General features: G+C 61.3%; 58 protein-coding genes and 4 tRNA genes. 56 read left to right on the top strand and 6 right to left on the bottom strand.

Translation table 11 applies throughout. The features are described 5' to 3' along the window. The first annotated feature begins 188 nt into the window (after positions 1 to 188). The 11 genes from QCE69_RS13780 (at position 189) to rplL (ending at position 5380) form a co-directional block, all read left to right on the top strand. Positions 189 to 274 (top strand) — tRNA-Tyr (locus tag QCE69_RS13780). Between the two features lie 30 nt (positions 275 to 304). Next, positions 305 to 378 (top strand) — tRNA-Gly (locus QCE69_RS13775). A 15-nt stretch (positions 379 to 393) separates the two neighbouring features. Next, positions 394 to 468: transfer RNA gene (locus QCE69_RS13770), tRNA-Thr, on the top strand. 62 nt (positions 469 to 530) lie between these two features. Continuing rightward, complete coding sequence (gene tuf, locus QCE69_RS13765) at positions 531 to 1721, top strand: elongation factor Tu (protein ID WP_309918853.1); 1191 nt, start codon at positions 531 to 533, stop codon at positions 1719 to 1721. A gap of 67 nt (positions 1722 to 1788) precedes the next feature. Then, positions 1789 to 1864, top strand: a tRNA-Trp gene (locus QCE69_RS13760). Between the two features lie 36 nt (positions 1865 to 1900). Then, the gene (secE, locus tag QCE69_RS13755; RefSeq protein WP_309918867.1) at positions 1901 to 2281 is read left to right on the top strand and encodes a preprotein translocase subunit SecE; all 381 of its coding nucleotides are present in this window, start codon (positions 1901 to 1903) and stop codon (positions 2279 to 2281) included. Position 2282: 1 nt separating this feature from the next. Next, complete coding sequence (gene nusG, locus QCE69_RS13750) at positions 2283 to 2840, top strand: transcription termination/antitermination protein NusG (RefSeq protein ID WP_050454953.1); 558 nt, start codon at positions 2283 to 2285, stop codon at positions 2838 to 2840. 146 nt (positions 2841 to 2986) lie between these two features. Continuing rightward, the gene (gene rplK / locus QCE69_RS13745) at positions 2987 to 3418 is read left to right on the top strand and encodes a 50S ribosomal protein L11 (protein WP_061163555.1); all 432 of its coding nucleotides are present in this window, start codon (positions 2987 to 2989) and stop codon (positions 3416 to 3418) included. Continuing rightward, complete coding sequence (rplA, locus tag QCE69_RS13740) at positions 3419 to 4117, top strand: 50S ribosomal protein L1 (RefSeq protein ID WP_309918864.1); 699 nt, start codon at positions 3419 to 3421, stop codon at positions 4115 to 4117. Between the two features lie 304 nt (positions 4118 to 4421). After that, positions 4422 to 4919 (top strand): 50S ribosomal protein L10, encoded by a 498-nt coding sequence (gene rplJ / locus QCE69_RS13735; protein WP_309833617.1) that lies wholly within the window; start codon positions 4422 to 4424, stop codon positions 4917 to 4919. A gap of 83 nt (positions 4920 to 5002) precedes the next feature. Continuing rightward, the gene (rplL, locus tag QCE69_RS13730) at positions 5003 to 5380 is read left to right on the top strand and encodes a 50S ribosomal protein L7/L12 (RefSeq protein ID WP_094781735.1); all 378 of its coding nucleotides are present in this window, start codon (positions 5003 to 5005) and stop codon (positions 5378 to 5380) included. A 33-nt stretch (positions 5381 to 5413) separates the two neighbouring features. On the opposite strand, the gene QCE69_RS13725 is transcribed toward rplL, so the two are convergent. Further along, positions 5414 to 5626, bottom strand: a complete 213-nt coding sequence (locus QCE69_RS13725; RefSeq protein ID WP_309931163.1) for a hypothetical protein — start codon at positions 5624 to 5626, stop codon at positions 5414 to 5416. A gap of 122 nt (positions 5627 to 5748) precedes the next feature. Between QCE69_RS13725 and rpoB the strand changes: the two genes are divergently transcribed. From rpoB to dsbD, 38 genes are all read left to right on the top strand, one after another. Continuing rightward, positions 5749 to 9855, top strand: a complete 4107-nt coding sequence (gene rpoB / locus QCE69_RS13720; protein ID WP_309931162.1) for a DNA-directed RNA polymerase subunit beta — start codon at positions 5749 to 5751, stop codon at positions 9853 to 9855. A gap of 21 nt (positions 9856 to 9876) precedes the next feature. Beyond that, complete coding sequence (gene rpoC, locus QCE69_RS13715; RefSeq protein WP_309918859.1) at positions 9877 to 14118, top strand: DNA-directed RNA polymerase subunit beta'; 4242 nt, start codon at positions 9877 to 9879, stop codon at positions 14116 to 14118. Between the two features lie 172 nt (positions 14119 to 14290). Continuing rightward, positions 14291 to 16138, top strand: a complete 1848-nt coding sequence (gene recQ / locus QCE69_RS13710; RefSeq protein ID WP_309931161.1) for a DNA helicase RecQ — start codon at positions 14291 to 14293, stop codon at positions 16136 to 16138. Positions 16139 to 16355: 217 nt separating this feature from the next. Then, a complete protein-coding gene (rpsL, locus tag QCE69_RS13705; RefSeq protein ID WP_006053290.1) occupies positions 16356 to 16736 on the top strand; it encodes a 30S ribosomal protein S12 in 381 nt (126 codons plus the stop codon). 183 nt (positions 16737 to 16919) lie between these two features. After that, complete coding sequence (gene rpsG, locus QCE69_RS13700; protein WP_006053291.1) at positions 16920 to 17390, top strand: 30S ribosomal protein S7; 471 nt, start codon at positions 16920 to 16922, stop codon at positions 17388 to 17390. Positions 17391 to 17510: 120 nt separating this feature from the next. Beyond that, positions 17511 to 19613 carry an elongation factor G gene (gene fusA, locus QCE69_RS13695; RefSeq protein ID WP_309810393.1) on the top strand — a complete coding sequence of 701 codons (2103 nt, stop codon included), beginning with the start codon at positions 17511 to 17513 and terminating at the stop codon, positions 19611 to 19613. Positions 19614 to 19680: 67 nt separating this feature from the next. Further along, complete coding sequence (tuf, locus tag QCE69_RS13690; protein WP_309918853.1) at positions 19681 to 20871, top strand: elongation factor Tu; 1191 nt, start codon at positions 19681 to 19683, stop codon at positions 20869 to 20871. Positions 20872 to 21024: 153 nt separating this feature from the next. Next, a complete protein-coding gene (gene rpsJ, locus QCE69_RS13685; protein ID WP_006998489.1) occupies positions 21025 to 21336 on the top strand; it encodes a 30S ribosomal protein S10 in 312 nt (103 codons plus the stop codon). A 211-nt stretch (positions 21337 to 21547) separates the two neighbouring features. After that, positions 21548 to 22207, top strand: coding sequence for a 50S ribosomal protein L3 (gene rplC, locus QCE69_RS13680; protein ID WP_309810389.1), 660 nt, complete (start codon positions 21548 to 21550; stop codon positions 22205 to 22207). Continuing rightward, positions 22207 to 22827, top strand: coding sequence for a 50S ribosomal protein L4 (gene rplD / locus QCE69_RS13675; RefSeq protein WP_309810386.1), 621 nt, complete (start codon positions 22207 to 22209; stop codon positions 22825 to 22827). Before rplC ends, rplD begins: the two co-directional genes overlap by 1 nt. Next, the gene (gene rplW / locus QCE69_RS13670; protein ID WP_035967599.1) at positions 22824 to 23138 is read left to right on the top strand and encodes a 50S ribosomal protein L23; all 315 of its coding nucleotides are present in this window, start codon (positions 22824 to 22826) and stop codon (positions 23136 to 23138) included. The genes rplD and rplW overlap by 4 nt, the downstream gene beginning before the upstream one ends. Before the next feature lie 2 nt (positions 23139 to 23140). Next, entirely contained in the window at positions 23141 to 23968 is an 828-nt protein-coding gene (gene rplB / locus QCE69_RS13665) for a 50S ribosomal protein L2 (protein ID WP_309810383.1), read from the top strand. 10 nt (positions 23969 to 23978) lie between these two features. Next, positions 23979 to 24254, top strand: coding sequence for a 30S ribosomal protein S19 (rpsS, locus tag QCE69_RS13660; RefSeq protein WP_035967602.1), 276 nt, complete (start codon positions 23979 to 23981; stop codon positions 24252 to 24254). Positions 24255 to 24266: 12 nt separating this feature from the next. After that, the gene (gene rplV, locus QCE69_RS13655; protein ID WP_007730533.1) at positions 24267 to 24596 is read left to right on the top strand and encodes a 50S ribosomal protein L22; all 330 of its coding nucleotides are present in this window, start codon (positions 24267 to 24269) and stop codon (positions 24594 to 24596) included. Between the two features lie 11 nt (positions 24597 to 24607). After that, a complete protein-coding gene (gene rpsC, locus QCE69_RS13650; protein ID WP_087049856.1) occupies positions 24608 to 25402 on the top strand; it encodes a 30S ribosomal protein S3 in 795 nt (264 codons plus the stop codon). Between the two features lie 2 nt (positions 25403 to 25404). Further along, positions 25405 to 25821: a 50S ribosomal protein L16 gene (gene rplP, locus QCE69_RS13645; RefSeq protein ID WP_309810379.1), complete on the top strand. Its 417-nt coding sequence runs from the start codon at positions 25405 to 25407 to the stop codon at positions 25819 to 25821. Positions 25822 to 25831: 10 nt separating this feature from the next. Next, the gene (gene rpmC / locus QCE69_RS13640) at positions 25832 to 26026 is read left to right on the top strand and encodes a 50S ribosomal protein L29 (RefSeq protein ID WP_309811713.1); all 195 of its coding nucleotides are present in this window, start codon (positions 25832 to 25834) and stop codon (positions 26024 to 26026) included. Then, positions 26023 to 26295, top strand: a complete 273-nt coding sequence (rpsQ, locus tag QCE69_RS13635; protein WP_309810376.1) for a 30S ribosomal protein S17 — start codon at positions 26023 to 26025, stop codon at positions 26293 to 26295. The genes rpmC and rpsQ overlap by 4 nt, the downstream gene beginning before the upstream one ends. Positions 26296 to 26591: 296 nt before the next feature. Further along, positions 26592 to 26960, top strand: coding sequence for a 50S ribosomal protein L14 (rplN, locus tag QCE69_RS13630; RefSeq protein WP_006998478.1), 369 nt, complete (start codon positions 26592 to 26594; stop codon positions 26958 to 26960). A 9-nt stretch (positions 26961 to 26969) separates the two neighbouring features. Further along, positions 26970 to 27278 carry a 50S ribosomal protein L24 gene (gene rplX / locus QCE69_RS13625; RefSeq protein WP_309810373.1) on the top strand — a complete coding sequence of 103 codons (309 nt, stop codon included), beginning with the start codon at positions 26970 to 26972 and terminating at the stop codon, positions 27276 to 27278. A 14-nt stretch (positions 27279 to 27292) separates the two neighbouring features. Beyond that, the gene (gene rplE / locus QCE69_RS13620) at positions 27293 to 27832 is read left to right on the top strand and encodes a 50S ribosomal protein L5 (protein WP_309931159.1); all 540 of its coding nucleotides are present in this window, start codon (positions 27293 to 27295) and stop codon (positions 27830 to 27832) included. 7 nt (positions 27833 to 27839) lie between these two features. Beyond that, positions 27840 to 28145, top strand: coding sequence for a 30S ribosomal protein S14 (gene rpsN, locus QCE69_RS13615; protein ID WP_008343864.1), 306 nt, complete (start codon positions 27840 to 27842; stop codon positions 28143 to 28145). A 14-nt stretch (positions 28146 to 28159) separates the two neighbouring features. Then, positions 28160 to 28555 carry a 30S ribosomal protein S8 gene (gene rpsH / locus QCE69_RS13610; RefSeq protein WP_035506756.1) on the top strand — a complete coding sequence of 132 codons (396 nt, stop codon included), beginning with the start codon at positions 28160 to 28162 and terminating at the stop codon, positions 28553 to 28555. A gap of 18 nt (positions 28556 to 28573) precedes the next feature. Continuing rightward, positions 28574 to 29107 carry a 50S ribosomal protein L6 gene (gene rplF, locus QCE69_RS13605; RefSeq protein WP_309810367.1) on the top strand — a complete coding sequence of 178 codons (534 nt, stop codon included), beginning with the start codon at positions 28574 to 28576 and terminating at the stop codon, positions 29105 to 29107. Between the two features lie 12 nt (positions 29108 to 29119). Then, a complete protein-coding gene (rplR, locus tag QCE69_RS13600; RefSeq protein ID WP_008343872.1) occupies positions 29120 to 29485 on the top strand; it encodes a 50S ribosomal protein L18 in 366 nt (121 codons plus the stop codon). Between the two features lie 14 nt (positions 29486 to 29499). Then, a complete protein-coding gene (gene rpsE, locus QCE69_RS13595) occupies positions 29500 to 30018 on the top strand; it encodes a 30S ribosomal protein S5 (protein WP_061170928.1) in 519 nt (172 codons plus the stop codon). A gap of 10 nt (positions 30019 to 30028) precedes the next feature. Then, positions 30029 to 30211: a 50S ribosomal protein L30 gene (gene rpmD, locus QCE69_RS13590; RefSeq protein ID WP_050454145.1), complete on the top strand. Its 183-nt coding sequence runs from the start codon at positions 30029 to 30031 to the stop codon at positions 30209 to 30211. A gap of 29 nt (positions 30212 to 30240) precedes the next feature. Further along, positions 30241 to 30675, top strand: a complete 435-nt coding sequence (gene rplO / locus QCE69_RS13585) for a 50S ribosomal protein L15 (protein ID WP_087049863.1) — start codon at positions 30241 to 30243, stop codon at positions 30673 to 30675. Between the two features lie 41 nt (positions 30676 to 30716). After that, positions 30717 to 32063 carry a preprotein translocase subunit SecY gene (secY, locus tag QCE69_RS13580; protein ID WP_309810356.1) on the top strand — a complete coding sequence of 449 codons (1347 nt, stop codon included), beginning with the start codon at positions 30717 to 30719 and terminating at the stop codon, positions 32061 to 32063. Positions 32064 to 32071: 8 nt separating this feature from the next. After that, the gene (gene infA, locus QCE69_RS13575) at positions 32072 to 32290 is read left to right on the top strand and encodes a translation initiation factor IF-1 (RefSeq protein WP_004521905.1); all 219 of its coding nucleotides are present in this window, start codon (positions 32072 to 32074) and stop codon (positions 32288 to 32290) included. A gap of 20 nt (positions 32291 to 32310) precedes the next feature. Further along, positions 32311 to 32427, top strand: a complete 117-nt coding sequence (gene rpmJ, locus QCE69_RS13570; RefSeq protein ID WP_004199844.1) for a 50S ribosomal protein L36 — start codon at positions 32311 to 32313, stop codon at positions 32425 to 32427. Between the two features lie 41 nt (positions 32428 to 32468). Then, positions 32469 to 32834 carry a 30S ribosomal protein S13 gene (rpsM, locus tag QCE69_RS13565; protein WP_008344037.1) on the top strand — a complete coding sequence of 122 codons (366 nt, stop codon included), beginning with the start codon at positions 32469 to 32471 and terminating at the stop codon, positions 32832 to 32834. Positions 32835 to 32862: 28 nt separating this feature from the next. Beyond that, complete coding sequence (rpsK, locus tag QCE69_RS13560; protein WP_006052224.1) at positions 32863 to 33267, top strand: 30S ribosomal protein S11; 405 nt, start codon at positions 32863 to 32865, stop codon at positions 33265 to 33267. Between the two features lie 159 nt (positions 33268 to 33426). Then, a complete protein-coding gene (rpsD, locus tag QCE69_RS13555; protein ID WP_309810351.1) occupies positions 33427 to 34050 on the top strand; it encodes a 30S ribosomal protein S4 in 624 nt (207 codons plus the stop codon). A gap of 134 nt (positions 34051 to 34184) precedes the next feature. After that, positions 34185 to 35162 (top strand): DNA-directed RNA polymerase subunit alpha, encoded by a 978-nt coding sequence (locus QCE69_RS13550; protein WP_309903245.1) that lies wholly within the window; start codon positions 34185 to 34187, stop codon positions 35160 to 35162. Between the two features lie 146 nt (positions 35163 to 35308). Beyond that, positions 35309 to 35704, top strand: a complete 396-nt coding sequence (gene rplQ, locus QCE69_RS13545) for a 50S ribosomal protein L17 (RefSeq protein WP_309903243.1) — start codon at positions 35309 to 35311, stop codon at positions 35702 to 35704. Positions 35705 to 35891: 187 nt separating this feature from the next. Next, on the top strand, positions 35892 to 36224 hold the full coding sequence (gene cutA, locus QCE69_RS13540) for a divalent-cation tolerance protein CutA (RefSeq protein WP_309931647.1): 333 nt from the start codon (positions 35892 to 35894) through the stop codon (positions 36222 to 36224). Next, complete coding sequence (gene dsbD / locus QCE69_RS13535; protein ID WP_309931157.1) at positions 36217 to 38046, top strand: protein-disulfide reductase DsbD; 1830 nt, start codon at positions 36217 to 36219, stop codon at positions 38044 to 38046. The genes cutA and dsbD overlap by 8 nt, the downstream gene beginning before the upstream one ends. 55 nt (positions 38047 to 38101) lie before the next feature. Here dsbD and hemB read toward each other — a convergent pair whose 3' ends face one another. Both hemB and yihA read right to left on the bottom strand, forming a co-directional pair. Continuing rightward, on the bottom strand, positions 38102 to 39100 hold the full coding sequence (hemB, locus tag QCE69_RS13530; RefSeq protein WP_309918840.1) for a porphobilinogen synthase: 999 nt from the start codon (positions 39098 to 39100) through the stop codon (positions 38102 to 38104). 253 nt (positions 39101 to 39353) lie between these two features. Beyond that, positions 39354 to 40016, bottom strand: a complete 663-nt coding sequence (gene yihA, locus QCE69_RS13525) for a ribosome biogenesis GTP-binding protein YihA/YsxC (protein ID WP_309931155.1) — start codon at positions 40014 to 40016, stop codon at positions 39354 to 39356. 312 nt (positions 40017 to 40328) lie between these two features. On the opposite strand from yihA, the gene QCE69_RS13520 reads away from it, so the two are divergent. The 5 genes from QCE69_RS13520 (at position 40329) to msrQ (ending at position 46440) form a co-directional block, all read left to right on the top strand. Then, positions 40329 to 41003 carry a c-type cytochrome gene (locus QCE69_RS13520; protein ID WP_309918832.1) on the top strand — a complete coding sequence of 225 codons (675 nt, stop codon included), beginning with the start codon at positions 40329 to 40331 and terminating at the stop codon, positions 41001 to 41003. Positions 41004 to 41203: 200 nt separating this feature from the next. Beyond that, on the top strand, positions 41204 to 43435 hold the full coding sequence (locus QCE69_RS13515) for a cytochrome c biogenesis protein ResB (RefSeq protein ID WP_309918829.1): 2232 nt from the start codon (positions 41204 to 41206) through the stop codon (positions 43433 to 43435). Between the two features lie 4 nt (positions 43436 to 43439). Further along, positions 43440 to 44642 (top strand): c-type cytochrome biogenesis protein CcsB, encoded by a 1203-nt coding sequence (gene ccsB / locus QCE69_RS13510; RefSeq protein ID WP_309918826.1) that lies wholly within the window; start codon positions 43440 to 43442, stop codon positions 44640 to 44642. A gap of 151 nt (positions 44643 to 44793) precedes the next feature. Beyond that, entirely contained in the window at positions 44794 to 45792 is a 999-nt protein-coding gene (gene msrP / locus QCE69_RS13505; RefSeq protein ID WP_309810327.1) for a protein-methionine-sulfoxide reductase catalytic subunit MsrP, read from the top strand. Between the two features lie 3 nt (positions 45793 to 45795). Continuing rightward, positions 45796 to 46440 (top strand): protein-methionine-sulfoxide reductase heme-binding subunit MsrQ, encoded by a 645-nt coding sequence (gene msrQ, locus QCE69_RS13500; RefSeq protein WP_309931153.1) that lies wholly within the window; start codon positions 45796 to 45798, stop codon positions 46438 to 46440. Between the two features lie 48 nt (positions 46441 to 46488). Here the strand turns inward: msrQ and lysA are convergent, their stop codons facing one another. Together lysA and lptM are read right to left on the bottom strand one after the other, a co-directional pair. After that, the gene (gene lysA, locus QCE69_RS13495) at positions 46489 to 47751 is read right to left on the bottom strand and encodes a diaminopimelate decarboxylase (protein WP_309931150.1); all 1263 of its coding nucleotides are present in this window, start codon (positions 47749 to 47751) and stop codon (positions 46489 to 46491) included. Between the two features lie 54 nt (positions 47752 to 47805). Next, a complete protein-coding gene (gene lptM / locus QCE69_RS13490; RefSeq protein ID WP_309810319.1) occupies positions 47806 to 48117 on the bottom strand; it encodes an LPS translocon maturation chaperone LptM in 312 nt (103 codons plus the stop codon). Positions 48118 to 48152: 35 nt separating this feature from the next. Between lptM and cyaY the strand changes: the two genes are divergently transcribed. Beyond that, entirely contained in the window at positions 48153 to 48470 is a 318-nt protein-coding gene (cyaY, locus tag QCE69_RS13485) for an iron donor protein CyaY (protein WP_309931149.1), read from the top strand. Between the two features lie 61 nt (positions 48471 to 48531). On the opposite strand, the gene QCE69_RS13480 is transcribed toward cyaY, so the two are convergent. Continuing rightward, complete coding sequence (locus tag QCE69_RS13480; RefSeq protein ID WP_309918815.1) at positions 48532 to 50940, bottom strand: penicillin-binding protein 1A; 2409 nt, start codon at positions 50938 to 50940, stop codon at positions 48532 to 48534. 251 nt (positions 50941 to 51191) lie between these two features. On the opposite strand from QCE69_RS13480, the gene pilM reads away from it, so the two are divergent. Next, the coding region (pilM, locus tag QCE69_RS13475; protein WP_309931148.1) for a pilus assembly protein PilM at positions 51192 to 51809 on the top strand (618 nt) is incomplete at its 3' end.

The following is a 51809-nucleotide window of genomic DNA, read 5'->3' as shown; positions in this document are numbered from 1 at the left end:
GATGATAGTGCGGATCACCCGTGTGAAAGTAGGTAATCGTCAGGCTCCTCATGCTCAAAACAAAAACCCCACCCCACAAAGGTGGGGTTTTTGCGTTTCGTCATACCTATAAGTAAGAGCGTCGTGCTCGGGTCGTAAGAAACGCTTGACAAGGGCGTGTTGTTACCCCATAATCGATAGTTCTCTGCGGAGGGGTGCCCGAGTGGCTAAAGGGGGCAGACTGTAAATCTGTTGGCTTACGCCTACGTTGGTTCGAATCCAACCTCCTCCACCAGAATTCAAGCGGTAAGAGAATCCAACCCTCGCGGGTGTAGCTCAATGGTAGAGCAGAAGCCTTCCAAGCTTATGACGAGGGTTCGATTCCCTTCACCCGCTCCAGTGTCGGTTAGCAGTGCCCATGTGGCTCAGTGGTAGAGCACTCCCTTGGTAAGGGAGAGGTCGGCAGTTCGATCCTGCCCATGGGCACCAGCAGTATTTGTCCAGTAAGTTGCGCGCGGCGCAAGGTGCGAAAATCCTGTTAGGAGTCGAAAATGGCCAAAGGTAAATTCGAGCGGACCAAGCCGCACGTGAACGTCGGTACGATCGGTCACGTTGACCACGGCAAGACCACGCTGACGGCAGCGATCACCACGGTGCTGACCAAGAAGTTCGGCGGCGAAGCGAAGGCATACGACCAGATCGACGCGGCACCGGAAGAAAAGGCGCGCGGCATCACGATCAACACCGCGCACGTCGAGTACGAAACGGCTAACCGCCACTACGCACACGTCGACTGCCCGGGCCACGCCGACTACGTGAAGAACATGATCACGGGCGCCGCGCAGATGGACGGCGCAATTCTGGTGTGCTCGGCCGCTGACGGCCCGATGCCGCAAACGCGCGAGCACATCCTGCTGGCCCGTCAGGTCGGCGTGCCGTACATCATCGTGTTCCTGAACAAGTGCGACATGGTCGACGACGCCGAGCTGCTCGAGCTGGTCGAAATGGAAGTGCGCGAGCTTCTCTCGAAGTACGACTTCCCGGGCGACGACACGCCGATCGTGAAGGGTTCGGCCAAGCTGGCGCTGGAAGGCGACACGGGCGAGCTGGGCGAAGTGGCGATCATGAGCTTGGCCGACGCGCTGGACACGTACATCCCGACGCCGGAACGCGCAGTTGACGGTTCGTTCCTGATGCCGGTGGAAGACGTGTTCTCGATCTCGGGTCGCGGCACGGTGGTGACGGGCCGTATCGAGCGTGGCGTGGTGAAGGTTGGCGAGGAAATCGAAATCGTCGGTATCAAGACGACGGTGAAGACGACCTGCACGGGCGTGGAAATGTTCCGCAAGCTGCTCGACCAGGGTCAGGCAGGCGACAACGTCGGTATCCTGCTGCGCGGCACGAAGCGTGAAGACGTGGAGCGTGGCCAGGTTCTGGCCAAGCCGGGTTCGATCACGCCGCACACGCACTTCACGGCTGAAGTGTACGTGCTGAGCAAGGACGAAGGCGGCCGCCACACGCCGTTCTTCAACAACTACCGTCCGCAGTTCTACTTCCGTACGACCGACGTGACGGGCTCGATCGAGCTGCCGAAGGACAAGGAAATGGTGATGCCGGGCGACAACGTGTCGATCACGGTCAAGCTGATCGCCCCGATCGCCATGGAAGAAGGTCTGCGTTTCGCTATCCGTGAAGGCGGTCGTACCGTCGGCGCCGGTGTCGTGGCGAAGATTATCGAGTAAGAGCCAGAAATCTTCTCGGTAGTTTGTGGTTTCGGAGTCGTCGGCTTTCGGCGACTCCAAATGGTTTAGGGGTATAGCTCAACTGGCAGAGCGTCGGTCTCCAAAACCGAAGGTTGGGGGTTCGATTCCCTCTGCCCCTGCCAAATTCTTGCGCCTCGTGGCGCTGTGTTTAAGGTGTTATGGCGAATCCTTCCGTCGAAACTGTAAATACTTCCGGCGACAAGTTGATGTTGGTGGCTGGCGTATTGTTGGTCTTGGCCGGGTTCGTGGGTTTCTTCTGGCTTTCTGGCCAAGAATGGTACTTCCGCGGAGCGGCCCTTGTTGTCGGCGTCATCGCGGGTGTCGCGGTCGGTCTTTTCTCTGCGCCGGGGAAGGGGTTCATCGCCTTTGCCAAGGACTCGTACAAGGAAGTCCGCAAGGTCGTGTGGCCTACTCGCAAAGAGGCTACGCAAACAACCTTGGTGGTCTTCGCGTTTGTACTGATCATGGCCATATTCCTTTGGCTTAGCGACAAGTCAATCGAATGGGTGATTTTCTCGGCGATTCTGGGATGGAAATGATATGAGCGATACTCCGACATCCCCGAGCGGAAAGCGTTGGTACGTGGTGCACGCCTACTCCGGCATGGAGAAGAGCGTGCAACGTGCGCTTCAGGAGCGCATCGATCGGGCAGGTATGCAGGACCAGTTTGGCCAGATTCTGGTGCCGACTGAGGAAGTGGTAGAAGTCAAGGGTGGCCACAAGTCGGTCACCGAGCGTCGTTTCTTCCCGGGCTACGTCCTGGTCGAGATGGAAATGACGGACGAAACGTGGCATCTCGTCAAGAATACGGCGAAGGTCACAGGGTTCGTCGGCGGAGCGCGGAATCGGCCCAGCCCGATCTCGCCGCGTGAAGTCGAAAAGATCATGTCGCAGATGCAGGAAGGTGTCGAGAAGCCGCGGCCGAAGACGCTCTTCGAAGTAGGCGAAATGGTTCGGGTGAAGGAAGGTCCTTTCACCGACTTCAACGGCAACGTCGAGGAAGTCAACTACGAAAAGTCCAAGGTGCGTGTCTCAGTGACCATTTTTGGACGATCGACGCCAGTCGAACTCGAGTTCGGCCAGGTCGAGAAGACTTGAATCTGATTCTCGCGCGTGACCTCACGGTCATCGCGCGATTCGCGCTTACAGCCCGCGTCATGGCTGTTGAGGAGCGTCAGTAGGCATCAAGCCGAACGCGCGCTATCACTCACCGAACGCTCGCGCGTTCAGCAGAGGTTTTCAACATGGCAAAGAAAATCATCGGCTTTATCAAGCTGCAGATTCCTGCAGGTAAAGCCAACCCGTCGCCGCCGGTCGGTCCGGCACTGGGCCAGCGTGGCCTGAACATCATGGAGTTCTGCAAGGCGTTCAACGCGCAGACTCAAGGTATGGAGCCGGGTCTGCCGGTGCCGGTCGTCATCACGGCATTCGCGGACAAGAGCTTCACCTTCATCATGAAGACGCCGCCGGCTACTGTTCTGATCAAGAAGGCAGCGGCAGTGCAGAAGGGCTCGGCGAAGCCGCACACCGACAAGGTCGGCAACATCACCCGCGCTCAAGCGGAAGAAATCGCAAAGACGAAGATGCCGGATCTTACGGCAGCTGATCTGGACGCAGCCGTGCGCACGATCGCCGGCAGCGCGCGTTCGATGGGCATCACTGTGGAGGGCGTGTAAATGGCTAAGCTTTCTAAGCGCCTTCAGGCATTCGCAAGCAAGGTTGATCGTCAGAAGCTGTACGCGATCGACGACGCACTGGCTCTCGTGAAGGAATGCGCGAGCGCCAAGTTCGACGAGTCGATCGACGTCGCCGTGCAACTCGGCATCGACGCGAAGAAGTCGGATCAAGTGGTTCGCGGTTCGGTGGTTCTGCCGGCCGGTACGGGCAAGTCGGTCCGCGTTGCGGTGTTCGCGCAGGGCGAAAAGGCCGAGCAGGCTCGCGCTGCTGGCGCTGACATCGTCGGCATGGAAGACCTGGCCGAGCAAGTCAAGGCCGGTAACCTGAATTTCGACATCGTGATCGCTTCGCCGGACACGATGCGTGTCGTCGGTACGCTGGGTCAGATCCTCGGCCCGCGCGGCCTGATGCCGAACCCGAAGGTCGGTACGGTCACGCCGGACGTGGCGCAAGCCGTCAAGAACGCAAAGGCTGGTCAAGTCCAGTTCCGCGTCGACAAGGCCGGTATCATCCATGGCACGATCGGTCGCGCGTCGTTCGAATCCGCGTCGCTGCGTCAGAACCTGGCTGCGCTGATCGAAGCGCTGCAAAAGGCGAAGCCGGCAACGAGCAAGGGTGTCTACTTGCGCAAGATCGCTGTGTCGAGCACGATGGGTGTCGGCGTTCGCGTGGATCAAGGCACGCTGGCGCAACAGTAAGAATGTCGAGCGCGATCGGACGATCGCGCTGATAAAGGGCTTTGGGCGGTCGCAGGATTGCAGTTCCGAATCGTGTGACCGGTTGTCAAAGACCGTTGGCGGTGATGCAGCAGGCAGGCATCGCCTTAATTCGAGCCAACGCAGATGGCGAACCCGAAACAGTTTTGCAGTGGTTGAAGTCGGTTGTCGATCGTCTAACAGGATGGTCACCGATCGATCGAGATACTCCTAACAGTCGGACGCCGTTTTGAACGTGGTGCACCAGGGTTTGTGGCCCGAATGCATCGAATCTGGAGGTTTAACCGTGCCACTGAACAAAGAAGATAAGCAGGCAGTCGTCGCTGAAGTCGCCGCGGAAGTCGCGAAGGCTCAGACGATGGTGCTCGCTGAGTATCGTGGGATCACGGTTGGCGATCTGACCAAGCTGCGCGCGAAAGCGCGTGAGCAACAGGTGTATCTCCGCGTGTTGAAGAACACGTTGGCGCGTCGCGCCGTCGAAGGTACCCCGTTCGCTCCGCTGGCTGAGCAGATGACCGGTCCTCTGATCTACGGCATCTCGGAAGATGCCATTGCCGCTGCCAAGGTCGTCAATGACTTCGGCAAGAGCAATGACAAGTTGATCATCAAGGCTGGTTCCTACGAAGGCAAGGTGATGGACAAGGCAGGCGTGCAAGCGCTGGCCAGCATCCCGAGCCGCGAAGAACTGCTCTCCAAGCTGCTGTTCGTCATGCAGGCACCTGTTTCCGGCTTTGCGCGCGCTCTCGCCGCGCTGGCTGAAAAGAAGCAGAGCGAAGCTGCGTAACGATCACGCTTGGGCGCTAGTCGCTTAAGTTAGGCAAAGCTAGATCGCTAGCTCGATCCGAATTCAATCTAGGAGTATTTCACATGGCAATCGCAAAAGAAGACATCCTCGAAGCCGTTGGCTCGATGTCCGTTCTGGAACTGAACGAGCTGGTCAAGGCGTTCGAAGAGAAGTTTGGCGTGTCGGCAGCTGCTGTTGCAGTCGCTGGCCCCGCAGGTGCTGGCGGCGGCGCTGCTGCTGCTGAAGAGCAAACCGAGTTCACCGTGAACCTGGTCGAAGTGGGCGCGAACAAGGTTTCCGTCATCAAGGCTGTTCGCGAACTGACGGGTCTCGGCCTGAAGGAAGCGAAGGACCTGGTCGACGGCGCACCGAAGCCTGTCAAGGAAGCAGTTCCGAAGGCAGCCGCTGAAGAAGCGAAGAAGAAGCTGGAAGAAGCTGGCGCGAAGGCTGAAATCAAGTAAGTTTCAGCGCGCTATGCGAAGGCTGGCGGTTTTTCACCGCCGGCCTTTTTGTGCTTTGTGGGGACGCAGTTTTCGTGCTTGCCAACAGGTATGAAAGTCCTCATAGAGGCCAAAGATGACGGTCGGATCGGCAGAGTTTTCCGGCAGTTTTCTTTGTCTTCTGAAGCGACTGCAGAAGGCAAGTTTGGTCGGGTAGCGGGAAACACAGGCATCCGCTGCCGTCAGCCAGCGGTTGGTAGCGGCCAACCACCAAGCTTCTAGATTCGCGCGTCCTCCCCGGACAGCTGCGCGGGTCTCAGTCGGTGAACACCGGGCGGTGACGCCGAGGTATCCCGCCTCGGCAACGCCCGCCGTGATTCGGAGATCGTATGCAATATTCCTTCACCGAGAAGAAGCGTATTCGCAAGAGTTTCGCGAAGCGCCCCATCGTTCACCAAGTTCCCTTCTTGCTGGCAACCCAGCTTGAATCATTCCAGACGTTTCTGCAAGCGGATACGTCCTCGTCGCAGCGCAAGGCAGAAGGCTTGCAGGCTGCGTTCAGCTCTGTTTTCCCGATCGTTTCGCACAACGGTTTCGCGCGGCTCGAATTCGTCAGCTACATGCTGTCGCCGCCCGCATTCAACATCAAGGAATGCCAGCAGCGCGGCCTGACGTACTGCTCGGCCCTGCGCGCGAAAGTGCGCCTGGTTCTGCTCGACAAGGAATCCCCGAGCAAGCCGGTCGTCAAGGAAGTGAAGGAGCAGGAAGTCTACATGGGCGAAATTCCGCTCATGACGCCGACCGGCTCGTTCGTCATCAACGGTACCGAGCGCGTGATCGTGTCGCAGCTCCACCGTTCGCCTGGCGTGTTCTTCGAGCACGACAAGGGCAAGACGCACAGCTCCGGCAAGCTGCTGTTCTCGGCACGCATCATCCCTTACCGTGGTTCGTGGCTCGACTTCGAATTCGATCCGAAGGACGTGCTGTACTTCCGCGTCGACCGTCGCCGCAAGATGCCGGTCACGATCCTGCTGAAGGCCATCGGCCTGTCGCCGGAACAGATCCTCGCGAACTTCTTCGTGTTCGACAACTTCCAGTTGATGAGCGAAGGCGCGCAAATGGAATTTGTTCCCGAGCGCCTGCGCGGTGAAGTCGCGCGCTTCGACATCCAGGATCGCGAAGGCAGCGTCATCGTCACGAAAGACAAGCGGATCAACGCGAAGCACATTCGCGACCTCGAAAACGCCAAGACGAAGTTCATCTCGGTGCCCGAGGACTATCTGCTCGGCCGCGTGCTGGCGAAGAACGTGATCGATCCGGAAACGGGCGAAGTGATCGCGAACGCCAACGAGGAAATCACCGAGACGGTGCTCGAGAAGCTGCGCGAAGCGAAGGTCAAGGACATCCAGACGCTCTACACGAACGACCTGGACCAAGGCCCGTACATCTCGTCGACGCTGCGTATCGACGAAACCGCCGACCGCATGGCCGCGCGCATCGCGATCTACCGCATGATGCGTCCGGGCGAGCCGCCGACCGAAGAAGCGGTCGAGGCGCTGTTCAACCGTCTGTTCTACAGCGAAGACGCGTACGACCTGTCGAAGGTCGGCCGCATGAAGTTCAACCGCCGCGTGGGCCGCGATGAAATCATCGGCCCGATGACGCTGCAGGACGACGACATCCTCGCGACCATCAAGATTCTCGTCGAGCTGCGCAACGGCAAGGGCGAAGTGGACGATATCGACCACTTGGGCAATCGTCGTGTGCGTTGCGTCGGCGAACTCGCGGAGAACCAGTTCCGCGCGGGTCTCGTGCGTGTCGAGCGCGCCGTGAAGGAACGTCTCGGCCAGGCAGAAAGCGAAAACCTGATGCCGCACGACCTGATCAACTCGAAGCCCATTTCGTCGGCGATTCGCGAGTTCTTCGGTTCGTCGCAGCTGTCGCAGTTCATGGACCAGACCAACCCGCTCTCGGAAATCACGCACAAGCGCCGTGTTTCCGCACTGGGCCCGGGCGGTCTGACGCGTGAGCGCGCAGGCTTCGAAGTCCGCGACGTGCACCCCACGCACTATGGCCGCGTGTGCCCGATCGAAACGCCGGAAGGTCCGAACATCGGCCTGATCAACTCGCTCGCGCTGTACGCGCACCTGAACGAATACGGCTTCCTCGAAACGCCGTATCGCAAGGTCACGGACAGCAAGGTGACGGATCAGATCGACTATCTGTCGGCGATCGAAGAAGGTCGTTACGTGATCGCCCAGGCGAACGCCGCGGTGGCCGAAGACGGCACGCTGACCGACGAACTCGTGTCGTCGCGTGAAGCCGGCGAAACGCTGATGGTCACGCCGGACCGCATCCAGTACATGGACGTGGCGCCGTCGCAGATCGTGTCGGTGGCGGCATCGCTGATTCCGTTCCTCGAGCACGATGACGCGAACCGCGCATTGATGGGTTCGAACATGCAGCGTCAGGCCGTGCCTTGCCTGCGTCCGGAAAAGCCGGTCGTCGGTACGGGCATCGAGCGCACGGTGGCGGTCGACTCGGGTACGACGGTCCAGGCACTGCGTGGCGGTGTGGTGGATTACGTCGACGCGGGCCGTATCGTGATCCGCGTGAACGACGATGAAGCCGTCGCCGGCGACGTCGGCGTGGACATCTACAACCTGATCAAGTACACGCGTTCGAACCAGAACACGAACATCAACCAGCGTCCGATCGCGAAGGTCGGCGACAAGGTGGCGCGCGGCGACGTGCTGGCCGACGGCGCCTCGACCGATCTGGGCGAGCTCGCGCTCGGCCAGAACATGCTGGTCGCGTTCATGCCGTGGAACGGCTACAACTTCGAAGACTCGATCCTGATCTCGGAAAAGGTCGTCGCGGATGACCGTTACACGTCGATCCACATCGAAGAACTGAACGTCGTTGCACGCGACACGAAGCTCGGACCGGAAGAAATCACGCGCGACATCTCGAACCTGGCCGAAGTGCAGCTTGGCCGTCTCGACGAGTCGGGCATCGTGTACATCGGCGCGGAAGTCGAAGCAGGCGACGTGCTGGTCGGCAAGGTCACGCCGAAGGGCGAGACCCAGCTGACGCCGGAAGAAAAGCTGCTGCGCGCGATCTTCGGCGAGAAGGCCTCGGACGTGAAGGACACGTCGCTGCGCGTGCCGTCGGGCATGAGCGGCACGGTGATCGACGTGCAGGTGTTCACGCGCGAAGGCATCACGCGTGACAAGCGCGCGCAACAGATCATCGACGATGAACTGAAGCGCTATCGCCTCGATTTGAACGACCAGCTGCGCATCGTGGAAGGCGACGCGTTCTCGCGTCTCGCCCGCATGCTGAACGGCAAGGTCGCGAACGGCGGACCGAAGAAGCTCGCGAAGGGCACGAAGATCGACCTCGCGTATCTCGAAGATCTCGACCACTATCACTGGTTCGACATCCGCCTCGCGGACGAAGACGCAGCGGCACAGCTGGAAGCGATCAAGGACTCGATCGAGCAGAAGCGTCACCAGTTCGACCTCGCGTTCGAAGAGAAGCGCAAGAAGCTCACGCAAGGCGACGAACTGCCGCCGGGCGTGCTGAAGATGGTCAAGGTCTATCTCGCCGTGAAGCGTCGCCTGCAGCCGGGCGACAAGATGGCGGGCCGTCACGGCAACAAGGGTGTCGTGTCGAAGATCGTGCCGATCGAAGACATGCCGTACATGGCCGATGGCCGTCCGGCAGACGTGGTGCTGAATCCGCTCGGCGTGCCGTCGCGGATGAACGTGGGTCAGATTCTCGAAGTGCATCTGGGCTGGGCCGCGAAGGGTCTGGGCTGGCGTATCGGCGAGATGATGCAGCGTCAGGCGAAGATCGAAGAGATGCGTCAGTTCCTGACGAAGATCTACAACGAGTCGGGCCGCAAGGAAGAGCTGGAAAGCTTCTCCGACGACGAGATCCTCGAACTGGCGAAGAACCTGCGCGAAGGCGTGCCGTTCGCGACGCCGGTGTTCGACGGCGCCACGGAAGACGAAATGTCGCGCGCGCTGGATCTGGCTTACCCGGACGACATCGCCACGAACCTCGGCATGACGCCCTCGAAGAACCAGGTCACGCTGTACGACGGCCGCACGGGCGAAGCATTCGAGCGCACGGTCACGGTCGGTTACATGCACTACCTGAAGCTGCACCACTTGGTCGACGACAAGATGCACGCGCGTTCGACCGGTCCGTACTCGCTCGTCACGCAGCAGCCGCTGGGTGGTAAGGCGCAGTTCGGTGGCCAGCGCTTCGGTGAAATGGAAGTGTGGGCACTCGAGGCGTATGGCGCGTCGTACGTGCTGCAGGAAATGCTGACGGTCAAGTCGGACGACGTGACGGGCCGGACGAAGGTTTATGAGAACCTCGTCAAGGGCGATCACGTGATCGACGCGGGCATGCCGGAATCCTTCAACGTGTTGGTGAAGGAAATCCGCTCGCTCGGCATCGACATCGATCTCGACCGCAACTAATCGGACTACGGAGAGAAAGCAATGAAAGCTCTGCTCGATCTATTCAAGCAAGTCCAACAAGAAGAAGTTTTTGATGCGATCAAGATCGGCCTCGCGTCGCCCGACAAGATCCGCTCGTGGTCGTTCGGCGAAGTCAAGAAGCCGGAGACCATCAACTACCGCACCTTCAAGCCGGAACGGGATGGCCTGTTCTGCGCGAAGATCTTTGGTCCGATCAAGGACTACGAGTGCCTGTGCGGCAAGTACAAGCGCCTCAAGCATCGCGGCGTGATCTGCGAAAAGTGCGGCGTCGAAGTGACGCTGGCGAAGGTGCGTCGCGAACGGATGGGCCACATCGAACTGGCCTCGCCGGTCGCGCACATCTGGTTCCTGAAATCGCTGCCGTCGCGTCTGGGCATGGTGCTCGACATGACGCTGCGCGACATCGAACGCGTGCTGTACTTCGAAGCGTATGTGGTGATCGATCCGGGCATGACGCCGCTGAAAGCGCGGCAGATCATGACGGAAGAGGATTACTACAACAAGGTCGAGGAATACGGCGACGAATTCCGTGCCGAAATGGGCGCGGAAGGCGTGCGTGAGCTTCTGCGCGCGATCAACATCGACGAACAGGTCGAGATGCTGCGCACGGAACTGAAGAACACCGGTTCCGAAGCGAAGATCAAGAAGTACGCGAAGCGCCTCAAGGTGCTCGAGGCTTTCCAGCGTTCGGGCATCAAGCCGGACTGGATGGTCCTCGAAGTGTTGCCGGTGCTGCCGCCGGAACTGCGTCCGCTCGTGCCGCTGGACGGCGGCCGTTTCGCGACGTCGGACCTGAACGACCTGTATCGCCGCGTGATCAACCGTAACAACCGGTTGAAGCGTCTGCTCGAGCTGAAGGCGCCTGAAATCATCGTCCGCAACGAAAAGCGGATGCTGCAGGAAGCCGTCGACTCGCTGCTCGACAACGGCCGTCGCGGCAAGGCGATGACCGGCGCGAACAAGCGTCCGCTGAAGTCGCTCGCCGACATGATCAAGGGTAAGGGCGGTCGTTTCCGTCAGAACCTGTTGGGCAAGCGCGTCGACTACTCGGGCCGTTCGGTGATCGTGGTCGGCCCGACGCTCAAGCTGCATCAGTGCGGTCTGCCGAAGCTGATGGCGCTCGAACTGTTCAAGCCGTTCATCTTCAACAAGCTGGAAGTGATGGGCGTCGCGACGACCATCAAGGCTGCGAAGAAGGAAGTCGAGAACCAGACGCCGGTGGTGTGGGACATCCTCGAAGAGGTGATCCGCGAGCATCCGGTCATGCTGAACCGCGCGCCGACGCTGCACCGTCTGGGCATCCAGGCGTTCGAGCCGGTGCTGATCGAAGGCAAGGCCATCCAGCTGCATCCGCTCGTCTGCGCGGCGTTCAACGCCGACTTCGACGGTGACCAGATGGCCGTGCACGTGCCGCTGTCGCTGGAAGCGCAGATGGAAGCGCGCACGCTGATGCTGGCGTCGAACAACGTCCTGTTCCCGGCCAACGGCGATCCGTCGATCGTGCCGTCGCAGGATATCGTGCTCGGCCTGTACTACGCGTCGCGTGAAGCGATCAACGGCAAGGGCGAAGGGCTGACGTTCACGGACGTGTCGGAAGCCATCCGCGCGTACGAGAACAAGGAAGTCGAACTGGCTTCGCGCGTCAACGTGCGTATCACCGAAATGGTGGCAAACGAAGACACGAGCGAAGGCGCACCGAAGTTCGTGCCGAAGATCTCGCTGTACGCGACCACGGTCGGCCGTTCGATCCTGTCGGAAATCCTGCCGCCGGGCCTGCCGTTCACGGTGCTGAACAAGCCGCTGAAGAAGAAGCAGATTTCGCAGCTGATCAACACGGCATTCCGCAAGTGCGGTCTGCGCGAAACGGTGATCTTCGCCGACCAGCTGATGCAGATGGGCTTCCGGCTGGCCACGCGCGCCGGTATCTCGATCTGCGTGGACGACATGCTCGTGCCGCCGCAGAAAGAGACCATCGTCGGCGACGCCGCGAAGAAGGTGAAGGAATACGACCGTCAGTACATGTCGGGTCTCGTCACCGCGCAGGAACGCTACAACAACGTGGTCGACATCTGGTCGAACACGTCGGAAGCGGTCGGCAAGGCGATGATGGAGCAGCTCTCGACGGAACCGGTGGTCGATCGCGACGGCAAGGACACGCGTCAGGAATCGTTCAACTCGATCTACATGATGGCCGACTCGGGCGCGCGCGGTTCGGCGACGCAGATTCGTCAGCTGGCCGGTATGCGCGGCCTGATGGCGAAGCCGGACGGCTCCATTATCGAGACGCCGATTACCGCGAACTTCCGCGAAGGCCTGAACGTGTTGCAGTACTTCATCTCGACCCACGGTGCACGTAAGGGTCTGGCTGATACGGCACTGAAGACGGCGAATTCGGGTTACCTGACGCGTCGTCTGGTCGACGTGACGCAGGATCTGGTCGTGGTCGAAGACGATTGCGGCACCTCGAACGGCGTGGCCATGAAGGCGCTGGTCGAAGGCGGTGAAGTGGTTGAAGCGCTGCGTGACCGGATTCTCGGCCGCGTCGCGGTGGCGGACGTCGTCAATCCGGAAACGCAAGAGACGCTGTACGCATCGGGCGATCTGCTCGACGAAGACGCAGTGGAAGAAATCGAGCGCCTGGGTATCGACGAAGTGCGCGTGCGCACGCCGCTGACCTGCGAAACGCGTTATGGCCTGTGCGCCGCGTGCTACGGCCGCGACCTCGGCCGCGGTTCGCGCGTGAACGTCGGCGAGGCTGTCGGCGTGATCGCGGCACAGTCGATCGGCGAGCCGGGCACGCAGCTGACCATGCGTACGTTCCACATCGGTGGCGCGGCATCGCGTGCGGCGGTTGCTTCAACGGTGGAAGCGAAGTCGAACGGTACGGTGCGCTTCACGGCCACCATGCGTTACGTCACCAACGCGAAGGGCGAGCAGGTCGTCATTTCGCGTTCGGGCGAGGCGATCATCGCGGACGACCTCGGTCGCGAGCGTGAGCGTCACAAGATCCCGTACGGCGCAACGTTGCTGCAACTCGACGGCGCAACCATCAAGGCCGGTGCGCAACTGGCTCAATGGGACCCGCTGACGCGTCCGATCATCACCGAGTGGGGCGGTACGGTGAAGTTCGAGAACGTCGAGGAAGGCGTGACCGTGGCGAAGCAGATCGACGACGTGACCGGTCTTTCGACCCTGGTCGTGATCGACGTGAAGCGTCGCGGTTCGCAGGCTTCGAAGAGCGTGCGTCCGCAGGTGAAGCTGCTCGACGCGAACGGCGAGGAAGTGAAGATCCCGAACACCGAGCATTCGGTGCAGATCGGCTTCCAGGTCGGCGCCCTGATCACCGTGAAGGATGGTCAGCAAGTGCAGGTTGGTGAAGTGCTGGCGCGTATCCCGGTTGAAGCGCAGAAGACGCGTGACATTACCGGTGGTCTGCCGCGCGTGGCCGAACTGTTCGAAGCGCGCTCGCCGAAGGACGCCGGCATTCTGGCGGAAGTCACGGGCACGACGTCGTTCGGCAAGGACACGAAGGGCAAGCAGCGTCTCGTCATCACGGACCTCGAGGGCAATCAGCACGAGTTCCTGATCGCGAAGGAAAAGCAGGTGCTGGTGCACGATGGTCAGGTCGTCAACAAGGGCGAAATGATCGTCGACGGTCCTGCCGATCCGCACGACATCCTGCGTCTGCAGGGTATCGAGGCGCTGTCGCGCTACATCGTGGACGAAGTGCAGGACGTGTACCGTCTGCAGGGCGTGAAGATCAACGACAAGCACATTGAAGTGATCGTGCGTCAGATGCTGCGTCGTGTGCAGATCGTCGACAACGGCGATACGCGCTTCATCCCGGGCGAGCAGGTCGAGCGTTCGGACATGCTGGACGAAAACGACAGCATGATCGCCGACGACAAGCGCCCGGCCACGTACGACAACGTGCTGCTCGGTATCACGAAGGCTTCTCTGTCGACCGATTCGTTCATCTCGGCGGCGTCGTTCCAGGAAACGACCCGCGTGCTGACCGAAGCGGCGATCATGGGCAAGCGTGATGACCTGCGCGGCCTGAAGGAAAACGTGATCGTCGGCCGTCTGATTCCGGCGGGTACGGGTCTCGCGTTCCACAAGGCGCGCCGTGCGAAGGAGTCGTCGGATCGCGAGCGTTTCGACCAGATCGCAGCCGAAGAGTCGTTCGACTTCGGCACGCCGGAAACCCCGGCGGCGGAACAGCAGCCGCATACCAACGAGTAAGCTTCTGGCTCGTTTGCTTCATGAAACCGCCCGGTTTGTGCCGGGCGGTTTTTTTTCGTCCTGCGATTCCTGCTGCCCTCGTCCATTCGGCCAGCGATGCCCGAACGGCGTCGATGCGCGGTCCTGCATTGGTAGAATTCGTTATCTCTGTCTCGCCGTGCGCGCTTTCCCCATGTCCCGGTCGCTCGAAATACTCAACGAAATCTTCGGCTATCCCGCTTTTCGCGGCCAACAGGCGGAGATCGTCGAGCATGTCGCGAACGGCGGCGACTCACTCGTGCTGATGCCCACGGGCGGCGGCAAATCATTGTGCTATCAGATTCCGTCGCTGGTGCGCCGCGAGGCGGGCTTCGGCGCGGGCATCGTCGTGTCGCCGCTGATCGCGCTGATGCAGGATCAGGTGGCCGCGCTGACCGAACTCGGTGTGCGCGCCGCGTATCTCAATTCCACCTTGTCGGGCGCCGAAGCCGCGGCCACCGAACGCGCACTGCGCAACGGCGAGATCGACCTCTTGTACGTGGCGCCGGAACGGCTGATGACGTCGCGCTTTCTCGACCTGCTCGATAGCGCGCCGGTCGGCCTGTTCGCCATTGATGAAGCGCACTGCGTGTCGCAGTGGGGGCATGATTTCCGGCCCGAGTACATCCAGCTGTCCGTGCTGCACGAGCGCTTCCCGAACGTGCCGCGCATCGCGCTCACGGCAACGGCGGACGCCATCACGCGCGACGAGATCGTGCATCGTCTGGCTCTGGATGAAGCGCGCATCTTTGTTTCGAGCTTCGACCGGCCGAATATCCGCTACCGGATCGTCGAGAAGGACAATGCCCGCTCGCAACTGCTGGATTTCATCCGCGCCGAGCACACGAACAAGGACGGCACCACGGATGCTGGTGTCGTGTATTGCCTGTCGCGCCGCAAGGTGGAAGAAACCGCGGAATGGCTGAAGGGGCAGGGCCTTCATGCGTTGCCGTATCACGCGGGCATGGAGTTCGAGAAGCGTCAGCGTCATCAGGAGATGTTCCAGCGCGAAGAAGGCGTCGTCATGTGCGCGACGATCGCCTTCGGCATGGGTATCGACAAACCGGACGTGCGCTTCGTGGCGCATCTGGATCTGCCGAAGAGCGTCGAAGGCTACTATCAGGAGACCGGACGCGCCGGTCGCGACGGCATGCCCGCGAATGCGTGGATGGCGTACGGTCTCGGCGACGTCGTGCAGCAGCGCAAGATGATCGACGAATCAGAGGCTGACGACGCTCACAAACGCGTGCAGACCGGCAAGCTCGACGCGTTGCTCGGCCTCTGTGAGGTCGCGTCCTGCCGGCGCGTGCGGTTGCTGGCGTATTTCGGCGAGCACAGCACGCCGTGCGGCAATTGCGATACCTGTCTCGAACCGCCCGCGTCCTTCGACGCCACGCGCGAGGCGCAGATGGCGCTGTCGTGTGTCTATCGCGCGCAGAAGGCGAGCGGTTTTCACTTCGGCGCGGGGCATCTGATCGACATTCTGCGGGGCGTGCGCAGCGAGAAGGTGCTGCAGCGCGGGCACGAGAAGCTGTCTACTTTCGGTGTCGGCGAGGCGCTTGCCGATGCCGAATGGCGTGCGGTGTTCCGGCAACTGGTGGCGTTCGGCTATCTGGCCGTCGACCACGACGGTTTCGGCGCGCTCGTCCTGACCGATGCCAGCAAGCCGGTGCTCAAGGGTGAGGAGAGCGTCACGCTGCGCAAGTACGTGAAGCCTGCACGCAGCCGTCAAGGCTCCGCGCGGACCGGCGAACGCGCCGATCCCACGGCCGGCATGTCGCCGCGCGAGAAGACGCGCTGGGAGCGCCTGCGGGCCTGGCGGGCCGAGACGGCCAAGAGCGACGGCGTGCCGGCCTATGTCATTTTTCATGACGCCACGCTGGCGGAAATCGCTCGCAGCGACCCCGATACGATCGACGATCTTCGGCATATTCCCGGCATCGGCGTTCGCAAGCTGGAGCGCTTCGGCGACGAACTGCTCGATGTGGTCGGCTCTGCCTGAGTTCCCTTCTCTGAAAGCCCCCTGATTTCGGTGCAACGTATTGACCCGATTGGGATTTTCGGAATATCATGCTTGGTTCTCGTTTTTGGAATTTCTCGACTGCGCTTGCTGAACGTGCGTTGGGAGTGAAAACCATCGGCGGGAGCACAAAATGCGCAATTTGTTCGCTTTGCCCGACCCGAATTGCGCTGATTCTGTTCATTTTTAGGATTAAACAATGCCAACCATCAATCAACTGGTTCGCAAAGGCCGCACGTCGGAAACGACGAAGAGCAAGTCGCCGGCCCTGCAGGACTGCCCGCAACGTCGTGGCGTGTGCACCCGCGTGTACACCACCACGCCGAAGAAGCCGAACTCGGCACTTCGTAAAGTTGCCAAGGTTCGTCTGACGAACGGTTTCGAAGTTATCTCGTACATCGGCGGTGAAGGCCACAACCTGCAAGAGCACTCGGTCGTGCTGATTCGCGGCGGCCGTGTGAAGGACTTGCCGGGTGTGCGTTACCACATGGTTCGCGGCTCGCTGGATACCCAGGGCGTCAAGGATCGTAAGCAAGCTCGCTCGAAGTACGGCGCGAAGCGTGCCAAGGCCGGCAAGTAAGCTGCTGGTCTGCTGCAGGACAATCAGGTCGCCGCAAGGCGGTTAAGGCGGTGGTGCCGGAAATGCCGGTGCTGTCGAGTAAGTGGTCACCCGGCCAAGCTGGTTTAGTCGAAGAGATGGATCGGGTTTGTTGGTGGCCGCGGAGCGGGGAACTGCTCCAACTGAAAAAGTAAAGGAAGAATCATGCCGCGTCGTCGCGAAGTCCCCAAGCGGGAAGTGTTGCCGGATCCGAAGTTCGGCAACGTAGATGTAGCCAAGTTCATGAACGTGCTGATGCTCTCCGGCAAGAAGTCGGTTGCCGAGCGTATCGTGTACGGCGCTTTTGAACAGATCCAGACCAAGGGTGGCAAGGACCCGCTGGAAGTGTTCACGGTTGCGCTCAACAACGTGAAGCCGGTGGTCGAAGTGAAGAGCCGTCGCGTTGGTGGTGCCAACTATCAGGTTCCGGTCGAAGTGCGTCCCTCGCGTCGTATGGCATTGGCGATGCGTTGGTTGCGTGAAGCCGCGAAGAAGCGCAGCGAAAAGTCGATGGCCCTGCGTCTTGCAGGCGAACTCTCGGAAGCGGCCGAAGGCCGTGGCGGCGCAATGAAGAAGCGCGACGAAGTTCACCGCATGGCAGAGGCCAACAAGGCATTCTCGCACTTCCGTTTCTAAGCTCCCGCTCCAGGGCATAACGGAAAATCAGGGCGGGTGCGCTATTCCAGGCGCCTCGCCCGTTTGTCTTAGGACGCGGTCGGCAATTGGCCGTCGCGTCGACCCGAAAAAGGATCCAAAGTGGCTCGCAAGACACCTATCGAGCGCTACCGCAATATCGGTATTAGCGCTCACATCGACGCCGGCAAAACGACGACGACCGAGCGCATCCTGTTCTACACGGGCGTGAACCACAAGATTGGTGAAGTTCACGACGGCGCTGCAACGATGGACTGGATGGAGCAGGAGCAGGAACGCGGCATCACGATCACGTCCGCTGCCACCACCGCCTTCTGGAAGGGCATGGGCGGCAACTATCCCGAGCACCGCATCAACATCATCGACACCCCGGGTCACGTCGACTTCACGATCGAAGTGGAACGCTCGATGCGCGTCCTCGACGGCGCGTGCATGGTCTACTGCGCAGTGGGCGGCGTGCAGCCGCAGTCGGAAACCGTGTGGCGCCAGGCGAACAAGTACAAGGTTCCCCGTCTCGCGTTCGTCAACAAGATGGACCGTACCGGCGCGAACTTCTTCAAGGTCTATGACCAGCTGAAGACCCGCCTGAAGGCGAACCCGGTTCCCGTCGTCGTGCCGATCGGCGCGGAAGACACGTTCACGGGCGTGGTCGACCTGATCAAGATGAAGGCGATCATTTGGGATGAAGCATCCCAGGGTACGAAGTTCGACTACGTCGACATCCCGGCCGAACTCGTCGACACGTGCAACGAGTGGCGCGAGAAGATGATTGAGTCGGCTGCCGAAGCCACCGAAGAGCTGATGGAAAAGTATCTCGGCGGCGAAGAGCTGAGCGAGGCGGAAATCGTCAAGGCAATCCGCGACCGGACCATCGCGTGCGAAATCCAGCCGATGCTGTGCGGCACCGCGTTCAAGAACAAGGGCGTGCAGCGCATGCTGGACGCCGTGATCGACTTCCTGCCGTCGCCGGTGGACATTCCCCCGGTCACGGGCGAACTCGAAAGCGGCGAGAAGGCAGAGCGCCGTGCAGCCGACGACGAGAAGTTCTCGGCACTCGCGTTCAAGATCATGACGGACCCGTTCGTCGGTCAGCTGATCTTCTTCCGCGTGTATTCGGGCATCGTGAACTCGGGTGACACCGTGCTGAACGCGACCAAGGACAAGAAGGAACGCCTTGGCCGTATTCTGCAGATGCACGCGAACCAGCGCGAAGAAATCAAGGAAGTGCGCGCGGGCGACATCGCGGCGGCCGTCGGCCTGAAGGAAGCGACCACGGGCGACACGCTGTGCGATCCGCAGCACCCCATCGTGCTCGAACGCATGATTTTCCCGGAGCCGGTGATCTCCCAGGCCGTCGAGCCGAAGACGAAGCCCGACCAGGAAAAAATGGGTCTGGCGCTGAACCGCCTGGCACAGGAAGATCCATCGTTCCGCGTTCAGACGGACGAGGAATCGGGCCAGACCATCATTTCGGGCATGGGCGAGCTCCACCTCGAAATTCTGGTCGACCGCATGCGTCGTGAATTCGGCGTGGAAGCGACCGTCGGCAAGCCGCAGGTGGCTTACCGCGAAACGATCCGCAGCAAGGCCGAAGACGTCGACGGCAAGTTCGTCAAGCAGTCGGGTGGTCGCGGCCAGTACGGTCACGCGGTCATCACGCTCGAGCCGAACGAGCAGGGCAAGGGCTACGAGTTCCTGGACGAGATCAAGGGCGGCGTGATTCCGCGCGAATACATCCCGGCCGTGGACAAGGGTATCCAGGAAACGCTGAAGTCGGGCGTGCTGGCTGGCTTCCCGGTCGTGGACGTGAAGGTGCACCTGACGTTCGGTTCGTACCACGACGTGGACTCGAACGAAAACGCGTTCCGCATGGCCGGCTCGATGGCCTTCAAGGAAGCGATGCGCAAGGCAAGCCCGGTCATCCTCGAACCGATGATGGCCGTCGAAGTCGAAACGCCGGAAGACTACATGGGCAACGTGATGGGCGACCTGTCGGGCCGTCGCGGTATCGTCCAGGGTATGGAAGACATGATTGGCGGCGGCAAGATCGTTCGCGCCGAAGTGCCGCTGTCGGAAATGTTCGGCTACTCCACTTCGCTGCGTTCGCTGACGCAAGGCCGTGCAACGTACACGATGGAGTTCAAGCACTATGCTGAAGCTCCGCGTAACGTCGCCGAAGCGATCATCAACGCCAAGGGTAAGTAATACCCGCAAGTCATTCGGCGCAAGCCACAAGCTTTAACCGACAAACAATCTCTGAAAGAAGGTAATCATGGCAAAAGGTAAATTCGAGCGGACCAAGCCGCACGTGAACGTCGGTACGATCGGTCACGTTGACCACGGCAAGACCACGCTGACGGCAGCGATCACCACGGTGCTGACCAAGAAGTTCGGCGGCGAAGCGAAGGCATACGACCAGATCGACGCGGCACCGGAAGAAAAGGCGCGCGGCATCACGATCAACACCGCGCACGTCGAGTACGAAACGGCTAACCGCCACTACGCACACGTCGACTGCCCGGGCCACGCCGACTACGTGAAGAACATGATCACGGGCGCCGCGCAGATGGACGGCGCAATTCTGGTGTGCTCGGCCGCTGACGGCCCGATGCCGCAAACGCGCGAGCACATCCTGCTGGCCCGTCAGGTCGGCGTGCCGTACATCATCGTGTTCCTGAACAAGTGCGACATGGTCGACGACGCCGAGCTGCTCGAGCTGGTCGAAATGGAAGTGCGCGAGCTTCTCTCGAAGTACGACTTCCCGGGCGACGACACGCCGATCGTGAAGGGTTCGGCCAAGCTGGCGCTGGAAGGCGACACGGGCGAGCTGGGCGAAGTGGCGATCATGAGCTTGGCCGACGCGCTGGACACGTACATCCCGACGCCGGAACGCGCAGTTGACGGTTCGTTCCTGATGCCGGTGGAAGACGTGTTCTCGATCTCGGGTCGCGGCACGGTGGTGACGGGCCGTATCGAGCGTGGCGTGGTGAAGGTTGGCGAGGAAATCGAAATCGTCGGTATCAAGACGACGGTGAAGACGACCTGCACGGGCGTGGAAATGTTCCGCAAGCTGCTCGACCAGGGTCAGGCAGGCGACAACGTCGGTATCCTGCTGCGCGGCACGAAGCGTGAAGACGTGGAGCGTGGCCAGGTTCTGGCCAAGCCGGGTTCGATCACGCCGCACACGCACTTCACGGCTGAAGTGTACGTGCTGAGCAAGGACGAAGGCGGCCGCCACACGCCGTTCTTCAACAACTACCGTCCGCAGTTCTACTTCCGTACGACCGACGTGACGGGCTCGATCGAGCTGCCGAAGGACAAGGAAATGGTGATGCCGGGCGACAACGTGTCGATCACGGTCAAGCTGATCGCCCCGATCGCCATGGAAGAAGGTCTGCGTTTCGCTATCCGTGAAGGCGGTCGTACTGTCGGCGCCGGTGTCGTGGCGAAGATTATCGAGTAATATGTCGGGCTTGCTTGCGAGCTTGCCTGATTTGAACTCGTAGTAAAGCAGTAACAGACCGGGACCGGATGCGCGTCCTCCACGTGTGTCCGGTTCTACGCTCTTTTGCCAATCGGCGGTGCAAGACCGCCTCGCTCTTTCCAAGGAATTGTCATGCAGAACCAAAAAATCCGCATCCGTCTGAAGGCTTTCGACTATCGTCTGATCGATCAATCGGCAGCCGAAATCGTCGATACGGCGAAGCGGACTGGCGCAATCGTCCGTGGCCCGGTGCCGCTGCCGACGCGCATTCAGCGTTTTGACATCCTGCGTTCGCCGCACGTCAACAAGACGTCGCGCGACCAGCTCGAAATCCGTACGCACCAGCGCCTGATGGACATCGTCGATCCGACGGACAAGACCGTCGACGCGCTGATGAAGCTCGACCTGCCGGCCGGCGTCGACGTCGAAATCAAGCTGCAGTAAGTCTCAAAAAACTCCGATCGCGGCAAGCAGCCGCCGTGACGGAGCTAAGTCTTTGAATTGCTTGCGGGAATCGAAAAGCCTTGTTATACTCCAAGGCTTTTCGCGCCTATCCGCACGAAAAATGCGTTTGTAAAGCCGCTCCAGTCTTCCGTGACGCAGGCGGCACTTGTAAATCAGCCCCGACCAATCGCAGTTGGGAATGGAGAAAACGATGAGCCTTGGACTCGTAGGTCGCAAGGTTGGTATGACCCGTATCTTCACGCCTGAGGGGGACTCGATCCCCGTCACCGTGCTGGACGTGTCGGACAACCGCGTGACGCAGATCAAGACCGTTGAAACGGATGGTTATACCGCCGTTCAGGTTGCATTCGGTACTCGCCGCGCATCGCGCGTGACGAAGCCGTTGGCGGGTCACCTCGCCAAAGCCGGCGTTCAAGCCGGTGAAATCCTCAAGGAATTCCCCGTCGATGCAGCCAAGGCAGGTGAACTGTCGAACGGCGCTGTCATCGCAGCGGATATCTTCGAAGTCGGCCAGAAGGTTGATGTGCAAGGCACGTCGATCGGTAAGGGCTACGCCGGCACGATCAAGCGCTACAACTTCGCATCGGGTCGTGCATCGCACGGTAACTCGCGTTCGCACAACGTTCCGGGTTCGATCGGTATGGCGCAGGATCCGGGTCGTGTGTTCCCGGGCAAGCGCATGACGGGTCACCTCGGTGACGAGACCGTCACGGTCCAGAATCTCGAAATCGCCCGCATCGACGCCGAGCGCAGCCTGCTGCTCGTCCGCGGCGCTGTTCCGGGTGCGAAGGGCGGCAAGGTCTTCGTGACCCCGGCCGTCAAGACGCGTGCTGTGAAAGGAGCGAAATAATGGAACTTAAGCTCCTGAATGCCAATGGTCAGGAAGGCGCTGGCGTGAACGCATCGGACGTCGTGTTCGGTCGCGATTACAACGAAGCCCTGATTCACCAGGTCGTCATCGCCTATCAGGCGAATGCACGCAGCGGCAACCGCGCGCAGAAGGATCGCGAGCAGGTCAAGCACACCACCAAGAAGCCGTGGCGTCAGAAGGGTACGGGCCGCGCTCGTGCCGGTATGTCGTCGAGCCCGTTGTGGCGCGGCGGTGGCCGTATCTTCCCGAATTCGCCGGAAGAGAATTTCTCGCACAAGGTCAACAAGAAGATGCATCGCGCAGGTCTGCGCTCGATCTTCTCGCAGTTGGCTCGCGAAGGCCGTATCTCGGTGGTTGAAGAGCTGACGCTCGAAGCCCCGAAGACCAAGCTGCTGGCCGAAAAATTCAAGGCCATGGGTCTCGATTCCGTGTTGGTCATCACCGATACGGTCGACGAGAACCTGTACCTCGCGTCGCGCAACCTGGCCCATGTGGCCGTTGTCGAGCCGCGTTACGCCGACCCGCTCTCGCTGATCTACTTCAAGAAGATCCTGATCACGAAGGCTGCGGTCGCTCAGATCGAGGAGTTGCTGTCATGAGCGAAGTTCGCAAAAACGATCATCGTTTGATGCAAGTTCTGCTCGCGCCGGTGATCTCCGAAAAGGCGACGCTGGTTGCCGACAAGAACGAACAAGTCGTGTTCGAAGTCGCACCGGACGCCACGAAGCAGGAAGTCAAGGCTGCTGTCGAGCTGCTGTTCAAGGTCGAAGTCAATTCCGTCAACGTGCTCGTCACGAAGGGCAAGGCAAAGCGCTTTGGCCGCTTCAACGGCAAGCGCAAGGACGTGAAGAAGGCGTACGTCTGCCTGAAGCCCGGCCAGGAAATCAACTTTGAAGCGGAGGCCAAGTAACCATGGCAATCGTGAAAGTTAAGCCGACCTCGCCGGGTCGCCGCGCGATGGTCAAGATCGTCAACAAGGATCTGCACAAGGGCAAGCCGCACGCAGCGCTGCTCGACACGCAATCCAAGTCGGCGGGCCGTAACAACAACGGCCGTATCACCACGCGTCACCAGGGCGGTGGTCACAAGCAGCATTACCGTATCGTCGATTTCCGTCGCAACAAGGACGGCATCGCAGCGAAGGTCGAGCGTCTCGAGTACGACCCGAACCGTAGCGCGAACATCGCGCTGGTTCTGTACGCAGACGGCGAGCGTCGCTACATCATCGCGCCGAAGGGCGTGACGGTCGGCACGCAGCTGATGTCCGGTTCGGAAGCGCCGATCCGCGCGGGTAACACCCTGCCGATCCGCAACATCCCGGTCGGTACGACGATCCACTGCATCGAGATGCTGCCGGGCAAGGGCGCGCAGATGGCGCGTTCGGCTGGTACGTCGGCCATGCTGCTGGCTCGTGAAGGCGTGTACGCACAAGTGCGTCTGCGCTCGGGCGAAATCCGCCGCGTGCACGTCGAGTGCCGCGCGACGATCGGTGAAGTGGGCAACGAAGAGCACAGCCTCCGCCAGATCGGCAAGGCAGGCGCGAACCGCTGGCGCGGTATCCGTCCGACGGTGCGCGGCGTTGCAATGAACCCGGTCGATCACCCGCACGGCGGTGGTGAAGGCAAGACGGCTGCAGGTCGCGATCCGGTGAGCCCGTGGGGTACGCCGACGAAGGGCTATCGCACCCGTAGCAACAAGCGCACGACGACGATGATCGTCCAGCGCCGTCACAAGCGTTAAGGAGTAGGCAATGACACGTTCTGCTAAAAAAGGTCCGTTCTGCGACGCTCATTTGCTGAAGAAGGTTGAGTCGGCTGCATCGACGCGTGACAAGAAGCCGATCAAGACCTGGTCGCGTCGTTCGACGATTCTGCCGGACTTCATCGGTCTGACGATCGCTGTTCACAACGGCCGTCAACACGTTCCGGTGTATGTCACGGAAAACATGGTCGGCCACAAGCTTGGCGAGTTCGCACTGACCCGTACGTTCAAGGGTCACGCAGCCGACAAGAAGGCCAAGAAATAAGGGGCTATCAAGATGGAAGTGAAGGCAATTCATCGCGGTGCCCGCATCTCGGCGCAGAAAACGCGCCTTGTGGCTGACCAGATCCGTGGTCTGCCGGTCGACAAGGCGCTGAACGTTCTGACGTTCTCGCCGAAGAAGGCGGCGGGTATCGTCAAGAAGGTCGTGCTGTCTGCGATCGCGAATGCGGAACACAACGAAGGCGCCGATATCGACGAGCTCAAGATCACGAGCATCTACGTCGACAAGGCTGCTTCGCTGAAGCGTTTCACCGCACGCGCTAAGGGTCGCGGTAACCGCATCGAGAAGCAATCCTGTCACATCACTGTGACGGTCGGGAATTAAGGAGCCATACGATGGGACAGAAAATTCATCCGACTGGCTTCCGTTTGGCCGTCAGCCGCAATTGGGCTTCGCGCTGGTACGCGAACAACAACAATTTCGCGGCGATGTTGCAGGAAGACATCGGTGTTCGTGAATATCTGAAGAAGAAGCTGAAGAACGCTTCGGTCGGCCGCGTCGTCATCGAGCGTCCGGCGAAGAACGCGCGCATCACGATTTACAGCTCGCGTCCGGGCGTCGTCATCGGCAAGAAGGGTGAAGACATCGAACTGCTGAAGTCCGAGCTGCAAAAGCGCATGGGCGTTCCGGTTCACGTCAACATCGAAGAAATCCGCAAGCCGGAAACGGATGCTCAGCTCATCGCTGATTCGATCACGCAACAGCTCGAGCGCCGGATCATGTTCCGCCGCGCGATGAAGCGCGCGATGCAGAACGCGATGCGTCTCGGTGCCCAGGGCATCAAGATCATGAGCGCGGGTCGTCTGAACGGTATCGAAATCGCTCGTACCGAGTGGTATCGCGAAGGTCGGGTGCCCCTCCATACGCTGCGTGCGGATATCGACTACGCAACGTCGGAAGCGAAGACCACGTACGGCATCATCGGCGTGAAGGTGTGGGTCTACAAGGGCGACACCCTGGGCCGCAACGAAGCGCCGGTCGTGGAAGAAGTGGCGGAAGAAAAGCGTCCGCGCCGCAACGCACGTCCGGGTGGCGATCGCCGTCCGCGCCGTGACGGTGAAGGTGCTCCGGCTGGCGCGCGTCGCGGTGCACCCCGTCGCGCTGGCGGTGACGCGAAGACTGGAGAATAACGATGCTGCAACCGAAACGCAGAAAGTATCGCAAAGAGCAGAAGGGTCGTAACACCGGCAAGGCGACGCGCGGCAACGCGGTGTCGTTTGGTGAATTCGGCCTGAAGGCTATCGGTCGCGGCCGTTTGACCGCCCGTCAGATCGAAGCCGCGCGTCGTGCGATGACGCGTCACATCAAGCGTGGTGGCCGGATCTGGATCCGTATTTTCCCGGACAAGCCGATTTCGCAAAAGCCGGCCGAAGTGCGTATGGGTAACGGTAAGGGTAACCCGGAGTACTACGTCGCTGAAATTCAACCGGGCAAGATGCTGTACGAAATGGACGGTGTCACCGAAGAACTGGCGCGCGAAGCGTTCCGTCTGGCTGCAGCCAAGCTGCCGCTGAAGACGTACTTCGTCGTGCGTCAGCTCGGCGCCTAAGGAGTAAATGATGAAGGCATCTGAACTTCACCAGAAAGACCAGGCCGCGCTCAACAAAGAGCTGTCGGACCTGCTGAAGGCGCAATTCGGCCTGCGCATGCAACTCGCGACGCAGCAGCTCACCAACACGAGCCAGCTGAAGAAGGTCCGTCGCGACATCGCGCGTGTGCGCACCGTCATGACTGAGAAGGCGAACCAGAAATGAACGAAAGCGTAAAAACCTCGCTCAAGCGGACTCTGGTCGGCAAGGTCGTCAGCAACAAGATGGACAAGACGGTCACCGTGCTGGTCGAGCACCGCGTGAAGCATCCGATCTACGGCAAGTACGTCGTGCGCTCCAAGAAGTACCACGCGCATGATGACGCGAACACGTACAACGAAGGCGATCTCGTCGAAATCCAGGAAACCCGTCCGATTTCGAAGACGAAGGCCTGGGTTGTGTCGAAGCTGGTTGAAGCCGCTCGCGTGATCTGAAGCCGAGTCTCGGCGATGCTTTAAATAGTTGTATCGCAGTAAGTTTCGCTTGCAAGACCGAGATTGTTTGTTATAATCTCGGTCTTCCCTCTTTGTGGGAGCCCCGTCGCGGGCGAAATTGGTGGGGGAAGCCGGCTTGGGCGCCAGCCTGAGTCGACAGATTCACCGGATTGCGATGGCGGGTTTCGTCTGCCGTTGCTGCCTGTTCTAACCCAAGCAGCCATTTGGCTGACGGGACCAAGACTGACCGGCTGCGCCATGGTGGTGCAATCGGATTAAGTTGGGAAAGATAAACCATGATCCAGACCGAAACTCGGCTTGAAGTGGCCGACAACACGGGTGCGCGTGAAGTCATGTGCATCAAGGTGCTCGGCGGCTCGAAGCGTCGTTACGCAAGCATTGGCGACATCATCAAGGTGACCGTCAAGGAAGCGACGCCGCGCGGACGCGTGAAAAAGGGCGAAATCTACAACGCCGTGGTCGTTCGTACGGCCAAAGGCGTGCGTCGCCAGGATGGCTCGCTCATCAAGTTCGACGGCAATGCCGCCGTTCTGCTGAACACGAAGCTCGAGCCGATCGGCACGCGTATTTTCGGGCCGGTTACGCGTGAACTGCGTAGCGAACGATTCATGAAGATCGTTTCGCTCGCGCCGGAAGTGCTGTAAGGAGTCGCGATGAACAAGATTCGCAAGGGTGACGAAGTCATCGTCACGGCCGGCAAAGACAAGGGCAAGCGCGGTACCGTGCTCGTCGTTGCGGAAGACCGTGTCACCGTCGAGGGCATCAACCTCGTCAAGAAGCACGTGAAGCCGAACCCGATGAAGGGAACGACAGGCGGCGTGGAAGCCAAGTCGATGCCGCTGCATATTTCGAACGTCGCTTTGATCGACGCGAATGGCAAGGCGTCACGCGTAGGCATCAAGGTCGAAGACGGCAAGAAGGTTCGCTTCTTGAAGTCGACCGGCGCCACGCTCAACGCCTGACGCGGAGTTAAAAAATGGCTCGTCTGCAAGAGATTTACAAAGAAAAGGTTGTGCCGCAACTGGTGGAAAAGTTCGGCTACAAGTCCATCATGGAAGTGCCGCGCATCACCAAGATCACCCTGAACATGGGCCTTGGCGAAGCCGTCGCTGACAAGAAGATCATCGAAAACGCCGTGGGCGACCTGACGAAGATTGCCGGCCAGAAGCCGGTCATCACGAAGGCGCGCAAGGCAATCGCAGGCTTCAAGATTCGTCAGGGCTACCCGATCGGCGCGATGGTCACGCTGCGCGGCCAAGCGATGTACGAATTCCTCGACCGTTTCGTGACCGTTGCGCTCCCCCGTGTGCGCGACTTCCGTGGCGTGTCGGGCCGTGCATTCGACGGTCGTGGCAACTACAACATCGGTGTGAAAGAGCAGATCATTTTCCCCGAAATCGACTACGACAAGGTCGACGCGCTGCGTGGGCTGAACATCAGCATCACGACTACCGCGAAGACTGACGATGAAGCAAAGGCGCTGCTCGCCGGCTTCAAGTTCCCGTTCAGAAACTGAGGTTACCGTGGCTAAACTGGCACTGATCGAACGTGAAAAGAAGCGCGCGCGCCTGGCAGCCAAGTACGCTCCGAAGCGTGCTGAGCTGAAGGCTGTGATCGACGACGCAAGCAAGTCGGACGAAGAGCGCTACCTCGCGCGTCTGGCGCTGCAACAACTGCCGCGTAATTCGAACCCCACTCGCAAGCGTAACCGCTGCGCGATCACGGGTCGTCCGCGTGGCACGTTCCGCAAGTTCGGACTCGCACGCGGCAAGATTCGTGAAATCGCTTTCCGCGGCGAAATCCCTGGCCTCACCAAGGCGAGCTGGTAATAGGAGAAACATAAATGAGCATGAGTGATCCTATCGCCGATATGCTGACTCGCATCCGCAATGCGCAGATGGTCGAGAAGGTTTCGGTGACTATGCCCTCGTCGAAAGTCAAGGTTGCGATTGCGCAGGTTTTGAAGGACGAAGGTTATATCGACGATTTCGCGGTGAAGGCTGAAGGCGCGAAGATCGAGTTGAATATCGCGTTGAAGTACTACGCCGGCCGTCCGGTCATCGAACGCCTCGAGCGCGTTTCGAAGCCTGGCCTGCGCGTGTACCGCGGTCGCAACGACATTCCGCAGGTCATGAATGGCCTCGGCGTTGCAATCGTGTCGACGCCGAAGGGTGTGATGACCGACCGCAAGGCGCGCCAGAACGGCGTCGGCGGCGAAGTCATCTGCTACGTCGCTTAACGCCTAAGGAGAAGAAACATGTCTCGAGTAGGTAAGAGCCCGATCGCGCTGCCGCAAGGCACCGAAGTGGCCGTCAAGGGCGACGTCATCACCGTCAAGGGCCCGCTCGGTACGATCTCGCAGCCGGCCAACAAGCTGGTGAGCCTGACGAACGAGAACGGCACGCTGCAACTCGCTCCGACGGATGAAAGCCGCGAAGCAAACGCGATGTCCGGCACGATGCGCGCCCTGGTGGCGAACATGGTGCAGGGCGTCACCAAGGGTTTCGAGCGCAAGCTGACGCTGGTTGGCGTTGGTTATCGTGCGCAAGCGCAAGGCGACAAGCTGAACCTGTCGCTGGGTTTCTCGCACCCCGTGGTGCACCAGATGCCGGAAGGCATCAAGGCTGAAACCCCGTCGCAGACCGAAATCGTGATCAAGGGGATCGACAAGCAGAAAGTCGGACAGACCGCGGCGGAAGTGCGCGGCTATCGTCCGCCGGAGCCTTACAAGGGCAAGGGCGTGCGCTATTCCGACGAGGTCGTGATCCTCAAAGAAACGAAGAAGAAGTAAGGGTGCGCAATCATGGATAAGACTCAATCTCGCCTGCGCCGCGCTCGTCAGACGCGTATCAAGATCGCTGAGCTGCAGGTTCCGCGTCTGGCCGTGCATCGCACGAATACGCATATCTACGCGCAAGTGTTCTCGGCATGCGGCACGAAGGTCGTGGCAAGCGCCTCGACGCTGGAAGCTGAAGTGCGTGCCGAACTGGCCGACAAGTCGGGCAAGGGCGGCAACGTCAACGCCGCGACCCTGATCGGCAAGCGTATCGCCGAAAAGGCCAAGGCAGCCGGCATCGAATCCGTCGCCTTTGACCGCTCGGGTTTCCGCTACCACGGCCGCGTGAAGGCGCTGGCTGATGCGGCGCGTGAAGCCGGGCTCAAGTTCTAAGGGAAGAATTCGTCATGGCAAAGATGCAAGCGAAAGTTCAGGCTGACGAACGCGACGACGGCCTGCGCGAAAAGATGATTTCGGTCAACCGCGTGACCAAGGTCGTGAAGGGTGGCCGGATTCTCGGCTTCGCCGCACTGACCGTGGTTGGCGACGGTGATGGCCGCGTCGGCATGGGCAAGGGCAAGGCAAAGGAAGTTCCGGTTGCCGTTCAGAAAGCAATGGAACAAGCCCGCCGCAACATGTTCAAGGTGCCCCTGAAGAACGGCACGCTGCAACACGAAGTGCACGGCAAGCACGGCGCCTCGGCAGTCCTCCTCGCTCCGGCGAAGGATGGTACTGGCGTGATCGCCGGCGGCCCGATGCGCGCCGTGTTCGACGTGATGGGCGTGCAAAACGTCGTGGCCAAGAGCCACGGTTCGACGAACCCGTACAACCTCGTTCGTGCCACGCTGGACGGTCTGCGCAAGCAGTCGACGCCGGCTGATATCGCGGCGAAGCGTGGTAAGTCCGTCGAAGACATTCTGGGCTAAGGTGGTCACCATGTCTGAAAAAACTGTCAAGGTTCAGCTCGTGAAGAGCCTGATCGGGACCCGCGAAACGCACCGTGCTACGGTGCGTGGCCTCGGCCTGCGTCGCCTGAACTCGGTTTCCGAGTTGCAGGACACGCCGGCAGTGCGCGGGATGATCAACAAGGTTTCGTACCTCGTTAAGGTCATCGCCTGAGCGCGACCTACGGATCCAAGGAGTTGAACATGGAATTGAATAACCTGAAGCCGGCAGAAGGCGCGAAGCACGCAAAGCGTCGCGTCGGTCGCGGTATCGGTTCGGGCCTGGGCAAGACTGCAGGTCGCGGCCACAAGGGTCAGAAATCGCGTTCGGGCGGCTTTCACAAGGTCGGCTTCGAAGGCGGTCAGATGCCCCTGCAGCGCCGTCTGCCGAAGCGCGGCTTCACCTCGCTGACGAAGGAATTCGTTGGTGAAGTGCGCCTGGCCGATCTCGAAAAGCTGCCGGTTGACGAAATCGATCTTCTGGCGCTGAAGCAAGCAGGTCTGGTCGGCGAGCTCATCAAGAGCGCGAAGATCATCAAGACCGGCGAGATCACTCGCAAGGTTACGGTGAAGGGCCTGACGGCAACGAAGGGCGCCCGCGCTGCAATCGAAGCCGCTGGCGGCTCGTTCGCCGAGTAACGCGCTTTCGCCGTTACTAGCACTAGCATCGGAGAAGGTTCTTGGCTAACAGCCCGAGTCTCGCAAAAACCGGTCGAAGCGCGGCGAAATTTGGCGATTTGCGCCGGCGGGCAGTGTTCCTGCTGCTGGCGTTGATCGTCTACCGCATTGGTGCGCATATTCCGGTTCCCGGCATCGATCCGGACCAACTGGCGAAGCTGTTCCAAAGCCAGTCAGGCGGCATCCTTGGCATGTTCAACATGTTTTCGGGTGGCGCGCTTTCACGGTTCACGATCTTTGCGTTGGGCATCATGCCCTACATCTCGTCGTCGATCATCATGCAGTTGCTGTCGATCGTGTCGCCGCAGATGGAGGCGCTGAAGAAGGAAGGGCAGGCGGGGCAACGGAAGATCACGCAATACACGCGGATCTTCACCGTGGTGCTCGCGACCTTCCAGGCGTTCGGTATCGCGGTTGCGCTGGAAAATCAGCCCGGCCTGGTACTCGACCCCGGCATGGTGTTCAGGTTGACGACGGTCGTCACGCTGGTGACGGGCACGATGTTCCTGATGTGGCTCGGTGAGCAGATCACGGAACGCGGTCTTGGCAACGGCATTTCGATCATCATCTTCGGCGGTATCGCGGCGGGTTTCCCGAACGCAATCGGTGGTTTGTTCGAGCTGGTTCGCACCGGTTCGATGAGCATCATCTCGGCGATCATCATCGTCGTGCTGATCGCGGCGGTCACGTATCTGGTCGTGTTCATTGAACGCGGTCAGCGCAAGATCCTCGTGAACTATGCGAAGCGCCAGGTCGGTAACAAGATTTACGGCGGACAGTCGTCTCATCTGCCGCTGAAGTTGAACATGTCGGGTGTGATTCCGCCGATCTTCGCGTCGTCGATCATCCTCTTCCCGGCAACCATCCTGAACTGGTTCAGTTCGGGTTCGCGCACCAACTGGTTCGCGAACACGCTGCACAACGTGGCCGAGGCCCTGAAGCCTGGTCAGCCTGTGTACGTGCTGCTGTATGCGTTGGCGATCGTCTTCTTCTGCTTCTTCTACACCGCACTGGTGTTCAACAGCCGGGAGACCGCCGACAACTTGAAGAAGAGCGGTGCTTTCGTTCCGGGTATCCGTCCGGGCGATCAGACTGCACGATATATCGACCGCATCCTCACGCGTCTGACGCTGGCGGGGGCGATCTACATCGTATTCGTGTGCCTGCTGCCTGAGTTTCTGGTGTTGCGCTGGAACGTGCCGTTTTATTTTGGTGGAACGTCGCTGCTGATCATTGTCGTCGTCACGATGGACTTCATGGCTCAGGTGCAGTCGTACGTTATGTCGCAACAATATGAATCGCTGCTCAAGAAGGCCAACTTCAAGGGTGGCAACGTCCCGATGCGTTGATTAGGACCATGGCCAAAGACGATGTTATCCAGATGCAGGGTGAGGTCATCGAAAACCTTCCCAACGCTACTTTCCGGGTGAAATTGGAAAATGGCCATGTCGTCCTGGGTCATATTTCCGGAAAGATGCGGATGCACTACATCCGCATCCTGCCGGGCGACAAGGTTACGGTTGAATTGACGCCTTACGATCTGTCTCGTGCGCGGATCGTGTTCCGGGCGAAGTGATTTGAAAAAAGGGTAATATCATGAAAGTGATGGCATCGGTTAAGCGCATTTGCCGCAATTGCAAGATCATCAAGCGCAAGGGCGTTGTGCGCGTGATTTGCAGCTCTGATCCGCGCCACAAACAGCGTCAAGGCTGAACGCCGCGCTTTTGCTTGCGCTTTTTGTTTGAGGAAAAACAATGGCTCGTATCGCAGGGGTTAACATCCCGAATCACCAGCATACCGAGATCGGCCTGACGGCAATCTTCGGCATCGGTCGCACGCGTTCGCGCGGCATCTGCACCGCCGCTGGTGTTGAATTTTCGAAGAAGGTCAAGGACCTCACTGACGCAGACCTCGAAAAGCTGCGTGACGAAGTGGGCAAGTTCATCGTCGAAGGCGACCTCCGCCGTGAAGTGACGATGAACATCAAGCGCCTGATGGACTTGGGTTGCTACCGCGGCATGCGCCATCGCAAGGGTCTGCCCCTGCGTGGCCAGCGTACGCGCACGAATGCCCGTACCCGCAAGGGTCCGCGTCGTGCAGCGCAATCGCTGAAGAAGTAAGCGGAACTGACAGTTACAGGAAAACGTAATGGCTAAGGCTTCGAACAACTCCGCGGCGCAACGCGTTCGCAAGAAGGTCAAGAAGAACGTCGCCGAGGGCGTGGTTCACGTTCACGCGTCGTTCAACAACACCATTATCACGATCACCGACCGTCAAGGTAATGCGCTTGCATGGGCAACCTCCGGTGGTCAGGGCTTCAAGGGTTCGCGCAAGTCGACCCCGTTTGCAGCCCAGGTCGCAGCCGAATCGGCAGGCCGTGTGGCAATGGAATACGGCGTGAAGAACCTCGAAGTGCGGATCAAGGGCCCTGGTCCTGGCCGTGAATCGGCGGTGCGCGCGTTGCATGGTCTTGGCATCAAGATCACCGCGATCTCCGACGTGACGCCGGTCCCGCACAACGGTTGCCGTCCGCCGAAGCGCCGTCGTATCTAAGTCGACGACGAGACCGCATGTTTCCTGTCGATGCGCGAGTATCGGCGGGTTTCGTGCGTTATGAAGTTTGACTAAGCCCACCGTTCGACCCAAAGGGTTCGGACTAGCGCAGATGGACGTTGCAGTGACATCTGCGTGATCAAATTTTAAGGATGCAAAGTGGCACGCTATACCGGTCCCAAAGCCAAGCTCTCCCGCCGTGAAGGCACCGATCTGTTCCTGAAGAGCGCACGCCGTTCGCTCGCCGACAAGTGCAAGCTCGACAGCAAGCCCGGCCAGCACGGCCGCACCTCGGGCGCACGTACGTCCGACTACGGCACCCAGTTGCGCGAAAAGCAGAAAGTGAAGCGTATCTACGGCGTGCTGGAACGTCAGTTCCGCCGCTACTTCGCTGAAGCCGACCGCCGCAAGGGCCCGACGGGCGAAAACCTGCTGCAGTTGCTCGAGTCGCGTCTCGACAACGTGGTGTATCGCATGGGCTTCGGCTCGACGCGCGCAGAAGCACGTCAGCTGGTCAGCCACAAGTCGATCATGGTGAACGGCCAGGTCGCGAACATCCCGTCGCTGCAAGTGAAGTCGGGCGACGTCGTGTCCGTGCGCGAACAGTCGCGCAAGCAGGCTCGCATCGTCGAAGCCCTGTCGCTGGCAGAGCAAGGCGGCATGGCGAGCTGGGTCTCGGTCGATGCAAAGAAGTTCGAAGGCACGTTCAAGTCGATGCCCGAGCGTAGCGACATCGCCGGTGACATCAACGAAAGCCTGATCGTCGAATTGTATTCGCGTTAATCGCGGCGGTAACGGATGGAGAGCCGGGGAGCCTGATTGCTCGTGGCAAGAGGTGGCCTCGGCTGTTTATTTTCAGGTTGTCACCGGTCAGCCTTATCGGTGTAACGAGCCGAGGGTATTGAAAAGGAAAACCTATGCAAACCAGTTTGTTGAAGCCCAAGATCATTGCAGTTGAATCGCTTGGTGAGAACCACGCGAAAGTGGTTATGGAGCCGTTCGAACGCGGCTATGGCCACACCTTGGGTAATGCGCTTCGGCGTGTGCTGCTGTCGTCGATGATCGGCTACGCGCCGACCGAAGTGACGATCGCAGGCGTCGTGCACGAATACTCGACGCTCGACGGTGTGCAAGAGGATGTGGTCAACCTGCTGTTGAACCTGAAGGGTGTGGTCTTCAAGCTGCATAACCGCGACGAAGTCACGGTAACGCTGCGCAAGGAAGGCGAAGGCGTTGTTACGGCCGGGGACATCGAGCTCGCGCACGACTGCGAGGTCATCAATCCCGGGCACGTGATCGCTCACCTGTCGAAGGGCGGCAAGCTCGACGTTCAGATCAAGATCGAGAAAGGTCGCGGCTATGTGCCGGGCAACGTGCGCCGCTACGGCGAAGAGTCGGCCAAGATCATCGGCCGTATCGTGCTGGATGCTTCGTTCTCGCCGGTTCGCCGCGTGAGCTACGCAGTGGAAAGCGCGCGTGTCGAGCAGCGTACCGACCTCGACAAGCTCGTCATGAACATCGAAACCAATGGCGTGATCTCGCCGGAAGAAGCGATCCGCCAGTCGGCGCGCATTCTGGTCGATCAGCTGTCGGTGTTCGCGGCGCTGGAAGGCACGGAAGCGGCTGCGGAAGCGCCGTCGCGTGCACCGCAGATCGATCCGATCCTGCTGCGTCCGGTGGACGACCTCGAACTCACGGTTCGCTCGGCGAACTGCCTGAAGGCCGAGAACATCTACTACATCGGCGACCTGATCCAGCGCACGGAAAACGAGCTGCTGAAGACGCCGAACCTGGGCCGCAAGTCGCTGAACGAAATCAAGGAAGTTCTGGCTTCGCGTGGTCTGACGCTCGGCATGAAGCTCGAAAACTGGCCGCCGGCTGGTCTCGACAAGTAAGTACGAAGTCTCAAGCGTTACTGGCAAGGACGCGGATTTTCCTTTAAAATCCGCGTCTTGCTTTTTTGTCCGACCGGCCCGTGCACCCCATTCGATCTATCGGGGCGCAATAGAAGAGCTGGCTCTAAACTCGTTAAGGAACTCAAATGCGTCATAAGCATGGTCTGCGGAAACTGAACCGCACGAGCAGCCATCGTCTGGCAATGCTCCGCAATATGTCGAACTCGCTCATCGAGCACGAAGTCATCAAGACGACGCTCCCGAAGGCCAAGGAACTGCGCAAGGTCGTCGAGCCCCTCATCACGCTGGGCAAGAAGCCGTCGCTCGCGAACCGTCGCCTGGCGTTCAACCGCCTGCGCGATCGCGATTCGGTCACGAAGCTGTTCGACGTCCTCGGTCCGCGCTACGCAAACCGTCCGGGCGGCTACCTTAGCATCCTGAAGTTCGGTTTCCGCGTCGGCGACAACGCACCGATGGCACTGGTCCAGCTGATGGATCGTCCGGAAGTCGAAGAAGCGGACGACGTGCAAGAAGCGGAGTAAGTTTCGCTGCAGCACGTAGTCACACGAAAAGGCCAGGCTCGCAGCTTGGCCTTTTTGCTTTTCGGCTGCTTCCCCCCGGCTGGTTCGTCCCGGCTGCGGCTTTTCGGCGCGCCGGACGTTCGAGGTGAGCCTTTCCTCCCGATGCTACGATACGCAAGATGCCGCGCCGCCGTCCTGGAGTCGCCGAGTGAACGTTCCCGTTGTCTTGATGCTGTCGACGCTGCCCGATGCCGCCGCCGCGGACACGCTGGCGCAAGCAGTACTTGGGGCGCGTCTCGCAGCGTGCGTAACGAATCTCGGCGTCGTGGTCTCGCACTATCACTGGAAGAATGCGCTGGAAACCGCGCATGAGGTTCAGTTGCTGTTCAAGACGAGCGTCGCGCGGGCAGATGATCTGCAGCGCTTCGTGAGCGCCCATCATCCTTATGAAACACCCGAAATCCTGGTCTGGCAGGTCGATGCATCGCCGGATTATGGCCGATGGGTCAACGCAGAAACGCAGCGCCCTATTCATGTTTGAGCTTCCTCGTTTCGTCGCGCGCCGGATCCTCGCCGCGTTCATGCTTCTCACCGCGTTCGTGCTGCTGTCGGCAGGTGCTCACGCCGCTGACGACTTCCTCGATCCCTCCGTCGCCTTCAAGTTCAGCGCTTCCGAGAAGCCCGGTGAGGTCGACGTGCGCTACAAGATCGCGGACGGCTACTACATGTACCGCGAGCGGTTCGCGTTCGCCGTGAAGAGCGGCGACGCGACGATCGGCACTGCGCAACTCCCGCCTGGAAAAGTCCACTTCGACCAGACGTTCAACAAGGACGTCGAGACGTATCGCGGCGAGCTGTCGATCCGCATTCCCGTCACGCAGGCGAAAGGGCCATTCGAGCTCGCGGTGACCTCGCAGGGATGCGCGGACCAGGGCATCTGCTATCCGCCGATGGAGAAAACGTATCGCGTGAAAGGCGAAGCGCTCCAGCCGGCCGCAACCGCCAACGCACCGTCCACGGACACCCACACCTCCTGGTTCGAACGCGCGACGAGCGCCGACTATGCGCAGTCGATGCTGGAGGGCGGTGGCTTTTTCACGGTCGTTGGCTTGTACTTCCTGGCGGGCATGGTGCTGAGCCTCCTGCCGTGCTCGTATCCGATGATCCCGATTCTCTCGGCCATCATTGTCGGCGAGGGCGCGCGCGTGACGCGGGGACGCGGCTTCGCGCTGTCGGTGTCGTATGTGATCGGCATGGCGCTCGTCTATACCGTGCTCGGCATCGCGGCCGCGCTGGTCGGTCAGAGTCTGGGTGCGTGGCTGCAGAATCCGTGGGTGCTCGGCGCGTTCGGTGTGCTGCTCGCAGCATTTGCATTGGCGCTCATCTCCGGAATGGACATCGCGCTGCCCGAACGCTGGCAGAGCGGCGTGAACCAGGCGTCGCAGAAGCGCAGCGGCGGCAAGTTCGCAGCCGTGGCCGTGATGGGCGCGCTGTCCGCGCTGGTCGTCGGCGCGTGCATGACGGCGCCGCTGTTCGCCGTGCTCGCCTTCATCGCGCATACGGGCAACGCGCTGCTCGGCGGCGCGGCGCTGTTCGCGATGGGCATCGGGCTCGGCGTGCCCTTGCTCGTCATCGGGCTCGGCGCGGGTTCGATCCTGCCGCGCGCCGGCGTCTGGATGGACGGCGTGAAGGTGTTCTTCGGCGTCGTGCTGCTGGCGGCTGCGCTGTGGATCGTCTGGCCGGTGCTCGGCGGTGCCGTGCAGATGTTGCTGGCCGCGCTGTGGCTGTTGATCGCCGCGGCGGCGCTTGGACTGTTCTCACCGGGCGGCAATGTCCCGTCCGGCATCTGGAAGCGGCTTGGACGCGGCCTGGGCGCAGCGTTGGCGATCTGGGCAGCGACGTTGATCGTCGGCCTCGCCGCCGGTTCGACCGATCCGCTGCGCCCGCTCGCCATACTGGCCGCGCGCGGCGACGCTTCCGCCGCCACGAGCGCGCAAACGCCGGGACCGATCTTCGCGCCCGTGCGTTCGTCGGCGCAACTGGATACGGCAGTGAAAGCGGCGGCGCGGCCTGCCATGCTCGATTTCTATGCCGATTGGTGCGTGTCCTGCAAGGAAATGGAGAAGCTGACCTTCTCCGATGCCCGCGTGCAGGCGCGCCTCGCACAACTCAACCTGCTGCGGGCCGACGTGACCGCCAACAACGCCGACGATCAGACCTTGCTCAAGCGCTTCGGCTTGTTCGGCCCGCCGGGCATCATCTTCTTCGACGCACAAGGCAACGAAGTCGCGCGTGTAGTGGGCTACGAATCGGCGGACACGTTCCTGAAGAGCCTCGACAAGCTCGGTCCGGCGAACGGATAAAAAAGAAGGGCGATGCCATCAAGCATCGCCCTTCTTTCATCGCGTCAGCACGGCGTTACTTCGACGCCCGCAGAATCCTCGCAGCATCGAGCGCGAAGTAGGTCAGCACGCCATCGGCGCCGGCGCGCTTGAACGCGAGCAGCGCTTCCATCATGACCTTGTCGTGATCGATCCAGCCGTTCTGCGCGGCGGCCTTGATCATCGCGTACTCGCCGCTCACCTGATACGCATACGTCGGGAAGCGGAACTCGTCTTTCACGCGACGCACGATATCCAGATACGGCATGCCCGGCTTGACCATCACCATGTCCGCGCCTTCCTCGATGTCCATGCGCACTTCGCGCATGGCTTCGTCGGTGTTGGCCGGATCCATCTGATACGTCATCTTGTTGCTCTTGCCGAGATTCGCGGCGGAGCCCACCGCGTCGCGGAACGGACCATAGAACGCCGACGCGTACTTCGCGGCGTAGGCCATGATGCGCGTGTGAATGTGGCCATCGCTTTCGAGCATCTCGCGAATCGCGCCGATGCGGCCGTCCATCATGTCCGACGGCGCCACGATGTCCACGCCTGCCTCAGCCTGCGTGCGCGCCTGCTCGACGAGAATCTCGCTGGTCTCGTCGTTCTTCACATAGCCTTCTTCGTCGAGCACGCCGTCCTGGCCGTGGCTCGTGTACGGGTCCAGCGCGACGTCGGTGAGCACGCCGAGCATCGGGAAGTTCTTCTTCAGTTCACGGACGGCGCGCGGGATCAGGCCTTGGGGATTGGTGGCCTCGCGGCCGTCGGGCGTCTTGAGCGATGGCTCGATCGCCGGAAACAGCGACAGCACCGGCACGCCCAGTTCGACGCATTGCTCCGCGACCTTCATCAGCAGATCGACGGATGTGCGTTCAACGCCGGGCATCGACGGCACGGCCTGACGCTCGTTCGCGCCTTCGACGATGAATACGGGATAGATGAGGTCGTTCGTGGTGAGGATGTTCTCGCGCATCATGCGGCGCGAGAAGTCATCGCGGCGCATGCGGCGCGGGCGATGATGGGGATAGAAGCTCATGTCTTGACTCGAGTGAGTGATCTGCAGAGGATGCCAAAAAGCGGCTTCGAAAACGTGTAAATCCTTGTCAAACAAGCACTTGGGCACGTCTGAAACCGTTGCCGGTCAATGGTATATCATACCGATCGAGCGAGGCGCTTGTCGCTGGACTCCCCGCTTCTCCTCCCTGAGCGGGCGCCTGTCGAGATTCGATCAGGCTGTTAACCCGCCGTCATGCGGCGGGTTTTTTTATGTTCGGGCGGCGCCCGTTCCATCATTCAGGGGTGCTGTCCTGCGCGTTCTCACCCGCTTCATCGGGCATCAGCCAGCTTTCGATCAGTTCATGCGCTTCATCGAGGCCGGTGCGCTTGAGCGCGGAGAAAAGCTGGACGCTCAACTCGCCGCGATAGCCCGCGTCCCGATACTCCGCAAACGCCTTCTTGGTGGCGCGCAGCGTATTGGTCATCTCCTGTCGCGTCAATTTGTCGCATTTCGTGAGCAGGGCGTGGATCGGCTTTCCAGTGGGTGCAAACCAGTCGATCATGATGCGGTCCAGCTCGGTCAGCGGACGGCGCGAGTCCATCATCAGGATCATGCCGCGCAGCTGCGCGCGGCTTTGCAGATAGGTGGAAAGCAGGCGTTGCCAGTGTTCCTTCGCGGCGCCGGGCACTTCGGCATAGCCGTAGCCGGGGAGATCGACCAGATAGGCGACCGGCTCGGCCTGCGGCCCGATGGCGAAGTAGTTGATATGCTGCGTGCGCCCTGGGGTCTTGCTCGCGAAGGCGAGCCGCTTCTGGTTGCACAGGATGTTGATGGCCGTCGATTTACCGGCGTTCGAGCGTCCGCCGAACGCGATTTCAGGCTGCGGCGTGGGCGGCAGATCGCGCAGATGATTGACGGTGGTAAAGAAGCGGGATTGGTGAAGCAGGAATGACATGGGCGGGTTCCATCGAAGAAGCTGCGAAAACCAAAGCCTTGAGAACCCGGCAAATACTGGGCATGCCCCGACTGGCGTCTTTGCGTGCAGCGGGTTATTGTACAATACGACGGATTTTTGAAGATCAGCACGGGCACGCAAGACCCAAGCCGCAAGCGGCACCCACAGCTTTCATGGGATCGGAGCGAGACACACTGGAGGCGTTCTGGCGCCTCATCGTTCGGCGAGTTCGGGACTCTTGCGGCGACCATTGATCGCCGTCGTTTTTTGCAGAACCTCACATTCTCACAAGACGAAAAACAGGGTACGCGAATGAACCGACTGTACAGGTCTCTGGTGGTGATTCGGGCAGCGGCGGCTTTCGGTGCAGGTTTGAGTGGTCTGGCGGTATCGATGTCAGTGAACGCGGCGGAGCCCGCGCAGCCGGCCAAGCCGGATGTCACGAGGGGGCAGGCCATCGCCACGCAGGTGTGCGCGGCATGTCACGGAGCTGACGGCAACAGCGCCGGCGCGGCGTTCCCGAAGCTCGCGGGGCAGCACGCCGAGTACATCGTCAAGCAGTTGAAGGATTACAAGACGCAGCCGGGCGCGAAGGCGCCGGCGCGTAACAACCCGATCATGGCAGGCATTGCAGGCGCGCTGTCGGATCAGGACATGTTGAACGTCGCAGCCTACTTCTCGCAACAGAAGGCCAAGCCCAATTACGCTCGCGACAAGAACGACGTCGCGCTGGGTCAGAAGATCTATCGCGGCGGCATTGCGGACAAGGGCGTACCGGCCTGCGCCGCGTGTCATGGCGCCACGGGCATGGGCATTCCGGTGCAGTATCCGCGGCTGTCGTGGCAGTGGGGCGATTACACGGTCGCGCAGTTGAACGCGTTCGCATCGGGACAACGCAACAACAGCGAGCCCATGCATCAGATCTCCTCGCGCCTGAATGAAGCGGAGATGAAGGCGGTGGCGGACTACATCGCCGGATTGCATTGATCGCGAGACGCGATCGCCACTGAACGCGCAGCAGTCAGCGTCCAGCGGTTCCCAGCGCGCAACACGGGAATCGCCCATACTACGAAGCCGGTCCCGGACACGTCCGAGAAGACCGGCGCGAAAACAAGAAAAAGGGTGGGACGTCGGTCTGACAGACCGTCAGCGTCTCCACCCTTTTTTGCTGTCCAGCCGGAGTTTGAATGAGCGTCACCACATCGGGAATGCAGTCGAAGTCGAGTCGCCGCGCCGTCAGGCATTTCGTCGAACTCGTGAGTTCGATGCGCTTCGCCATCGCCTTGCTGGTCATCCTGGCCATTGCGAGCATCATCGGCACGGTGCTCACGCAGGACGACCCGTATCCCAACTACGTCAATCAGTTCGGCCCGTTCTGGGCGGACATCTTCCGCGGCCTCAGCATCTATACCGTGTACAGCGCATGGTGGTTCATGCTGATCCTGATCTTCCTCGTGATCTCGGTGTCGCTGTGCGTGATCCGCAACGGCCCGAAGATGATCGCGGACATCAAGAGCTGGAAGGACCGCGTGCACGAAGGCGGCCTGCGCGCGTTCCATCACAAGGGCGAATTCACGGTGCGGGCGGATCGCGTGCACACGGCGGCCACGCTCGAACGCCTCGCGGCGAAGATGGGCTACCGCACCGTCACGCGCCAGACCGACACGGGCGCCACGCTCATCGCGGGCAAGCGCGGCGCGATGACGAAGATCGGCTACATTTCAGCGCACCTCGCGATCGTGGTGATCTGCCTCGGCGGCCTGCTCGACAGCAACCTGCCCATCCGCCTGCAGATGTGGATGTTCAACAAGTCGCCGATCAACAGCAACGCAGTCATCAACGACATTCCCCCCGAACATCGCCTGTCCACGTCGAACCCGACCTTCCGCGGCTACGCGTGGGTGCCGGAAGGGCAGTATGTCGGCACGGCCATCCTGAACCAGCCGGAAGGCTCGGTCATCCAGGACCTGCCGTTCTCCATCCAGCTGAACAAGTTCATCGTCGATTACTACTCGACCGGCATGCCGAAGCTGTTCGCGAGCGACATCGTCGTGATCGATCACAAGACGGGCAAGCGCATCCCGGCGCGCGTCGAGGTGAACAAGCCCTTCACCTACGACGGCATCTCGATCTACCAGTCGAGCTTCCAGGACGGCGGCTCGAAGCTCGACATGACCGCGTGGCCGATGACCGGCAGCAGCGCGAAGACCGAGCCGTTCACGGGCACGATCGGCGGCACGGCGCCCATCGGCACGCAGTTCAAGGGCGCGCAGGGTGAAACGGTCGAGTTCACGGATTTCCGCGCCATCAACGTCGAGAACATGACGGACGGCAACGGCGCACCTGACGCGCGCGGTGTCGGCAAGAAGGAAACGCTGCGCGATGCCTTCGACGAACGCCTGGGCTCCGGCGCGAAGACGTCCCGGCCGACCGACCTGCGCAACATCGGTCCGTCGGTGCAGTACAAGGTGCGCGGCACGGATGGCCAGGCGCGCGAGTACAGCAACTACATGCTGCCGGTCGATGTCAGCGGCCAGCAGATGTTTCTTGCCGGCATGCGCCTGAGCCCGAACGATCCGTTCCGCTACCTGCGCATTCCCGCCGACGAGCAGGGCACCGTCAAGCAATGGATGGACTTGCGCGCGGCGCTCGCGAATCCGGCGACGCGCACCGAGGCGGCGCACCGTTTCGCACAGCGTTCGGTGCCGCAGGAAAATGTCGAGTTGCAGAAGCATCTCGAGGAAAGCGCGATTCGCGTGCTGAACCTGTTCGCGGGTGCGGATGAATCCGGCAAGGCTGCTCCGAATCCGCAGATGGTTGGCGGTTTCCAGAGCATCGCGGGCTTCATCGACAAATCGGTGCCGAAGGCTGAACAAGAGAAAGCCGCGGGCCTGCTGATGCGCATGCTCGAAGGCGCGATGTGGGACGTCTGGCAGATCTCCCGCGAGCAGAACGGTGAACCGGCCGCCAAGGTAGACGAGAAGAACAGCGCATTCATACAGTCGTCGATCAATGCGCTTTCCGACAGCTTTCTGTACGGTTCTCCGGTCTTCCTGCAACTGGACACCTTCAAGCAGGTGCAAGCTTCGGTATTCCAGTTGACGCGCGCGCCGGGTAAAAATCTGGTGTATCTTGGCAGCCTTCTGCTGGTAGTCGGCATTTTCTCGATGTTTTACGTGCGCGAACGGCGCCTGTGGTTCTGGCTCAAAGACTCAGGCCAGGGCGGCGCCAGCGTGCTGATGGCGATGTCCACGGCGCGCCGCACGTTCGATTTCGAGAAGGAATTCGTGCGCACCCGCGCGCGCATTGCCGCAGCGCTCGACGCCCAACCCGCCGCGCCGGCTGACGCGGCCCCGCCATCGGATGCGTCCGGGCATTCGCAATCCGAGACATCGAGCTCGGAAGTTTCAACACGGTAAGATCATGGACCTCACACAGTCTTCCTCCCACGCTCCTCTCAAGACCGATCGTCCGGCTTCGGGTCTCCCCGACGTCGCCGCTTTCGACGATCGCCCGTTTCTCCGCAGGCTCACCGTCATCGACTGGCTGTTTGCGCTCGCCATGGTCGCGGGCGCGGGTTTCGCGCTGAACCGCTATCACGCGCACATGGACGTGTATGACATGGCGGTGCTGGTGGCCGCCGTGCCGACCTTCGTTACGCTCGGCTGGCGCTGGAAACCGGTGCGACTGCTGATCGCGATGATCGCCGTGCTGGCGCTGTTCTCGATCCAGCTCTACCAGCACGATCTCGCGCGCGCCGACACCAACTTCTTCCTCAAGTATTTCCTGTCGAGCCAGTCGGCGATCCTGTGGATGAGCGCACTGTTCGTGCTGGCGACGCTGTTCTACTGGATCGGCCTCGTGACGCGCTCGCAGACGGGCGGCGCGATCGGTTCGCGCATGACCTGGTTCGCGGTGCTGATGGGCTTCACCGGGCTGATGGTGCGCTGGTACGAGTCGTACCTGATTGGCACGGATGTCGGTCATATTCCCATCTCGAACCTGTACGAAGTGTTCGTGCTGTTCTGCCTGATCACGGCGCTGTTCTATCTCTACTACGAGCAGCATTATTCGACGCGGCAAATGGGCGCATTCGTGCTGCTCGTGATCAGCGCGGCGGTGGGCTTCCTGATGTGGTATTCGATCGCCCGCGACGCGCAGCAGATCCAGCCGCTCGTGCCCGCGCTGCAAAGCTGGTGGATGAAGATCCACGTGCCGGCGAACTTCATCGGCTACGGCAGCTTCGCGCTGTCGGCGATGGTCTCGGTGGCCTATCTCGCCAAGCAGCGCGGCTTCCTGGCGGACCGCCTGCCGCCGCTCGAAGTGCTCGACGACGTGATGTACAAGTCGATCGCCGTCGGCTTCGCGTTCTTCACCATCGCGACGATTCTCGGCGCGCTGTGGGCCGCGGAAGCCTGGGGCGGCTACTGGAGCTGGGATCCGAAGGAAACCTGGGCGCTGATCGTCTGGCTGAACTACGCGGCCTGGCTGCACATGCGCCTGATGAAGGGCCTGCGCGGCGCCGCCGCCGCATGGTGGGCGCTGACGGGTCTGGTCGTCACGACGTTCGCGTTCCTCGGCGTGAACATGTTCCTGTCCGGCCTGCACAGCTACGGCAAGCTCTGATCCGTCGGGCCGTGAAGCGAGAAGAAAACCGCCATGCATTTCGCTGGCGGTTTTTTTATGCGACGCTGGAATACGGGCATCCAAACTGCTGTTTCACCGTATATGAATGCATGGGCTGCGATGTCTGCGCGGCCGTTCAGGAGCAATCGGGATGTGGATCAAACGAAACCGCAGTCTTTATGGCGACGACATCGCGCGGCATGAAATCACGCCGCAAGCGGTGTTCGAGAACCGGCGGCGCGCGCTGCGCTCGATCGGCGCATTCGCCGCGACGGGCCTCGCCGGCATGAGTGGCATGAGCAGCACCGCGCACGCGACGCTCACATCGCCCGATGCGCGCGGCCAGAAGCTCGCCGCGACGACCAATCCGAAGTTCGTCGCGCTCGACAAGGCCACCCCGTTCAAGGACATCACGAGCTACAACAACTTCTACGAGTTCGGCACCGACAAGGGCGATCCCGCCGAACATGCGGGCACGCTGCGTCCGCGGCCGTGGAAGGTGTCGGTGGAGGGGGCGATCAAGAACCCGAAGGTGTACGACATCGATGACCTGCTCAAGCTCGCGCCGCTCGAAGAGCGCGTGTACCGGCTGCGCTGCGTCGAAGGCTGGTCGATGGTGATTCCGTGGATCGGCGTGTCGCTCTCGGAACTCATCAAGCGCGCCGAGCCGACGGGCAACGCGAAGTACGTGCAGTTCATCACGCTGGCGGATCCGTCGCAGATGCCGGGCCTCTCGACGCCGATCCTCGAATGGCCCTACTCCGAGGGCCTGCGCATGGACGAGGCGATGAACCCGCTCACCCTGCTGACCGTCGGCCTGTATGGACAGGTCTTGCCGAACCAGAACGGCGCGCCGGTGCGCGTGGTCGTGCCGTGGAAGTACGGCTTCAAGAGTGCGAAGTCGCTGGTGAAAATCCGCTTCGTCGAGAAGCAGCCGCCCACGAGCTGGAATCTTTACGCATCGAGCGAATATGGCTTCTACTCGAACGTGAATCCGAACGTCGATCATCCGCGCTGGAGCCAGGCCACCGAGCGGCGCATCGGCGAAGACGGGTTCTTCACGCCGAAGCGCAAGACGCTCATGTTCAACGGCTACGGCGATCAGGTCGCCTCGCTGTACACGGGCATGGACCTGAAGAAGAACTTCTGAACGATGTCGTCGGCTTCCCAGATCAAGAGCACGCGCGCCGCGGCCGGTCCGAGATGGATCGTGCCGGTCAAGGTCGTGGTGTTCGTCGCGATGCTGTTTCCGCTGGCGCGCCTGATCCTGCTCGGCGTGACCGGCGGACTGGGCGCGAATCCGATCGAATTCATCACGCGTTCGACCGGACTCTGGACGCTCGTGTATCTGTGCATCACGCTGGCGGTCACGCCGCTGCGGCGGCTCACCGGCGTCGCGGCGCTGCTGCGTTTCCGGCGCATGATCGGGCTGTACGCGTTCTTCTTTGCCGTGCTGCACTTCACGACGTACATCTGGTTCGACAAATGGTTCGATGTCGCCGAGATGCTGAAGGACATCGGCAAGCGGCCGTTCATCACGGTGGGATTCGCAGCGTTCGTGCTGTTGATCCCGCTCGCGGTGACGTCGCCGAAAGCGATGGTGCGCAAGCTCGGGCGGCGCTGGCAGGCACTGCACCGGATCATCTATCTGGTCGCCACGCTCGCCATCCTGCATTTCTGGTGGATGAAGGCGGGCAAGCACGACCTCGAATTGCCGAAGATCTATGGCGCGATCGTGATCGTGCTGCTGGGCTGGCGCGTGATCGCGTCGCTCCGGACGCGTTACCGGCGCGCATGAAAAAAGCGATGCCGAGGCATCGCTTTTTTCATCGGGTCTTGGAGCTCTTCAGTCCGGAAGAATCGATTCCCCGGCGAACAACTGCTCCACTTCTTCACGCTCGCGCACGAGACGCGCGCGCTCGCCATCGACCATGATTTCGGCGGCGCGCGGACGCGTGTTGTAGTTCGAGCTCATCACGAAGCCATACGCACCCGCCGAGCAGATCGCGAGCAGGTCGCCCGGCACGAGCGCCAGTTCGCGGTCGCGCCCGAGCCAGTCGCCGCTTTCGCAGACCGGACCGACGACGTCGTAGGTCTGCGCGGCGGCGTCGCGCTTCACGACCGGCACGATGCGGTGAAACGCCTCGTACATGGCGGGGCGCGCGAGATCGTTCATGGCGGCGTCGACGATGGCGAAGTTCTTTTCCTCGCCCGGCTTCAGATATTCGACCCGCGTGAGCAGCACGCCGGCATTGCCGACGAGCGAGCGCCCCGGTTCGAAATACACTTCGCGGGCGCCATGACCGCGCTTCCCGATGTGATCGAGCAGCGTCGTCACGAAGTCGCCGATGGCCGGCGGGGTTTCGTCGTCGTAGGTGATGCCGAGGCCGCCGCCGACGTCGATGTGGCGGATGCGCATGCCGTCGGCTTCGATCTGCCCGACGAGTTCGAGCAGCTTGTCGAGCGCGTCGAGATACGGGCTGATCTCGGTGATCTGCGAGCCGATATGGCAGTCGATGCCGACGACATCGAGATGATCCATCGCTTGCGCCTGCGCGTAGGTCGCGCGGGCGTCGCTGAAGGCCACGCCGAACTTGTTCGACTTGAGACCGGTGGAGATGTACGGATGCGTCTTGGCATCGACATCCGGATTCACGCGCAGCGACACCGGCGCCTTCTTGCCGAGCGACTTCGCCACTTCGTTCAGCGCATGCAGTTCGGGAATCGATTCGACGTTGAAGCACTTCACGCCGGCTTCCAGCCCTTCGCGCATCTCCGCCGCCGATTTGCCGACGCCCGAAAACACGGTGTGCTCCGCGCGGCCGCCTGCCGCGATCACGCGCGCGAGCTCGCCCGACGACACGATGTCGAAGCCCGCGCCCATGCGCGCGAACACGTTCAACACGGCGAGATTGCTGTTGGCCTTCACGGCGACGTGGACCGTTGCGTTGCGTCCCGCGCAGGCATCGGCGTAGGCGCGATAGGCTTGCGTCAGTGCGTCGCGCGAATAGACATACAGCGGCGTGCCGAACTGTTCCGCGAGCGACGCGGCTGAGACGCCTTCGGCGTGCAACACGCCGTCGACGTAATGGAATGCGGAATCACTCATGCGTGGAATCGAAAATGCGCCCGAAGCCGAATGGCGCGTGTTTCAGGCGGGTGTTCAGTAAGCGGACGATGCGGCTTTCGGCGCCGAGGCAGCGTTGCTGCCGCCGGACTTCAGATCCGTTTCGGGCGAGAGCGAGAGCGGCTCGCCCGACGTGTCCGGCACGGTGCCGCGACGCGCTGCGCTTTCACTGTCCGGAGTCGTGTCCGAAGGCGGGGTATTCTGGAGATCGCCGGGACGTTGCGGCAGCGGCGGCACGGTTGGCAGATACAGCGGACCGCGTTGACCACACCCGCCGAGCGCCAATGTGGCAGCGGCGCTCATGCTCAAAGCCGCTACAATCGCGCTCATCCTGAATACGACTCGCATGACCGTCCCTATACGATTAATCGCCGGAGTTTAGCATGACAGACCAGGAATACCTGACCTTGGCGGAGGCCGCGCTGAGCGCCATCGAGCGCGCAGTGGACGAGGCCGACGCCGACATCGAATTCGAACGCAGCGGCAATGTGCTGACGCTCGAATTCGAGAACCGCACGAAGGTCATCGTCAATTTGCAGCCGCCGAAACACGAGATCTGGCTCGCTGCGAAAGCGGGCGGCTTTCACTACAAATACGTCGATGGCGCGTGGCGCGACACCCGCGACAACAGTGAATTCTTCGAGACCCTGAGCAAGTATTCGACCGAGCAAGCCGGCGAACCCGTCCGCTTCAAGGCATAAAAAAGCGAGCGGGTCGTGCGATCCGCTCGCTTCATCGATTGAAAGGGCGCGCCTGCTGCCTCTATTGCCCCTTGAACAGATTCATGATGTCCTGCTTCTCCTGCTCGCCCACTTCGGGCGCGGGCGCAGTCACGCCGGACACGCCGTCCTGCGGCGGCGCCTGGCTCACGCCAACCGTCGCGATAAAGCCGTGGCCCGGCGTCATGTCGTCGAAGTACAGTTCGCCGCCGAGCGACGTGACATCGGGCGGCATCATCGGCTTGTACTCGGGCACGCCCTTCAACGCACGGCCCATGTAGTCCATCCAGACCGGCAGCGCGAGGCCGCCGCCGGTTTCCTTGTCGCCGAGGCTGCGCGGGTTGTCATAGCCGATCCACGCGATCGCCACCAGCGAGCGTTGATAGCCGGCGAACCAGGCGTCGCGCGAATCGTTGGTCGTGCCGGTCTTGCCGGCAAGATCGGTGCGCTTCAGCTGATTCGTCTTCGCGCCGGTGCCGCGCTGCGCGACGCTCTGCAACAGGCTGTTCATCACGTACGCATTGCGCGGCGTGATGGCGAGCGGCGCGCTCTGCTGCGCGATGAGCGGCTGCGGGTGCGAGACCACGCGGCCGTACGGGTCCGTGATGTCCGCGATCAGATACGGATTCACGCGATAGCCGCCGTTCGCGAAGACCGCGTAGCCGGCGGCCATCTGCAAGGGCGTGACGAGCCCGGCGCCGAGCGCCATCGGCAGATAGGCGGGATTGCGGTCGGCGTCGAAGCCGAAGCGCGTGATGTAGTTCTGCGCGTACTTCGTGCCGATGTGATTGAGGATGCGGATCGACACCATGTTCTTCGAGCGCTGCAATGCCGAGCGCATGGTCATCGGGCCGTCGAAGCCGCCGCCGTAGTTTTTCGGCTCCCACGCCTGGCCGCCGGTTTCGGCGGCGCTGAAGAAGAGCGGACCGTCGTTGATGATGGTCGCGGGCGACAGGCCCTTTTCGAGCGAGGCCGAATAGATGAACGGCTTGAAGCTCGAACCCGGCTGACGCCAGGCCTGCGTCACGTGGTTGAACTTGTTCTTGTTGAAGTCGAAGCCGCCGACCAGCGCGCGGATCGCGCCGTCCTGCGGCACCATCGAGATCAGTGCGCCTTCCACCTGCGGCAGTTGCGTGATGGTCCAGTCGCCGTCGTCGTTCTTCATGAGGCGCACGATCGCGCCCGGACGGATGCGCGCGTTCGGCTGCGCGCGCGTGCTGAGCGCGAACTGCACGAAGCGCAGGTCGGCGCCGCTGATGGTCACCGTGTTGCCGTCGAGGAAGCTCGCCTTCACTTCCTTCGGACTTGCCGACGTCACCACCGCCGCGACAATTTCACCGTTGTCCGGATGCTCGGCGAGGGCGTCGTCGATGGCCTGTTCGCGATCGTCCGGATTGGCCGGCAGGTCGATATAGCCTTCCGGCCCGCGATAGCCGTGCCGATGCTCATAGTCCATCAGGCCGCGGCGCACCGCGCGATAGGCGGCGTCCTGGTCGGCGGAATCGATCGTGGTCACGACATTCAGGCCGCGCGTATAGGCTTCCTCGCGGTATTGCGCGTACATCATCTGGCGCACCATTTCCGCGACGTATTCGGCATGCACGCTGAATTCACGGCCTTGCCCCTTGACCACGAGCGGCTGGGCGATGGCCTGCTCGTACTGGTCGCGCGTGATGAAGCCCAGCTCCAGCATGCGCTGCAGGATGTATTCCTGACGCACCTTGGCGCGCTTCGGATTGACGACCGGGTTGTAGGCCGACGGCGCCTTCGGCAGACCCGCGAGCATCGCGGCCTCGGCGAGCGAGACGTCCTTCAGGTCCTTGCCGAAATACACCCGCGCCGCGCTGGCGAAACCGTAGGCGCGCTGCCCGAGATAGATCTGATTCATATAGACCTCGAGAATCTGATCCTTCGTCAGCGCGCGCTCGATCTTGTACGCGAGCAGCATCTCGTAGATCTTGCGGGTGTAGGTCTTTTCGCTCGACAGGAAGAAATTGCGCGCGACCTGCATGGTGATGGTGCTCGCGCCCTGCGAGGCATGGCCGTTGGTCAGCGCGACCGTGCCCGCGCGCAGGATGCCGGTGAGATCGACGCCGCCGTGATCGTAGAAGCGCGCGTCCTCGATGGCGAGCACGGCTTTCTTCATGTAGTCGGGCACATCCTGGATGCGCACGACGCGGCGCCGCTCCTCGCCGAATTCGCCGATCAGCACGTGATCCGCCGTATAGATGCGCAGCGGCACCTTGGGCTTGTAGTCCGTCAGGGCTTCGAGCGAGGGCAGGTTCGGCAGCGCGACGACGAGCGCGTAACCGAGCACCAGACCCGCGCAGACGACGAGCGCGAACATGCTGACGCCGAAGCCCAGCAGCAGCCGCGCCCACCATGGGCGCCTGGCTTTCTTGTGCCCCTCGGGCGGCGTGGATGAAGGGTTGTTCGGGGAAGAGGATTGCATGGCACCACCAGAAACAGTGACGCGATTATAGCCGCCCGCATTCGGGACTTTTCTGGACGCTTACAGCGCCGCCGGCCGTGACGCTCGCCCGCTGCTGTTTCGACAATACGCGCGATCACGCGCGGAAGCACCTTCTTATCGTGCACGCTGGCCGTTCGGCTGAATGTTCGCCGTCGTCCCTGCTCGCGACAATTCTTCCACCTCAGGCGCTCGAACGGTTCGGGCGCGCAAGTGAATGGAAGGAGCAGGACATGGGCAAGGAAAGTGCGCTGCGCGGCACGATGTTGACGGTGACGCGGCGCTATGCGGCGGGTATCGACGTAGGCGAGGACGGCGTGCGTCTCGTGGTCATGAGCAAACGGTTGCGGGCGAATGCGGCGGTGTGCGTGGAGCAGCTGGCGTTCGTGCCGCTGCCCTCGGGCGCGGTGATCGACGGGGATTTCATCGACCGCGCGGCAATCGTCTCGGCCTTGCGCGAGGCCTTCACGTGCTTGCCGAGCGGCGGCGCGTGGCGGGCGCTGCGTTGCGCGATGGGTTTGCCCGCGTCGGCCACGGTCACCACGCAGGTGCCGCTGGCGCGTCTGATGGAAGCGCGTGAACCCTTGCCCGCGGGCGCCGGCAGCGACCCGCACGGCGTGCTGGAGCCGGCCGTGCTCGCGGAGGCCGAACGTGCGACGGGCGTCGAGCGCGCGGCACTTGCCGTGGACTGGTCGGTGCAGACCGGCGAGGACGGCCAGGCGCAGGTGTCGATCGCGGCAACGGCGCGGCGGCACGTCGAAGCGCGTGTCGAAGCGGCGGCGGAGGCGGGCGTCGCGCTGTCGGCCATCGACGGCGAAGCGGCTGCCGCCTTGCGCGCCATGCGTCACGTG

It is taken from the genome of Caballeronia sp. LZ032 (assembly GCF_031451315.1).
GTDB lineage: Bacteria > Pseudomonadota > Gammaproteobacteria > Burkholderiales > Burkholderiaceae > Caballeronia.
The sequence above is the reverse complement of the archived record's forward strand: the minus strand, read 5'-3'. Positions and strand labels throughout refer to the sequence as shown.

Excerpts from the sequence above, each read along its gene's own strand:
- tuf (WP_309918853.1), top strand. The coding sequence starts at position 531 with ATGGCCAAAGGTAAATTCGAGCGGACCAAGCCGCACGTGAACGTCGGT.
- secE (WP_309918867.1), top strand. The coding sequence starts at position 1,901 with ATGGCGAATCCTTCCGTCGAAACTGTAAATACTTCCGGCGACAAGTTG.
- nusG (WP_050454953.1), top strand. The coding sequence starts at position 2,283 with ATGAGCGATACTCCGACATCCCCGAGCGGAAAGCGTTGGTACGTGGTG.
- rplK (WP_061163555.1), top strand. The coding sequence starts at position 2,987 with ATGGCAAAGAAAATCATCGGCTTTATCAAGCTGCAGATTCCTGCAGGT.
- rplA (WP_309918864.1), top strand. The coding sequence starts at position 3,419 with ATGGCTAAGCTTTCTAAGCGCCTTCAGGCATTCGCAAGCAAGGTTGAT.
- rplL (WP_094781735.1), top strand. The coding sequence starts at position 5,003 with ATGGCAATCGCAAAAGAAGACATCCTCGAAGCCGTTGGCTCGATGTCC.
- rpoB (WP_309931162.1), top strand. The coding sequence starts at position 5,749 with ATGCAATATTCCTTCACCGAGAAGAAGCGTATTCGCAAGAGTTTCGCG.
- rpoC (WP_309918859.1), top strand. The coding sequence starts at position 9,877 with ATGAAAGCTCTGCTCGATCTATTCAAGCAAGTCCAACAAGAAGAAGTT.
- recQ (WP_309931161.1), top strand. The coding sequence starts at position 14,291 with ATGTCCCGGTCGCTCGAAATACTCAACGAAATCTTCGGCTATCCCGCT.
- rpsL (WP_006053290.1), top strand. The coding sequence starts at position 16,356 with ATGCCAACCATCAATCAACTGGTTCGCAAAGGCCGCACGTCGGAAACG.
- rpsG (WP_006053291.1), top strand. The coding sequence starts at position 16,920 with ATGCCGCGTCGTCGCGAAGTCCCCAAGCGGGAAGTGTTGCCGGATCCG.
- tuf (WP_309918853.1), top strand. The coding sequence starts at position 19,681 with ATGGCAAAAGGTAAATTCGAGCGGACCAAGCCGCACGTGAACGTCGGT.
- rpsJ (WP_006998489.1), top strand. The coding sequence starts at position 21,025 with ATGCAGAACCAAAAAATCCGCATCCGTCTGAAGGCTTTCGACTATCGT.
- rplC (WP_309810389.1), top strand. The coding sequence starts at position 21,548 with ATGAGCCTTGGACTCGTAGGTCGCAAGGTTGGTATGACCCGTATCTTC.
- rplD (WP_309810386.1), top strand. The coding sequence starts at position 22,207 with ATGGAACTTAAGCTCCTGAATGCCAATGGTCAGGAAGGCGCTGGCGTG.
- rplW (WP_035967599.1), top strand. The coding sequence starts at position 22,824 with ATGAGCGAAGTTCGCAAAAACGATCATCGTTTGATGCAAGTTCTGCTC.
- rplB (WP_309810383.1), top strand. The coding sequence starts at position 23,141 with ATGGCAATCGTGAAAGTTAAGCCGACCTCGCCGGGTCGCCGCGCGATG.
- rpsS (WP_035967602.1), top strand. The coding sequence starts at position 23,979 with ATGACACGTTCTGCTAAAAAAGGTCCGTTCTGCGACGCTCATTTGCTG.
- rplV (WP_007730533.1), top strand. The coding sequence starts at position 24,267 with ATGGAAGTGAAGGCAATTCATCGCGGTGCCCGCATCTCGGCGCAGAAA.
- rpsC (WP_087049856.1), top strand. The coding sequence starts at position 24,608 with ATGGGACAGAAAATTCATCCGACTGGCTTCCGTTTGGCCGTCAGCCGC.
- rplP (WP_309810379.1), top strand. The coding sequence starts at position 25,405 with ATGCTGCAACCGAAACGCAGAAAGTATCGCAAAGAGCAGAAGGGTCGT.
- rpmC (WP_309811713.1), top strand. The coding sequence starts at position 25,832 with ATGAAGGCATCTGAACTTCACCAGAAAGACCAGGCCGCGCTCAACAAA.
- rpsQ (WP_309810376.1), top strand. The coding sequence starts at position 26,023 with ATGAACGAAAGCGTAAAAACCTCGCTCAAGCGGACTCTGGTCGGCAAG.
- rplN (WP_006998478.1), top strand. The coding sequence starts at position 26,592 with ATGATCCAGACCGAAACTCGGCTTGAAGTGGCCGACAACACGGGTGCG.
- rplX (WP_309810373.1), top strand. The coding sequence starts at position 26,970 with ATGAACAAGATTCGCAAGGGTGACGAAGTCATCGTCACGGCCGGCAAA.
- rplE (WP_309931159.1), top strand. The coding sequence starts at position 27,293 with ATGGCTCGTCTGCAAGAGATTTACAAAGAAAAGGTTGTGCCGCAACTG.
- rpsH (WP_035506756.1), top strand. The coding sequence starts at position 28,160 with ATGAGCATGAGTGATCCTATCGCCGATATGCTGACTCGCATCCGCAAT.
- rplF (WP_309810367.1), top strand. The coding sequence starts at position 28,574 with ATGTCTCGAGTAGGTAAGAGCCCGATCGCGCTGCCGCAAGGCACCGAA.
- rplR (WP_008343872.1), top strand. The coding sequence starts at position 29,120 with ATGGATAAGACTCAATCTCGCCTGCGCCGCGCTCGTCAGACGCGTATC.
- rpsE (WP_061170928.1), top strand. The coding sequence starts at position 29,500 with ATGGCAAAGATGCAAGCGAAAGTTCAGGCTGACGAACGCGACGACGGC.
- rpmD (WP_050454145.1), top strand. The coding sequence starts at position 30,029 with ATGTCTGAAAAAACTGTCAAGGTTCAGCTCGTGAAGAGCCTGATCGGG.
- rplO (WP_087049863.1), top strand. The coding sequence starts at position 30,241 with ATGGAATTGAATAACCTGAAGCCGGCAGAAGGCGCGAAGCACGCAAAG.
- infA (WP_004521905.1), top strand. The coding sequence starts at position 32,072 with ATGGCCAAAGACGATGTTATCCAGATGCAGGGTGAGGTCATCGAAAAC.
- rpmJ (WP_004199844.1), top strand. The coding sequence starts at position 32,311 with ATGAAAGTGATGGCATCGGTTAAGCGCATTTGCCGCAATTGCAAGATC.
- rpsM (WP_008344037.1), top strand. The coding sequence starts at position 32,469 with ATGGCTCGTATCGCAGGGGTTAACATCCCGAATCACCAGCATACCGAG.
- rpsK (WP_006052224.1), top strand. The coding sequence starts at position 32,863 with ATGGCTAAGGCTTCGAACAACTCCGCGGCGCAACGCGTTCGCAAGAAG.
- QCE69_RS13550 (WP_309903245.1), top strand. The coding sequence starts at position 34,185 with ATGCAAACCAGTTTGTTGAAGCCCAAGATCATTGCAGTTGAATCGCTT.
- rplQ (WP_309903243.1), top strand. The coding sequence starts at position 35,309 with ATGCGTCATAAGCATGGTCTGCGGAAACTGAACCGCACGAGCAGCCAT.
- dsbD (WP_309931157.1), top strand. The coding sequence starts at position 36,217 with ATGTTTGAGCTTCCTCGTTTCGTCGCGCGCCGGATCCTCGCCGCGTTC.
- hemB (WP_309918840.1), bottom strand. The coding sequence starts at position 39,100 with ATGAGCTTCTATCCCCATCATCGCCCGCGCCGCATGCGCCGCGATGAC.
- yihA (WP_309931155.1), bottom strand. The coding sequence starts at position 40,016 with ATGTCATTCCTGCTTCACCAATCCCGCTTCTTTACCACCGTCAATCAT.
- QCE69_RS13520 (WP_309918832.1), top strand. The coding sequence starts at position 40,329 with ATGAACCGACTGTACAGGTCTCTGGTGGTGATTCGGGCAGCGGCGGCT.
- QCE69_RS13515 (WP_309918829.1), top strand. The coding sequence starts at position 41,204 with ATGAGCGTCACCACATCGGGAATGCAGTCGAAGTCGAGTCGCCGCGCC.
- ccsB (WP_309918826.1), top strand. The coding sequence starts at position 43,440 with ATGGACCTCACACAGTCTTCCTCCCACGCTCCTCTCAAGACCGATCGT.
- msrP (WP_309810327.1), top strand. The coding sequence starts at position 44,794 with ATGTGGATCAAACGAAACCGCAGTCTTTATGGCGACGACATCGCGCGG.
- msrQ (WP_309931153.1), top strand. The coding sequence starts at position 45,796 with ATGTCGTCGGCTTCCCAGATCAAGAGCACGCGCGCCGCGGCCGGTCCG.
- lysA (WP_309931150.1), bottom strand. The coding sequence starts at position 47,751 with ATGAGTGATTCCGCATTCCATTACGTCGACGGCGTGTTGCACGCCGAA.
- lptM (WP_309810319.1), bottom strand. The coding sequence starts at position 48,117 with ATGCGAGTCGTATTCAGGATGAGCGCGATTGTAGCGGCTTTGAGCATG.
- cyaY (WP_309931149.1), top strand. The coding sequence starts at position 48,153 with ATGACAGACCAGGAATACCTGACCTTGGCGGAGGCCGCGCTGAGCGCC.
- QCE69_RS13480 (WP_309918815.1), bottom strand. The coding sequence starts at position 50,940 with ATGCAATCCTCTTCCCCGAACAACCCTTCATCCACGCCGCCCGAGGGG.